At 71.7% G+C, this 56,589-nt stretch carries 55 protein-coding genes (1 of these 55 running past the window's edge); 22 read left to right on the top strand and 33 right to left on the bottom strand.

The window, feature by feature from the left end:
- On the top strand, positions 1 to 523 hold the 3' portion of the coding sequence (locus AB0B58_RS04460; protein WP_360217278.1) for a TrkA family potassium uptake protein. 152 nt of this gene lie to the left of the window's left edge; the window shows 523 of its 675 coding nt (coding positions 153-675); the start codon falls outside the window, past its left edge; the stop codon is at positions 521 to 523.
- Between the two features lies 1 nt (position 524).
- On the top strand, positions 525 to 1,211 hold the full coding sequence (locus tag AB0B58_RS04455; protein ID WP_360217275.1) for a TrkA family potassium uptake protein: 687 nt from the start codon (positions 525 to 527) through the stop codon (positions 1,209 to 1,211).
- Here AB0B58_RS04455 and AB0B58_RS04450 read toward each other — a convergent pair.
- The 4 genes from AB0B58_RS04450 to dut all read right to left on the bottom strand — a co-directional run bounded on the left by AB0B58_RS04450 (position 1,208) and on the right by dut (position 3,729).
- Entirely contained in the window at positions 1,208 to 2,005 is a 798-nt protein-coding gene (locus AB0B58_RS04450; RefSeq protein WP_360217272.1) for a DUF3159 domain-containing protein, read from the bottom strand. The genes AB0B58_RS04455 and AB0B58_RS04450 overlap by 4 nt on opposite strands.
- Positions 2,002 to 2,382: an OB-fold nucleic acid binding domain-containing protein gene (locus AB0B58_RS04445; protein ID WP_354722231.1), complete on the bottom strand. Its 381-nt coding sequence runs from the start codon at positions 2,380 to 2,382 to the stop codon at positions 2,002 to 2,004. The genes AB0B58_RS04450 and AB0B58_RS04445 overlap by 4 nt, the downstream gene beginning before the upstream one ends.
- A 143-nt stretch (positions 2,383 to 2,525) precedes the next feature.
- Positions 2,526 to 3,230, bottom strand: coding sequence for a DUF3710 domain-containing protein (locus AB0B58_RS04440; protein ID WP_360217526.1), 705 nt, complete (start codon positions 3,228 to 3,230; stop codon positions 2,526 to 2,528).
- A 22-nt stretch (positions 3,231 to 3,252) separates the two neighbouring features.
- A complete protein-coding gene (gene dut, locus AB0B58_RS04435) occupies positions 3,253 to 3,729 on the bottom strand; it encodes a dUTP diphosphatase (RefSeq protein WP_360217267.1) in 477 nt (158 codons plus the stop codon).
- 92 nt (positions 3,730 to 3,821) lie between these two features.
- On the opposite strand from dut, the gene AB0B58_RS04430 reads away from it, so the two are divergent.
- Complete coding sequence (locus AB0B58_RS04430; protein WP_360217264.1) at positions 3,822 to 4,307, top strand: DUF3093 domain-containing protein; 486 nt, start codon at positions 3,822 to 3,824, stop codon at positions 4,305 to 4,307.
- Here AB0B58_RS04430 and AB0B58_RS04425 read toward each other — a convergent pair.
- Positions 4,297 to 5,145, bottom strand: coding sequence for a hypothetical protein (locus AB0B58_RS04425; RefSeq protein ID WP_360217261.1), 849 nt, complete (start codon positions 5,143 to 5,145; stop codon positions 4,297 to 4,299). The genes AB0B58_RS04430 and AB0B58_RS04425 overlap by 11 nt on opposite strands.
- Before the next feature lie 155 nt (positions 5,146 to 5,300).
- Complete coding sequence (locus AB0B58_RS04420; protein ID WP_023561654.1) at positions 5,301 to 5,597, bottom strand: DUF4193 domain-containing protein; 297 nt, start codon at positions 5,595 to 5,597, stop codon at positions 5,301 to 5,303.
- Positions 5,598 to 5,984: 387 nt separating this feature from the next.
- Between AB0B58_RS04420 and AB0B58_RS04415 the strand changes: the two genes are divergently transcribed.
- On the top strand, positions 5,985 to 6,521 hold the full coding sequence (locus AB0B58_RS04415; protein ID WP_360217258.1) for a LytR C-terminal domain-containing protein: 537 nt from the start codon (positions 5,985 to 5,987) through the stop codon (positions 6,519 to 6,521).
- A 4-nt stretch (positions 6,522 to 6,525) separates the two neighbouring features.
- Here the strand turns inward: AB0B58_RS04415 and AB0B58_RS04410 are convergent, their stop codons facing one another.
- A complete protein-coding gene (locus tag AB0B58_RS04410) occupies positions 6,526 to 7,335 on the bottom strand; it encodes an inositol monophosphatase family protein (protein WP_360217523.1) in 810 nt (269 codons plus the stop codon).
- A 281-nt stretch (positions 7,336 to 7,616) separates the two neighbouring features.
- Here AB0B58_RS04410 and AB0B58_RS04405 point away from each other — a divergent pair, with 281 nt between their 5' ends.
- Positions 7,617 to 9,191 (top strand): RNA polymerase sigma factor, encoded by a 1,575-nt coding sequence (locus tag AB0B58_RS04405; protein WP_360217255.1) that lies wholly within the window; start codon positions 7,617 to 7,619, stop codon positions 9,189 to 9,191.
- Between the two features lie 290 nt (positions 9,192 to 9,481).
- Positions 9,482 to 9,721, top strand: a complete 240-nt coding sequence (locus AB0B58_RS04400) for a hypothetical protein (protein WP_360217520.1) — start codon at positions 9,482 to 9,484, stop codon at positions 9,719 to 9,721.
- 75 nt (positions 9,722 to 9,796) lie between these two features.
- Here AB0B58_RS04400 and AB0B58_RS04395 read toward each other — a convergent pair whose 3' ends face one another.
- From AB0B58_RS04395 to AB0B58_RS04385, 3 genes are all read right to left on the bottom strand, one after another.
- A complete protein-coding gene (locus AB0B58_RS04395; protein ID WP_360217251.1) occupies positions 9,797 to 11,518 on the bottom strand; it encodes a DEAD/DEAH box helicase in 1,722 nt (573 codons plus the stop codon).
- A 92-nt stretch (positions 11,519 to 11,610) separates the two neighbouring features.
- Positions 11,611 to 12,225: a TRIC cation channel family protein gene (locus AB0B58_RS04390; protein ID WP_360217248.1), complete on the bottom strand. Its 615-nt coding sequence runs from the start codon at positions 12,223 to 12,225 to the stop codon at positions 11,611 to 11,613.
- A gap of 16 nt (positions 12,226 to 12,241) precedes the next feature.
- Positions 12,242 to 12,460 (bottom strand): DUF3039 domain-containing protein, encoded by a 219-nt coding sequence (locus AB0B58_RS04385; RefSeq protein ID WP_203765641.1) that lies wholly within the window; start codon positions 12,458 to 12,460, stop codon positions 12,242 to 12,244.
- A gap of 183 nt (positions 12,461 to 12,643) precedes the next feature.
- On the opposite strand from AB0B58_RS04385, the gene AB0B58_RS04380 reads away from it, so the two are divergent.
- Together AB0B58_RS04380 and AB0B58_RS04375 are read left to right on the top strand one after the other, a co-directional pair.
- On the top strand, positions 12,644 to 13,591 hold the full coding sequence (locus AB0B58_RS04380) for a pseudouridine-5'-phosphate glycosidase (RefSeq protein WP_360217517.1): 948 nt from the start codon (positions 12,644 to 12,646) through the stop codon (positions 13,589 to 13,591).
- Positions 13,588 to 14,475: a PfkB family carbohydrate kinase gene (locus tag AB0B58_RS04375; RefSeq protein ID WP_360217243.1), complete on the top strand. Its 888-nt coding sequence runs from the start codon at positions 13,588 to 13,590 to the stop codon at positions 14,473 to 14,475. Before AB0B58_RS04380 ends, AB0B58_RS04375 begins: the two co-directional genes overlap by 4 nt.
- A gap of 5 nt (positions 14,476 to 14,480) precedes the next feature.
- On the opposite strand, the gene AB0B58_RS04370 is transcribed toward AB0B58_RS04375, so the two are convergent.
- Positions 14,481 to 14,831, bottom strand: a complete 351-nt coding sequence (locus AB0B58_RS04370) for a DUF3099 domain-containing protein (RefSeq protein ID WP_360217240.1) — start codon at positions 14,829 to 14,831, stop codon at positions 14,481 to 14,483.
- 131 nt (positions 14,832 to 14,962) lie between these two features.
- Here AB0B58_RS04370 and AB0B58_RS04365 point away from each other — a divergent pair, with 131 nt between their 5' ends.
- A complete protein-coding gene (locus tag AB0B58_RS04365) occupies positions 14,963 to 17,353 on the top strand; it encodes a bifunctional diguanylate cyclase/phosphodiesterase (RefSeq protein WP_360217237.1) in 2,391 nt (796 codons plus the stop codon).
- Between the two features lie 22 nt (positions 17,354 to 17,375).
- Here the strand turns inward: AB0B58_RS04365 and AB0B58_RS04360 are convergent, their stop codons facing one another.
- Positions 17,376 to 17,951 (bottom strand): HhH-GPD-type base excision DNA repair protein, encoded by a 576-nt coding sequence (locus AB0B58_RS04360; protein ID WP_360217234.1) that lies wholly within the window; start codon positions 17,949 to 17,951, stop codon positions 17,376 to 17,378.
- A 76-nt stretch (positions 17,952 to 18,027) separates the two neighbouring features.
- Between AB0B58_RS04360 and dtd the strand changes: the two genes are divergently transcribed.
- On the top strand, positions 18,028 to 18,450 hold the full coding sequence (gene dtd / locus AB0B58_RS04355; RefSeq protein WP_360217231.1) for a D-aminoacyl-tRNA deacylase: 423 nt from the start codon (positions 18,028 to 18,030) through the stop codon (positions 18,448 to 18,450).
- Here dtd and AB0B58_RS04350 read toward each other — a convergent pair.
- A complete protein-coding gene (locus AB0B58_RS04350) occupies positions 18,447 to 19,232 on the bottom strand; it encodes a sporulation protein (protein WP_360217228.1) in 786 nt (261 codons plus the stop codon). The genes dtd and AB0B58_RS04350 overlap by 4 nt on opposite strands.
- A 312-nt stretch (positions 19,233 to 19,544) precedes the next feature.
- Between AB0B58_RS04350 and sigB the strand changes: the two genes are divergently transcribed.
- A complete protein-coding gene (gene sigB, locus AB0B58_RS04345; protein ID WP_360217514.1) occupies positions 19,545 to 20,501 on the top strand; it encodes an RNA polymerase sigma factor SigB in 957 nt (318 codons plus the stop codon).
- Between the two features lie 203 nt (positions 20,502 to 20,704).
- Positions 20,705 to 21,058, top strand: coding sequence for a YrdB family protein (locus tag AB0B58_RS04340; RefSeq protein ID WP_360217225.1), 354 nt, complete (start codon positions 20,705 to 20,707; stop codon positions 21,056 to 21,058).
- Positions 21,059 to 21,776: 718 nt separating this feature from the next.
- On the opposite strand, the gene AB0B58_RS04335 is transcribed toward AB0B58_RS04340, so the two are convergent.
- Both AB0B58_RS04335 and AB0B58_RS04330 read right to left on the bottom strand, forming a co-directional pair.
- Entirely contained in the window at positions 21,777 to 24,323 is a 2,547-nt protein-coding gene (locus AB0B58_RS04335) for a GNAT family N-acetyltransferase (protein ID WP_360217222.1), read from the bottom strand.
- Between the two features lie 12 nt (positions 24,324 to 24,335).
- A complete protein-coding gene (locus tag AB0B58_RS04330) occupies positions 24,336 to 25,517 on the bottom strand; it encodes an acetoin utilization protein AcuC (protein WP_360217511.1) in 1,182 nt (393 codons plus the stop codon).
- A gap of 166 nt (positions 25,518 to 25,683) precedes the next feature.
- On the opposite strand from AB0B58_RS04330, the gene AB0B58_RS04325 reads away from it, so the two are divergent.
- A complete protein-coding gene (locus tag AB0B58_RS04325; RefSeq protein ID WP_360217509.1) occupies positions 25,684 to 26,385 on the top strand; it encodes a metal-dependent transcriptional regulator in 702 nt (233 codons plus the stop codon).
- A 54-nt stretch (positions 26,386 to 26,439) separates the two neighbouring features.
- On the opposite strand, the gene AB0B58_RS04320 is transcribed toward AB0B58_RS04325, so the two are convergent.
- Together AB0B58_RS04320 and AB0B58_RS04315 are read right to left on the bottom strand one after the other, a co-directional pair.
- Positions 26,440 to 26,994 carry a hypothetical protein gene (locus AB0B58_RS04320; RefSeq protein WP_360217219.1) on the bottom strand — a complete coding sequence of 185 codons (555 nt, stop codon included), beginning with the start codon at positions 26,992 to 26,994 and terminating at the stop codon, positions 26,440 to 26,442.
- 64 nt (positions 26,995 to 27,058) lie between these two features.
- Positions 27,059 to 27,295: a DUF5522 domain-containing protein gene (locus tag AB0B58_RS04315; protein WP_360217216.1), complete on the bottom strand. Its 237-nt coding sequence runs from the start codon at positions 27,293 to 27,295 to the stop codon at positions 27,059 to 27,061.
- 14 nt (positions 27,296 to 27,309) lie between these two features.
- Here AB0B58_RS04315 and AB0B58_RS04310 point away from each other — a divergent pair, with 14 nt between their 5' ends.
- Complete coding sequence (locus AB0B58_RS04310; protein ID WP_360217213.1) at positions 27,310 to 27,801, top strand: hypothetical protein; 492 nt, start codon at positions 27,310 to 27,312, stop codon at positions 27,799 to 27,801.
- Positions 27,802 to 28,231: 430 nt separating this feature from the next.
- Positions 28,232 to 29,146 carry an alpha/beta hydrolase gene (locus tag AB0B58_RS04305; RefSeq protein ID WP_360217210.1) on the top strand — a complete coding sequence of 305 codons (915 nt, stop codon included), beginning with the start codon at positions 28,232 to 28,234 and terminating at the stop codon, positions 29,144 to 29,146.
- Positions 29,147 to 29,158: 12 nt separating this feature from the next.
- Here the strand turns inward: AB0B58_RS04305 and AB0B58_RS04300 are convergent, their stop codons facing one another.
- The 5 genes from AB0B58_RS04300 to AB0B58_RS04280 all read right to left on the bottom strand — a co-directional run bounded on the left by AB0B58_RS04300 (position 29,159) and on the right by AB0B58_RS04280 (position 35,192).
- Complete coding sequence (locus AB0B58_RS04300) at positions 29,159 to 30,373, bottom strand: MFS transporter (protein ID WP_360217207.1); 1,215 nt, start codon at positions 30,371 to 30,373, stop codon at positions 29,159 to 29,161.
- Positions 30,374 to 30,613: 240 nt separating this feature from the next.
- A complete protein-coding gene (locus AB0B58_RS04295; protein WP_360217204.1) occupies positions 30,614 to 30,982 on the bottom strand; it encodes a hypothetical protein in 369 nt (122 codons plus the stop codon).
- 116 nt (positions 30,983 to 31,098) lie between these two features.
- Positions 31,099 to 33,987: a vitamin B12-dependent ribonucleotide reductase gene (locus AB0B58_RS04290; RefSeq protein ID WP_360217201.1), complete on the bottom strand. Its 2,889-nt coding sequence runs from the start codon at positions 33,985 to 33,987 to the stop codon at positions 31,099 to 31,101.
- 29 nt (positions 33,988 to 34,016) lie between these two features.
- Positions 34,017 to 34,547: a transcriptional regulator NrdR gene (gene nrdR, locus AB0B58_RS04285; protein WP_360217198.1), complete on the bottom strand. Its 531-nt coding sequence runs from the start codon at positions 34,545 to 34,547 to the stop codon at positions 34,017 to 34,019.
- A 321-nt stretch (positions 34,548 to 34,868) separates the two neighbouring features.
- Positions 34,869 to 35,192 (bottom strand): LysM peptidoglycan-binding domain-containing protein, encoded by a 324-nt coding sequence (locus AB0B58_RS04280; RefSeq protein ID WP_360217195.1) that lies wholly within the window; start codon positions 35,190 to 35,192, stop codon positions 34,869 to 34,871.
- Between the two features lie 311 nt (positions 35,193 to 35,503).
- Here AB0B58_RS04280 and lexA point away from each other — a divergent pair, with 311 nt between their 5' ends.
- Positions 35,504 to 36,259, top strand: coding sequence for a transcriptional repressor LexA (lexA, locus tag AB0B58_RS04275; RefSeq protein WP_360217506.1), 756 nt, complete (start codon positions 35,504 to 35,506; stop codon positions 36,257 to 36,259).
- Between the two features lie 68 nt (positions 36,260 to 36,327).
- On the opposite strand, the gene AB0B58_RS04270 is transcribed toward lexA, so the two are convergent.
- Positions 36,328 to 37,992 carry a hypothetical protein gene (locus AB0B58_RS04270; RefSeq protein WP_360217192.1) on the bottom strand — a complete coding sequence of 555 codons (1,665 nt, stop codon included), beginning with the start codon at positions 37,990 to 37,992 and terminating at the stop codon, positions 36,328 to 36,330.
- Positions 37,993 to 38,079: 87 nt separating this feature from the next.
- Positions 38,080 to 39,474, bottom strand: a complete 1,395-nt coding sequence (gene hflX, locus AB0B58_RS04265; RefSeq protein ID WP_360217189.1) for a GTPase HflX — start codon at positions 39,472 to 39,474, stop codon at positions 38,080 to 38,082.
- A 172-nt stretch (positions 39,475 to 39,646) separates the two neighbouring features.
- Between hflX and AB0B58_RS04260 the strand changes: the two genes are divergently transcribed.
- Positions 39,647 to 41,107 (top strand): NAD-dependent malic enzyme, encoded by a 1,461-nt coding sequence (locus AB0B58_RS04260; protein WP_360217185.1) that lies wholly within the window; start codon positions 39,647 to 39,649, stop codon positions 41,105 to 41,107.
- An 18-nt stretch (positions 41,108 to 41,125) separates the two neighbouring features.
- On the opposite strand, the gene AB0B58_RS04255 is transcribed toward AB0B58_RS04260, so the two are convergent.
- The 3 genes from AB0B58_RS04255 to miaA are packed head-to-tail and all read right to left on the bottom strand — an operon-like array spanning position 41,126 to position 43,634.
- The gene (locus AB0B58_RS04255) at positions 41,126 to 41,866 is read right to left on the bottom strand and encodes a glycerophosphodiester phosphodiesterase family protein (RefSeq protein WP_360217182.1); all 741 of its coding nucleotides are present in this window, start codon (positions 41,864 to 41,866) and stop codon (positions 41,126 to 41,128) included.
- Entirely contained in the window at positions 41,866 to 42,708 is an 843-nt protein-coding gene (gene dapF, locus AB0B58_RS04250; RefSeq protein ID WP_360217179.1) for a diaminopimelate epimerase, read from the bottom strand. Before dapF ends, AB0B58_RS04255 begins: the two co-directional genes overlap by 1 nt.
- 8 nt (positions 42,709 to 42,716) lie before the next feature.
- On the bottom strand, positions 42,717 to 43,634 hold the full coding sequence (gene miaA / locus AB0B58_RS04245; protein ID WP_360217176.1) for a tRNA (adenosine(37)-N6)-dimethylallyltransferase MiaA: 918 nt from the start codon (positions 43,632 to 43,634) through the stop codon (positions 42,717 to 42,719).
- 172 nt (positions 43,635 to 43,806) lie between these two features.
- Here miaA and AB0B58_RS04240 point away from each other — a divergent pair, with 172 nt between their 5' ends.
- A complete protein-coding gene (locus AB0B58_RS04240; protein ID WP_360217173.1) occupies positions 43,807 to 45,015 on the top strand; it encodes a DUF349 domain-containing protein in 1,209 nt (402 codons plus the stop codon).
- Between the two features lie 123 nt (positions 45,016 to 45,138).
- Here AB0B58_RS04240 and AB0B58_RS04235 read toward each other — a convergent pair whose 3' ends face one another.
- From AB0B58_RS04235 to AB0B58_RS04220, 4 genes are read right to left on the bottom strand one after another with little or no spacing between them, the layout of a single operon-like run.
- Positions 45,139 to 46,086, bottom strand: coding sequence for a pyridoxal-phosphate dependent enzyme (locus AB0B58_RS04235; RefSeq protein ID WP_360217170.1), 948 nt, complete (start codon positions 46,084 to 46,086; stop codon positions 45,139 to 45,141).
- A gap of 59 nt (positions 46,087 to 46,145) precedes the next feature.
- Complete coding sequence (locus tag AB0B58_RS04230) at positions 46,146 to 47,570, bottom strand: GGDEF domain-containing protein (RefSeq protein ID WP_360217167.1); 1,425 nt, start codon at positions 47,568 to 47,570, stop codon at positions 46,146 to 46,148.
- Positions 47,571 to 47,609: 39 nt separating this feature from the next.
- Positions 47,610 to 49,118, bottom strand: a complete 1,509-nt coding sequence (miaB, locus tag AB0B58_RS04225; RefSeq protein ID WP_360217164.1) for a tRNA (N6-isopentenyl adenosine(37)-C2)-methylthiotransferase MiaB — start codon at positions 49,116 to 49,118, stop codon at positions 47,610 to 47,612.
- 20 nt (positions 49,119 to 49,138) lie between these two features.
- Positions 49,139 to 49,555, bottom strand: a complete 417-nt coding sequence (locus AB0B58_RS04220; RefSeq protein WP_360217161.1) for a hypothetical protein — start codon at positions 49,553 to 49,555, stop codon at positions 49,139 to 49,141.
- Between the two features lie 208 nt (positions 49,556 to 49,763).
- On the opposite strand from AB0B58_RS04220, the gene AB0B58_RS04215 reads away from it, so the two are divergent.
- The 4 genes from AB0B58_RS04215 (at position 49,764) to AB0B58_RS04200 (ending at position 53,177) form a co-directional block, all read left to right on the top strand.
- On the top strand, positions 49,764 to 50,510 hold the full coding sequence (locus AB0B58_RS04215) for an amino acid ABC transporter ATP-binding protein (protein ID WP_360217158.1): 747 nt from the start codon (positions 49,764 to 49,766) through the stop codon (positions 50,508 to 50,510).
- A 108-nt stretch (positions 50,511 to 50,618) separates the two neighbouring features.
- Complete coding sequence (locus tag AB0B58_RS04210; RefSeq protein WP_360217155.1) at positions 50,619 to 51,473, top strand: glutamate ABC transporter substrate-binding protein; 855 nt, start codon at positions 50,619 to 50,621, stop codon at positions 51,471 to 51,473.
- A gap of 77 nt (positions 51,474 to 51,550) precedes the next feature.
- Positions 51,551 to 52,225 carry an amino acid ABC transporter permease gene (locus AB0B58_RS04205; protein WP_360217152.1) on the top strand — a complete coding sequence of 225 codons (675 nt, stop codon included), beginning with the start codon at positions 51,551 to 51,553 and terminating at the stop codon, positions 52,223 to 52,225.
- A gap of 73 nt (positions 52,226 to 52,298) precedes the next feature.
- On the top strand, positions 52,299 to 53,177 hold the full coding sequence (locus AB0B58_RS04200; protein WP_360217149.1) for an amino acid ABC transporter permease: 879 nt from the start codon (positions 52,299 to 52,301) through the stop codon (positions 53,175 to 53,177).
- 73 nt (positions 53,178 to 53,250) lie between these two features.
- Here AB0B58_RS04200 and rny read toward each other — a convergent pair whose 3' ends face one another.
- Together rny and AB0B58_RS04190 are read right to left on the bottom strand one after the other, a co-directional pair.
- Positions 53,251 to 54,972 (bottom strand): ribonuclease Y, encoded by a 1,722-nt coding sequence (rny, locus tag AB0B58_RS04195; protein WP_360217146.1) that lies wholly within the window; start codon positions 54,970 to 54,972, stop codon positions 53,251 to 53,253.
- A 374-nt stretch (positions 54,973 to 55,346) separates the two neighbouring features.
- On the bottom strand, positions 55,347 to 56,036 hold the full coding sequence (locus AB0B58_RS04190; RefSeq protein ID WP_360217143.1) for a hypothetical protein: 690 nt from the start codon (positions 56,034 to 56,036) through the stop codon (positions 55,347 to 55,349).
- Positions 56,037 to 56,589 lie beyond the last annotated feature (553 nt).

Genomic DNA, 56,589 nt, shown 5'->3' with positions numbered 1-56,589 from the left:
CGGCTTCGACCGCGACGTGCTGCGGTCGGCCGGCATCGAGCGGGCGGACGCCTTCGCGGCGGTGTCTAGCGGCGACAACTCGAACATCATCTCGGCCCGGCTGGCCCGGGAGACGTTCGGGGTGTCGCGCGTCGTCGCCCGCATCTACGACGCCAAGCGGGCCCAGGTCTACGAGCGGCTCGGCATCCCGACGGTCGCGACGATCCGCTGGGCCGCCGACCGGATGGTGCGCCACCTGGTGCCGGAGGGCACCGTCGAGGTCTTCCGGGACCCGACCAGCTCGGTGTCGATCGTCGAGGCGCCGCTGCACCGCGACTGGGTCGGGCAGACCCTCAGGTCGCTGGAGGACGCCACCGGCGCCCGGGTCGCGTACCTGATGCGCTTCGGCATCGGCTCGCTGGCCACGCCGTCCACCGTGCTGCAGGACGGTGACCAGGTCTTCATGCTGGTCACCGACGACATCGTCAACGACGTGCTGGGCGGCGCGGCGAGCGCCGCGAGCGCCGGGCTGGGAGGCCACTGACATGCGGATCGCCATCGCGGGCGCCGGCAACGTCGGTCGCTCGATCGCCCAGGAACTGATCGGCAACGGCCACCAGGTGATGCTGATCGAGCGCCAGCCGCGCCAGCTGCGCCCGGAGCGGGTGCCGGAGGCCGAGTGGGTGCTGGCCGACGCCTGCGAGCTGAGCAGCCTCGAGGAGGCCGACGTGGCCGGCTGCGACGTGGTCGTGGCCGCGACCGGCGACGACAAGGCCAACCTGGTCTGCTCGCTGCTGGCCAAGACGGAGTTCGCGGTCAACCGGGTGGTCGCCCGGGTGAACCGCGCCGAGAACGAGTGGCTCTTCACCGAGCAGTGGGGCGTCGACGTATCGGTCAGCAAGCCACGCCTGATGGCCGCGCTGGTCGAGGAGGCGGTCACCGTCGGCGACCTGGTCCGGATCATGACGTTCCGGCAGGGCGAGGCGAACCTGGTGGAGATCACCCTGCCGCCGACCGCGCCCTACGTCGGCAAGCCGATCCGTTCGGTGCCGATGCCGCGCGACTCCGCGCTGGTGGCCATCGTGCGCGGCAAGCGGGTGCTCGTGCCGACGCCCGACGACCCCCTGGAGGCCGGCGACGAGCTGATCTTCGTCTGCACCACCGAGGTCGAGGACGCGATCCGCACGGTGATGCTGGGCGCCGCCCGCGATAACGGCGAGGCCAGAACCTAGGCCTTGGCCTCTTCGAGCTCCTCGTCCTCGGCCCGGTCGGCCGAGGTCACCCGGTGCACGGCCCAGGCGGTGTACGCGAACGTCGCGGCGTAGATGGGCCAGCTGATCAGGATCCGCACGATGCCGATGGCGTTCGCCTCGTCCGCCAGCCAGAGCCAGCCCTGCACGCCCGCCCGGACGAACAGCGATGCCGCCCAGACCAGGGTCAGCCACTGGAACGTACGGAAGAGCCGGGCGTTGTCGAACCAGTCGTGCTTGCCGCCGTTGGCCAGCACGCCCCAGACGTACCCGATGATCGGCCGGCGTACCGCGACCGACGCGACCAGGACGACCACCTGGCCGAGGGTCAGCAGGATGCCCGGCAGGTAGAAGTTCTTCGCGTCGCCGGTGCGCCAGGCCAGGAACGCGCCGATCGCGACGCCGAGGACGCCGTTGACCGCGTGCCGGACCGACTGCTTGCGGGCCAACCGGTACACGCCGATGGCCACCGCCGAGCCGAGGCTGCCGCCGATCGCCCAGTACAGCGCCGTCTTCTTGCCCAGGTCCAGGAAGGTCTCCCCGAGCAGCACGTTGAGCAGCACGAAGGCGAGCACCGGGATGCTCGACTCGATGAGCCCGCGCACCCCGCCGAGCTGCTCGGAGATCTGCTCGCTCATCGAGGGGAACGGCTCTTCGTCGGGCTGCCCCTCCGGCTCCTTGACCGGGTGGAGCTCGAGCTCCTCGACGAACTCCTCGGCGACCCTCTCCTCGACGGTTTCGTGCGCGACGTGACGGGGCTCGCTGCCGGGTGTCACCGGGGCGCCTCCAGCTCGTAGTACGGGTTGTAGATGACCTTGCGGTCGTCGCGCAGGGCGATCCGGCCGCGGGCGGTGAGCTGACGACCCGGTTCGATGCCGACGATGGAGCGGCGGCCCAGGAAGACGAGCGTGACCACGTCACTGCCGTCGTAGAGGTCGGCTTCGAGCGTCGGCAGGTTGGTGCGGGGAGTGTACGCCACCGTGCGCAGCCGTCCGGACACGGAGACGACCTCGCCGCGGTGGCACTGACCGGCCGGAACGGCGCCGCACTTGGCGCTGTCGCGCTGCAGCTCCTGCGCGCTCAGCTCCTCCTCGGAGGCGGTCAGCCGTTCGAAGAACCGGCGCAGGCCGGTAGTGCGCTCATCGGTCGACATGGCCTCGGTGCCACCTTCCTCGGCAAGCCGTGGAATACGCCGGCGGGGGCTCCGGCGAACGACACACAGTGTGGGCCGGTGTCGTCCGTCCACGGTACGCCGGAACAGCCACCGGTGACGTACCTCACCGGCGGCCGCCGTGATCAGTGCGCGTGGCGCCCGTTGGCCCGCGGCGGCTGCGCGTCCGGCACCTCGTGCTCGTGGTCGTGCCCGGCGTGCTGCGCCTCCGCCTGCTCGGCCATCTCCCGGGGCAGCCGCAGCGGCAGCGCCTCGCGGACCGGCCGGGCCTCGTCGTCGCGGACCACCACGAGACCCCGCAGGCACTCGCCGAGCACGCCCTCCTGGCTCGGCTGGGCGGCCGCCTGGCCCTGGAAGAGCGCGCGGACCATCCAGCGGGGCCCGTCGATGCCGACGAACCGGACGTCCGCCGGCCCCTCGGGCGTGTCGACCCGCGCGGCCAGCTCGACGCCGTAAGGCCCGTCGAACTCCTGCGGCGCGGCGCCGTCGGACTTCATCGCCGTGGCGATCTCGGCCCGCACCTCGTCCCAGATGCCCTCGCTGCGGGGCGCGGCGAAGACGCCGAGCTGCAGCGCGCTGTTGCCGTGCACCAGCACGATCTGCTCGACGCCGCCGTCCGGGTTCGCCTGGACCCGGACCTCGACACCCTCGACCGCCGGGATCAGCAGGCTCCCGAGGTCGAGTCGCTGCACCCCGGCGGGCGCCTGCGAGCTGTCGTACGGGCCGAACTCGGGCGCCGGGCCGTCGCCCATGCTCTTGGCGAGCGCCGCCGACTGGGGTGCGTCGTCCGGGCGCACGTGCTTCGGACCGCCGCGCTTGCGGGAGAACATCTGCGTTGCCACCTTCTTCGATCTAGAGCTGCTTCTGCTGCGCCGGCAGGGCGACGTGTCCGCCGGTCGAGCCGTGCCCGCCAGCACCGCGCGCGGTGTCGGAGAGCTCGTCGACCACCTGGAAGGCGGCCCGCTCGACCCGCTGCACGACCAGCTGGGCGATGCGGTCACCCCGGCAGATCTTCGCGGTGCCGGCCGGGTCGTGATTGACCAGGTTCACCAGGATCTCGCCACGGTAACCGGCGTCGACCGTACCGGGCGCGTTGAGGACGGTCACGCCGAGGCGCACGGCCAGCCCGGACCGGGGGTGCACGAGGCCCACGTAGCCCTCCGGGAGGGCGATCGCGATGCCCGTGCGCACCAGCCGCCGCTCGCCCGGTGCCAGCTCGACGTCCTCGGCGGCGACCAGGTCGGCGCCCGCGTCGCCCGGGTGGGCGTAGGCCGGCAACGGCAGGTCGGGGTCGAGCCGGCGGAGCTGCACGGCCACGGTCTCGGTCACGATCGTCGTCCTCACGTTTCTCGTCGGCGGGCGGCACCCACCCTGCCATCCTGCCGTGGCCGCAAGTGGAGGCGCGCCGTACCGTAACCAGGGTGACAGCCGAGCCCTCCGCACGCACCACCGCGCCCCAACGCCCGGTGTACGCCGAGCGCCTGCGCATCCCGTGGTTCGCGTGGCCGGCCGGGCCCGCGGTGGCCGCCCTGCTCGCCGCCGAGATCTGGATGGGCGGCACCGGGCTGCGCGCGTGGGTGCCGTTCGCGGTCCTGCTGCCGGTGGCGCTGCTGTTGCTGTGGCGCACGGACCGGATCCGGGTCGCGGTGACGCAGACGGAGTTCCAGGTCGACGACGCCCGGCTGCCGCTGGACGTGATCGCCGACGTCGTGCCGCTCGACGCCGACGGCAAGCGCGAGGTGCTCGGCGTCGGCTCGCACCCGCTGGCGTTCGTGGTACAGCGCCCGTGGATCAAGGGCGCGGTGCAGGTGCTGCTCGACGACCCGGCCGACCCGACGCCGTTCTGGGTGGTCAGCACCCGGCACCCGGTCGAGCTGGCGACCGCCCTGCTGCGCGCTAGGAGCTGATCTCCCGGCGCTCGGCGTCGATGACCGCCGGGCCCTTGCGGCGCAGGTCCTTGATGATCTGCTCGCCCAGGCGCAGGGTCGCGCGCCGGTTCAGGTAGCTCGCCACGGCCGCGCCCGTGAGCAGCGGTCCCAGCGTGGTCAGATTGCGCCCGAAGCGGCGCAGCAGCGTGCCCTGCAGCTCCCGGCGGGCGGTGGTGCCGAGCACCGTGGCGACGCCGATGCCGGGCACGAACGGGTTGACGCCGCGCTGGCCGGCCCAGGACTGGATGAGCGCGGAGGCGCGCTGAACGGCGCTGCCGGCGACCGGCCGGCCGTAGACCTCGTGCAGCTCGCCGACGAGCTTGAGCTCGATGCTGACCACGGCCACAGTCTCGGCGGCCAGCAGGACCGGCACGGAGAGCAGGGTCGGTGTCGCGGCCCACTCGAGCGAGGCCACTCCGCCGCCGGCGGCGCCGACCCCGGCGGCCGCGAGGGCGGCGTTGCGGACGAGGCGCTCGGCGAGCGCGTCGCCGTCCAGGCCGTCGTGGTGGCGGCGCAGGGTGGCCAGATCGCGGACCGGGACGTGCGGCGCGATCTCCGCGACCGTCTCGGTCATCCAGCGCATGGCGGACCCGGGCCGGAACAGCCGGCCCAGCCCGCGCCGGCGTACGTCGCCGACGAGCCGGGCGAGCAGGTGCCGGCGCTTGGCGGGCTCGAGATCGTCGGCGGACAGGGCGGCCACGGTGGCGCCGATGCCGGAGCCGGCGGCGGCACCGTCGGCCGTCTCGGCGGGACCGACCTTGATGAGCTCACGCCCCGGGTCTGCGGACCGTGCCGAGTCGTCATCTGGGCGGCTCATCGTCGACCTCCCCGTATCCACTGTCGGATCTCTGCGATACCCGGTCGGGTTGGTACCCAGTTAAGACGACCCGTCAAACGGGCCACCGGGATCAGGGGTCGGTGCGTAACCCGACCGTCGGCGACGGCCGGGGGTCCTGCTCGCGAGCGCGCCGGTCAGGCGCACTCGCGGCAGATCAGTTCCCCGTTGCGCTCGACCGCGAGCTGGCTGCGGTGATGCACGAGGAAACAACGGGCGCAGCGGAACTCGTCGGTCTGCATCGGCAGCACCTTGACGGTCAGTTCCTCGTCGGCCAGGTCAGCACCGGGGAGCTCGAAGCTCTCCGCCACCTCGACCTCGTCGACGTCCACTGCGCCCGACTGCGAGTCGGCGCGGCGGGCCTTGAGCTCCTCGAGGCTGTCCTCGCCGAGGTCGACCTCGTCGCGACGCGGAGCGTCGTAGTCGGTGGCCATCGGTTTTCACTCTCCTGTATCGATGTGTCACTTGGCGTAAGTAACGCCCGCGACGACGTTTCGGTTCCCGGTTCCGGCGGACTTTTCTCCCGGGCCTGAACGGCTGGGATCACCTGTCCGCCGAGGTGCCCCATTCCCCTTGTGAAACTGCCCCGGCAAACGCGGCACCTTACCGCCCTCGCGCGTGGCTTGTACGCGCGCGGGCGGCCAATTGTTCCCGATGTGACTGAGGCGACATCAAAGTAGGGGTATGAGCGCGTGGATCATCGTCGGCGCGCCGGGAGCATTCCCTCTTTCCGCAGGCTTGGCGGGTAGACGCTAACCTCACCGCATACCCCGTCCGGTACTGGACGGTGGCCGATCGAGCTGACCCCGGGAGCCAGTTCCATGAGCTTTGCCCGCGTCCGAGCACTCGTTGTGGTCGGCGTGCTCGCCGTGGCCGCGGTGGTCTTCGTCGTCGTGGCCCTGGTCCGCGACACGCAGGGCGACGCCGTCACCGGTGGTGGCTGCCCCGACGGTTCGGTGATGGCCAACGTGACCCTCCCGGACGACCCCGAGCAGGTCACGGTCAAGGTCTTCAACGGCACCGACACCGCGGGCCTGGCCGACAGCGTCACCAACGAGTTCAAGAACCGGCGCTTCAAGGCGCAGAAGCCGGCCGAGAACAAAAAGAAGTTCGACGGCGTCGCGGTCATGCGGTACGGCCCCGAGGCGGTCGGCTCGGCGTGGCTGCTGCGGGCGTACTTCCTGAACCAGGCCGACGTGCAGTACGACGCCAAGCGCAAGGGCGCGATCGTCGACATCGTCGTCGGCAGCGACTTCCAGCAGCTCGCCACCACCACCGAGGTCAACCAGTCGCTGGTCGAGCTCGGCGAGCCCGAGCTGCCGGTCGGCGCGTGTGTCGCGCCCAAGAAAGACACCTGAGGGGCTACGGACCACCGGCGGCGTCCAGCTCCACCAGCGCGTCGTGCAGGGCCTTGAAGAGCGCCGGCGGGGCCGCCACCAGCATGTCCCCGCCCGCGGCGGCGCCGCCGAGCCCGGAGACCCGCAGGCCGGCCTCGGCGGCGATGAGGCCGCCCGCGGCGTGGTCCCACGGGTTCAGCCCCTTCTCGAAGTACGCGTCCACGCTGCCCTCCGCCGCCAGGCAGAGGTCGATCGCGGCCGCGCCGAGGCGCCGGATGTCACGCACCCGGGTGATCAGCCCGGCCAGCACCGCGCCCTGGTGGGCGCGCCGGGCCGGGTCGTACCCGAATCCGGTGGCGAGCAGCGTCTGGTCGAGGCCGGTACGCACCGAGCCGGTCAGCCGCCGGCCGTCGCGCCAGGCGCCCCCGCCGAGGGTGGCCGTCCACTCGTCGCCGGTGGCCGCATTGCGCACCACGCCGGCCACCACGACGCCGTCCACCTCGGCGGCGAGCGAGACCGCGTACTGGGGCAGGCCGTAGAGGTAGTTCACGGTGCCGTCGATGGGGTCCAGGATCCACCGGACGGCACCGGCGGAGGCGGAGGCGCCGTACTCCTCGCCCAGCACGCCGTCGCCCGGGCGCTCGGCGGCCAGCGCGTCGACCACCTGCCGCTCGACCGCGCGGTCGGCCGCCGTCACCACGTCGGTGTCGGTGCTCTTGGTCCGCACGTCGGTGATCGCCTCGGCGCGCATCCGCCGGGCGGTGCCGGCCGCCTCCCGCGCGATCCGCACGGCGATCCCGAGCAACACGTCCGGTGTCGATGCCCCGGATTCCACAGTCACGATGACCGTCCTCTCAGCCGTTATCATTCTCCCGGCATGCACCTTCATCGAGCCGGGCGACCCCCTCGGCAGCACCCGCGGCGTGCCGGTGGCGTGCTGCGGCGGGAGGATCTCGCCGGACGGCGCTACAATTCACCCCTGCCCACGCTTCACGGACAGCCGCCAGCGGGCCCGTCCGCGTCCCGAGGGCTCCCACACCACACCGGCCAGCCTCGTTCCGCCGCGCGCTGCGCTGGGCACACGGCCGTGTTTCATCGCCCTCCGGAAGGTCATTCGTGACAGAAGCCCACCAGACCGGTGCCGACGTTCGCTCTCTCACCGAGGCCCTGATCGCCCATGCTCAGGGTGCGGGCGGGCAGATCACGTCAGCCGAGGTCGTGCAGACGGTCGAGTCCGCCGAGGTGACGCCGGCCCAGGCCAAGAAGATCCTCCGTGCCCTCGTGGACGCGGGAGTCACGGTCGTCGTCGACGGATCGGCGAGCACCCGCCGCCGGGTCTCCGCCGCCCGCGCCGCGACGCCCGCCTCCAAGGCCACCACGGCCAAGGCGACCCGGCCTCCGGCGGCGAAGAAGGCCGCACCGGCACCCAAGCAGACCGGAGCGGACGACGACGCGCCTGCGGCGCCGCCCGCCGCCAAGAAGGCCGCTCCCGCCCGGAAGGCCGCCGCACCGCGCAAGGCGGCCGCCGGCACCGCGGCGAAGGCGGCTCCGGCGAAGGCCGCGAAGCCCGGCGAGGCGCCCGCCGAGGGCGAGGAGATCGATCCCGAGGAGCTCGCCGCCGCGATCGAGGACGTCGTCGTGGAGGAGCCGGCCGCCCTCGTGCAGGCCGCCGCCACCGACGCGGCCGCGACCGCGACCGATGGCGACTTCGAGTGGGACGACGAGGAGTCGGAGGCGCTCAAGCAGGCGCGCCGCGACGCCGAGCTGACCGCGTCCGCCGACTCGGTCCGCGCCTACCTGAAGCAGATCGGCAAGGTTCCGCTGCTGAACGCGGAGCAGGAGGTCGAGCTCGCCAAGCGGATCGAGGCGGGGCTCTACGCGGCCGAGCGGCTGCGCGCCTGCGACGACGGCGAGGAGAAGCTCGACCGCACGTTCGAGCGCGACCTGCGCTGGATCGGCCGGGACGGCGAGCGGGCCAAGAACCACCTGCTCGAGGCCAACCTGCGGCTGGTCGTCTCGCTGGCCAAGCGCTACACGGGCCGCGGCATGGCCTTCCTGGACCTGATCCAGGAGGGCAACCTGGGCCTGATCCGCGCCGTCGAGAAGTTCGACTACACCAAGGGCTACAAGTTCTCCACGTACGCCACCTGGTGGATCCGCCAGGCCATCACCCGCGCCATGGCCGACCAGGCCCGCACCATCCGCATCCCGGTGCACATGGTGGAGGTCATCAACAAGCTCGGCCGCATACAGCGTGAGCTGCTCCAGGACCTGGGCCGCGAGCCCACCCCGGAAGAGCTGGCCAAAGAGATGGACATCACCCCGGAGAAGGTCCTCGAGATCCAGCAGTACGCCCGGGAGCCCATCTCGCTGGACCAGACCATCGGCGACGAGGGCGACAGCCAGCTCGGCGACTTCATCGAGGACTCCGAGGCGGTCGTCGCGGTCGACGCGGTCTCGTTCTCGCTGCTGCAGGACCAGCTCCAGCAGGTGTTGCAGACGCTCTCCGAGCGCGAGGCCGGCGTGGTCCGGCTGCGCTTCGGTCTGACCGACGGCCAGCCGCGCACGCTGGACGAGATCGGCCAGGTCTACGGCGTCACCCGTGAGCGCATCCGGCAGATCGAGTCGAAGACGATGTCGAAGTTGCGACACCCGTCCCGCTCGCAGGTTCTCCGCGATTACCTGGACTGAGGGGTTCGTTGCAGGCACGGACAGCTTGATCAATACTGGATGACGACCCATTCAGTCAACAGTCCGTGCCTGTTTGGTCACCAGCCGTACATCGTTCGGTGGTGAACAGACCGTAGTGCAGAAGTGATCGTTGACGTGGCACCCTTGGAGCACGGCACACTAGCCCGACCACGTGTGACTTGGGTCCCCCCGGGGCACAGTGGGAAGGCTGCAACGGCCAAAGGTGTTGCACGATGGGTGAGCAGTAGCCGAGGAACATGTTCATCGGTGACGACCAGAGGAGGAAGGCGATGACCCCGACTCTCACGCCGCCGGCGGGAACGGTGGCCGGAACAGCAGCCGATGAACGGTGCGACCGCTGCAATGCAGCCGGAAAGCTCCGTTTGACCCTGGCTGGTGGCAGCGAGCTGGTGTTCTGCGGACACCACGCCAACAGGTACGCCGAGGACCTGGTGAAGATCACGGTTCAGTACGTGGCGGACCCTGAGTTCGTTTGGCGCGGCGCGGACATGATGTCTAACTCCAACTAATCCCCTCAGCAACCAAAAGGGGCGTTCCGCGCGGGACGCCCCTTTTTTGTGTGCCTGGACGCCCCGGCCGGTAGGTCAGAGCGTCTGGATGGTGGCGATGCGCTCCTCGAGCTGCTCGATCGTCGCCTGTGCGCTGGGCGGGCCGCCGCAGAGGCGGCGGAGCTCCGCGTGAATCTTTCCGTGCGGCAGGTCGGTCCGGTGGTGGTGCGCCGCCACGAGCGTGTTCAGCCGGCGGCGGAGGCTGTTGCGGCGCTCCCCCGCGCTCAGCACGACCGCCGGCTCGGGCTCGGCCGAAACCGGCTCAGCGGCCTTCTGCCGCTTCTGGGCGGCCATCTGCTCACTCTGCCGCCGGTTCAGCAGAACGACGACCTGGTCGGGCGTCAGGAGGCCCGGAAGGCCCAGGTATTCCTCCTCCTCGGGCGTGCCCGTGCGGGCACCCGTGCCGAACGAGGTGCCGTCGAAGATCACCTGGTCCAGTTCGGCGGTGGCCGAGAGCGCCTCGAAGCGCTTGTCCAGCTCGCCCTCGGCGTCCTCCGCGCGCTGCGCCCGCTCGAGCAGGTCGTCGTCGAGACCGTCCGGATCCTTCGGGGCGCCGAGGATGTGGTCGCGCTCGGCCTCCATCTCGCTGGCGAGGCCCAGCAGGTGCGGCACGCTCGGCACGAACACCGTCGCCGTCTCGCCGGTGCGCCGGGCGCGGACGAAGCGGCCGATCGCCTGCGCGAAGTAGAGCGGGGTCGAGGCGCTGGTCGCGTAGACGCCGACGGCAAGGCGGGGGATGTCGACGCCCTCCGAGACCATCCGGACCGCGACCATCCAGCGCTGCTCCGAGAGCGCGAACGAGGCGATCCGGGCCGACGCGCCCTGGTCGTCGGAGAGGACCACCACGGCCGGCTCGCCGCTGATCTCGCCGATCAGCTTCGCGTACGCCCGGGCGGTCTGCTGGTCGCTCGCGATGACCAGGCCGCCCGCGTCGGTCATGCCGTGCTCGCGCAGCCGGGAGAGCCGCGCGTCGGCCGCCCTGAGCACCTGCGGCATCCAGTCGCCGCGGTGGTCCAGGGCCGTGCGCCAGGCCTGCGCGACCAGGTCCTTGGTCATCGGCTCGCCGAGGCGGGCGGCGAGCTCGTCGCCCGCGCTGGTGCGCCACCGGGTCTCGCCGGAGTAGGCCAGGAAGATGACCGGGCGCACGACGCCGTCGCGCAGCGCGTCCGAGTAGCCGTAGACCGAGTCGGAGCGGGAGCGCTGCAGGCCGTCCTGGCCGCGCTCGTAGGCGACGAACGGGATCGGGTTGTCGTCGGACCGGAACGGGGTGCCGGTGAGCATCAGCCGGCGCTCGGCCTCCTCGAACGCCGACTTCACGCCGTCGCCCCAGGTGCGGGAGTCGCCGGCATGGTGGATCTCGTCGAGGACGACCATCGTCGGGCGGGTCATCGTGCGCCGCCGGTGCACCGCCGGCGCCATGCCCACCTGCGCGTACGTCAGCACGGCGCCGTGGAAGTCGCTGGACGAGTGCACGTCCGAGTTGCGGAACGACGGGTCGAGCTGGATGCCGACCCGGGCCGCCGCCTGCGCCCACTGGGTCTTCAGGTGCTCGGTCGGGCAGACCACGGTGATCGCCTCGACCGTGCCGTCGGCGAGCAGCTCCGCCGCGATGCGCAGCGCGAAGGTGGTCTTGCCGGCGCCGGGGGTCGCCACCGCCATGAAGTCGGTGCTGCGCCGGCGCAGATACTCGACGAGCGCCTTGCGCTGCCAGGCGCGCAGCGCGGGGAAGGTCTCCAGGTTCGGCAGAGGCGGACTCAAGCTGCGACGATCCTCTCGACTCACACAAATGCCCCCGCGCAACAGCCGCAGAGGCGGGACCCAGCATAGCGGCGGGCTACGACATCCGTCGGCTATGGCGCCGCGACCGGGGCCGACCACCGCCGGTACAGCGCGAGCAGGCGCACGCCCGTCATCGCGGCCGCCGCGGCCGCCATCGGGACCCGTCCGGCCATGTCGAGCCAGGTCAGCGCGGTGACGACGGCCGCACCACCGAGGGCGACCACCGCGTAGATGTCGCGCTGCAGCACGACCGGAATGTCACCGGTGAGCAGATCGCGGGCGAGACCGCCGCCGATGGCTGTGAGCATTCCCACCAGGCAGGAACCGACCGGCGGCACCCCGGCGTCCAGCGCCTTCAGGGTGCCGGTGACGGTGAACAGGCCCAGCCCGGCCGCGTCGAGCAGCAGGACGGCGCGCCGCAGCCGGTTGAACTGCGGGTGGAGGTAGAAGACCGCCACCGACACGCACACCGCCGTCACGGGGTAACGCCAGTCGGAGAAGGCGAGCGGCGGCACCGAGCCGATCACGAGATCGCGCAGGATCCCGCCGCCGAGCGCCGCCACGAAGCCGACGAAGCCCACGCCGAACAGGTCGAGGCGCTTCGCGACGGCGGCGCTGGCGCCGGAGGCCGCGAAGGCGGCCACACCGATCAGGTCCGCGGCCAGCAGGCTGTAGCTGCCGGTCACGAGGAGTACCCGGGGATCAGTGCTTCATCGACTCGTAGATCTCCTTGCACTGCGGGCACACGGGAGAGCCCGGCTTCGGCGACTTGGTCACGGGGAACTTCTCCCCGCACAGAGCGATCACGAAGGTGCCCATTACGGCACTCTCGGCGATCTTCTCCTTGCGCACGTAGTGGAACATCTCGGGACCGGTGTCTGCGTCCTTGGTCTCCGGACGCTCCAGAATCTGCGTGCTCACGGCATCTGCCCTTCATGAGTCTCAAGACTGTGCCCAACAAAGCTGGGGTCGACCCGCGTGCCCCCCGGTCAGCGCGGAAGAAGCTCCAACCCACAAGTCTGACACCTCCCGCCTGGTCGGTCCAACGACAACGGATCAGCACGGCACCGTACCGTTGCCATCGTGACCGATTCCACGCGGCAGATGGGCCGCTTCGCCATCCGTTACGGCGACCACGTGACACGGGCGCGCCGCGACGGCCGTCCGGTGGTGGCGCTGGAGAGCACGATCGTCTCGCACGGCCTGCCCCGGCCCGACAACCTGCGGGTCGCCCGCGAGATCGAGCAGACCGTACGCGACAACGGCGCGGTTCCCGCCACCATCGGGATGATCGGCGGCGAGCTGATCGTCGGCCTCGAGGACCCGCAGATCGAGCAGCTGGCCGGCGCCGACGGTGTGGCCAAACTCTCCGTCCGCGATCTCGCCGTCGCGGCGGCAACCGGCGTGGACGGGGCCACCACCGTCGCCGCCACCAGCGCGATCGCGGCGGCGGCCGGCATCGGCGTCTTCGCCACCGGCGGCCTCGGCGGCGTGCACCGCGACGCCAACGCGACCTTCGACGAGTCGAACGACCTGACCACGCTGGCCCGTACCCCGATCGTCGTGGTCTGCGCCGGCGTCAAGTCGATCCTCGACGTCGGCGCGACGCTGGAGCGGCTGGAGACCCTCGGCGTCTCCGTCGCCGGCTACGGCACCTACCGCTTCCCGGGCTTCTTCGTCACCGACGGCGGCTTCGACGTCGACTGGAAGCTCGACTCGCCGGACCAGGTCGCCGACGTGATCGCCGCCCGCGAGGAGCAGAACGTCGGCGCCGGCGCGCTGGTGCTCGGCAACCCGCTGCCCACCGACGAGCAGCTCGACCCGGAGGTGCACGACCGCACGCTCGCCGAGGGCCTGGAGCTGCTGGCCCGCGACGGCATCACCGGCAAGGCCGTCACGCCGTTCCTGCTGGCGCACTTCCACGGCAGCACGCACGGCCGCAGCCTGGAGGTCAACGTCCGGATCATCCTGCGCAACGCGGCCCTGGCCGCCCGGATCGCGGCGGCCGCGACCCCGGCGCCCGCCGCCCTCGGCTTCGCCCTGCCCGGATGACCGTCCTGGTCGTCGGCGACCTGGTGACCGACGTGCTCGTCACGCACGCCGGCACCCTCGCCGTGGGCTCGGACACCCCCGCCCGGATCACCGTCGGCGGAGGCGGGCAGGCGGCGAACACGGCCGCCTGGCTCGCCCGGGCCGGTGCCGGCGTGACGCTTGTCGCCGCCGTCGGCGGCGACCACGCCGGCCGGGAGCGGATCGCCGAGCTGGTCGCGCTCGGCGTCCGCTGCACGGTGCGCGCGCACGCCGGGGCGGTGACCGGCAGCGTCGTCGTGCTGAGCTCGGCACACGAGCGCACGATGATCACCGACCGGGGCGCGGCGCTGCTGCTGGACCCGGCGGACGTCACGGCCGCGGTCAAGGCCGCGCCGGGCGCGACCCACCTGCACCTGTCCGGCTATCCCCTGCTGCACGCCGGCTCGCGGGCGGCGGGCCGGGCCGCGCTGGCCGCGGCCGCCGAGCGCGGCCTGACTACCAGCGTCGACGTGGCCTCCGCCGAGCCGCTGCGGCGGCTGGGCGCCGAGGCCTTCCTCGACCTGGTACGCGGTACGGACCTGCTGCTGTGCAACTCCGACGAGGCGGAGGTGCTCGCGGGCCCCGGAACCGCGCGGGAGCAGGCGGCGCACCTGACCGCGTACGCCCGCAACGTGGTCGTCAAGCTCGGGTCGGACGGTGCCGTCTGGGGCGGCCGGGACGGGGTGATGCGGTCGATCGCCGCTGCCCACGTACCGGCGCTGGATCCGACCGGGGCCGGCGACGCCTTCGCGGCCGGCCTGCTCACCTCGTGGTGTTCCGGCGCGGAGCCGGACGCCGCGCTCGCCGCCGGCGCCGCACTCGGCGCGGCCGCCGTGCAGATACTCGGCGCCCGCCCGGCCCTCTGAGGCGGCTAGGGCTCGACGTCGATCGTGCGGTGCTCCGTCTGTTCGGCGGACTCGGACCCGAGGACCCGCTGCGGGTTGACCGCGGGGGCCGCCGCCGGGTTCGCCCTGCTCTTGGGCGGGCGGTCGTTGGCGATCAACACCGCCGCCCAGGGCAGGAAGACCATGGCCGCGGCGCAGAGGATCAGCCAGAGCGGCAGCAGGGGCGGTTTCACGCTGATCAGGACCGCGCCCAGGATCAGGCAGCCGGCGCGCACGCTCATCATGGTCACGTAGCGGATCTGGCGGCTGCGGAGCTGGTCGCTCTGGCTGCGGGCGGCGTCGGTGATCAACACCGGCCGCTCCGGCTGCTTCTTCACCCTGGCTCTCCGATCGACCTGCCCATCCTCGCACTGCGGTCGCGCCGCTACCACCGGCGACCCGCACCGGCGACCGCCTGGATCTCCGCCACGCGCCGGAACACCTTCAGAAACGGGCCACGCTACCGATCATGCAAGCCGTGCGGGCGACGTTTCTCCAGTCGAACCGGCGGCGCTGGTCCGGCGTCGCCCTTGTCGTCGTGGTCGCGATCCTCGGCTGCGCCGGCTCGTGGATCGCGGCGGGCAACGCCCGCAGCGCAGAGCAGCGCTACGCGGCCCAGCTCATGGACCGCTACACCAGCGACGTCGACCGGGCGATCCAGACCGAGATCCAGCGGTACGACGACACGCTCACCGACCTGTCCATCGCGCTTGGCGCGCAGACCGACCTGACCTCCGAAGACTTCACCTGGATCACCAACAAGGTGAGCAAACGGGGCCTGCCCGGCGCCACCTCGCTCGGGTTCATCGTCGGCACGCACGACAGCGGGGTCGACGCCCTCGAGTCGTTCTGGCGGTGGCGCGGCGAGAAGGGCCTGACGCTGCGGCCCGCACCGACCGGCGGCCAGCACGCCTTCGCGATCATCACCCGTTCCTTCGGCGGCGTGCCGGTCGCGGCCGGCACGGACCTCTCCACGACTCCGGAGGTCGCCGACACCCTGCGCGACTCCAAGCTCTACGGCTTCGCGGTCAGCCGGCCGCACGTACTGCTCGAGGACCGCGCGCTGCCCGCGGCCCAGCAGCAGCCCTCCTTCCTGTTCGCCGTGCCGATCCACCAGATCGGCAGCGGCATCCGCGGCTGGCTCACGATGGGTGTGCACGCCCGCGACCTGCTCACCACGGCGCTGCGCACCCACGTGCACGGCGCCGTGACCGCCGACCTGGACGACCCCGCCGACGGCGTCGAGCAGGCCATCGCCAGCGCCTCCGACGCCGCGGCCCGGGACTACCCCGCGTCGCTCGACCGGGTCGTCCGCGTCACCGCCGGGCTGCGCACCTGGGAGCTCGAGGTGCGGCCGACGGATCGGCTGCTGAAGGAGACCGACCGCGGGATCGTCAGGAACACGTTCGTGGTGGCGATGACGATCACCCTGCTGCTGACCCTGCTGATCGGCCTGCTCGCCGGCGCCCGCAACCGGGCCATGAGCAGGGTCGACGCCGCGACCGCCGCGCTGCGCGGCGACATCGCTCGCCGCCAGGAGATCGAGACGCGGCTGCGCGAGCGGGAGCTCGAACTCGAACAGCTGGCCCTGCACGACTCGCTGACCGGCCTGGCCAACCGGGCCGGGCTGGACGCCGTGCTGGCCGAGGTGGTGGGCGACCGCACGGACATCGCGCTGCTGCTCATCGACCTGGACGACTTCAAGCTGGTCAACGACGCGTACGGGCACGCGGCCGGCGACACGATGCTGGCCGCGTTCGCGCAGCTCCTGCTCGCCGGCGTGCGTACCGACGACGTGGCCGCCCGGATCGGCGGCGACGAGTTCGTCGTCCTGGTCACCGACGTGCCCGACGAGGCGGGCGCGGTGGCGGCCGCGCAGCGCATCCTCGCCACGGCCGCCGCCGCGCCGGTCCGGCTCGGCGACGACACCGTGGCCGTACGGGCCAGCATCGGCGTGGCCACCGGCCGGGACGGCGACACCCCGAAGGAGCTGCTGCGCCGCGCCGACGTCGCGATGTACCAGGCCAAGCACCTGGGCACGCACGGCGTACAGCTGCACGACCCCTCGATGATCGACCGGCGCGCCGCGGACGCCCAGCTCGCCGACGACCTGGCCGGCGCGCTCGACCGCGGCGAGTTGCACGTGCTCTACCAGCCGCTGGTCGACCTCGCGGGCAGCCGCCCGGTCGGCGTCGAGGCGCTGGTCCGCTGGCAGCACCCCCGGCTGGGGATGGTGTCACCGGCGCAGTTCATCCCGATCGCCGAGCGCAGCGGCACGATCACGGGGATCGGCCTGTTCGTGCTCGAGACGGCGTGCCGCCAGGTCGCGAACTGGGACGGCCTCTACGTCAGCGTCAACCTGTCGCCGCGCCAACTACAGGAGCCGACACTGGTCCGCGACGTGCTCGACGTCCTCGCCCGCACCGGCCTGGCGCCGCAACGGCTGGTCCTGGAGATCACCGAGTCCGCGCTGGTCGACGAGAGCGCGGGCATCGCGATGCTGAGCGAGTTCCGCAGCCACGGCATCCGGGTGGCGATCGACGACTTCGGCACCGGCTACTCCTCGCTGCACTACCTGACCCGCCTGCCGGTCGACATCCTCAAGATCGACCGCAGCTTCGTCGCGGAGCTGAACGGCACCCCCGAGGGCTCCGGCATCACCGAGGCGGTGCTGCGGCTCAGCCAGGTCCTGCACCTGACCACGGTCGCCGAGGGCATCGAGACCACCGAGCAGGCGGCGGAGCTGCAGACGCTGGGCTGCGGCATCGGCCAGGGCTACCTGTTCGCCCGGCCGCTGCCGCCGGCGGAACTGCTCGAGATGCTGGTCAGCACCGCGCGGCCGGCCTCGACCGCCAACTGACCCCGCCCGCCACGGCCCGCGGTCAGGACTTCGCCGCCCTCGCCTCGGCCTTCATCTGCTTCTTGTTCGCGCGGACCCGGGCCAGGGACTCGTCATCGACGATGTCCGCCACCGACCGGTACGAGTCCGCCTCGCCGTAGCCGCCGGCCGCCTCGCGCCATCCGGGTGGCTGCACGCCGTACTGCTTGCCGAGCAGCGCGACGAAGATCTGCGCCTTCTGCTTGCCGAAGCCGGGCAGCGCGAAGATCCGCTTGTACAGCTCCGCACCCGTCGGCACGTCCCTCCAGAGGGCGGCCGCTTCCCCGTCGTACCTGTCGACCAGCACCCGGCAGACCTCCTGGACGCGCGCGGCCATGGCCTTCGGGAAGCGATGCAGCGCCGGCGGCTTCGCGAAGATCGCGATCAGCTCGTCGGGGTCGTAGTCGGCGAGCTCCGCCGCCGTCGGCTCGTGCCCGAGACGCTGCGCGAGCACGTACGGCGAGGTGAACGCCTTCTCCATGGTGATCTGCTGATCCAGCGTCAGGCCGACCAGCACCGCCAGCGGGTCGCGGTCGAGCAGAGCGTTGGCCTCAGCGTCGATGGGCAGCGAGAACGTCATGACGCCATCTTGGCAGGTTCCGATATCGTCGGCGGGTGACCGGCACACCGCTCGAGGCCGCGGAGAGAGAGCTCGCGTGCGCGCGCTGATACAGACCGTCAGCCGGGCGAGCGTCACCGTCGACGACGAGGTCGTCGGCAAGATCGAGGACGGGCTGCTGGTGCTGCTCGGCGTCACCCACGACGACACCGTCGCGATCGCCGCGAACCTGGCCCGCAAGGTCCACGAGATGCGCATCCTCGACGGAGACGCCTCGGCCGCCGAAACGGGCGCGCCGCTGCTCGTGGTCAGCCAGTTCACCCTCTACGGAGACGCCCGCAAGGGCCGCCGGCCCACCTGGTCCGCGGCCGCGCCGGCCGAGGGCGCCGAGCCTCTGGTCACGGCCTTCTGCGAGGCGCTGCGCTCACGCGGCGCGACGGTGGAGACCGGGCGGTTCCGGGCCCACATGCTCGTGGAGAGCGTGAACGTGGGCCCGCGAACCGTCTGGCTGGAGACCTAGAAGAAGCCGCGGCGCTGCGCGGACTGCTGCAGCCAGCCGTTGAGCTGCGCGGTCCAGTCGACCTGGTCGACGGTGTGGTAGTCCACGTCGAAGCGGCCGAACGCGTCGTGACCCTCGGTGAACAGGCCGCCGCGCTTGTCGATCTCCAGCACCACCTGCAGGTTGTGCGGGGTCGGGATGAACGTGACCTCGAGCTGGTTGATGCCGCTCGCGTACTGCGCCGGCGGGTAGAACTCGATCTCCTGGTAGAACGGCAGCGTCTGCTGCACGCCGTATACCCGGCCCCGCTCCACATCGGCGCGGCTGAAGCGGAAGCCGAGGCGCAGGAACGCGTCCAGGATCCGCTCCTGGGCCGGCAGGGGGTGCACGGCCACCGCGTCCAGGTCGCTCTTGTCGACCGCCCGGGCCACCTCGAGCTCGGTACGCAGGCCCATCGTCATGCCGTGCAGGTGCTGGCCGTACACCTCGGTGATCGGGGTCTCCCACGGCACGTCGAAGCGGAACGGCACGTCGTGACGGGCGCCGGCGTCCAGCTTGAAGGAGCCGGTCAGCCGCTGCCGGTGGAACTCCTGATCGGTGTTGTACTCGCTGTCGCCGCTCTCGACCTCGACCCGGGTCATCAGCCCGAGCGCGACGTACTCGATGTCGACGGAGTGGTCGCCGCCCATGACGTGCACCTGGCCCTCGAGGTATCCCCCGGGGCGGCAGTTGGGGTTGGCAAGCACTGTTTCCACGGACGGGCCCCCGACGCCCATCGCCTGCATCATGCGCTTGAAGACCACGAAGCTTCCTCCTAGATATGTACCTGCCGCAGATTATCGGCCATCGACAACGCATTCGGAATTACGTCTGCTTCGGTAAATGTCCCACCAATCCGGGCGCCCTGTCGGGTTCACGACCTCAGGGTTCTCCCCGATTCATGCCACCTGGACGCTTGCCTCACCTCCGCTTAACGCGCCTGCCGCCAAGCTAGTGATCACCGGCACGAATGCGGCTGGGAATGCACGACTCGGTGAACGCGGGGAGGGGACTGAAAGGTGGTCCTGCAGATGAAGGCGACGGAGTCCACGGCGGCGGTTGCTGCCGAGAACATCATGACTGACGGTGTCGAGCCCTTGGCGGACTTGGACGCAACCGACGAGCGCGGTGTATCCGCGGACCTCGTACGGGCGTACTTGAACGGCATCGGCCGTACGCGTCTCCTCACCGCAGTCGAGGAGGTGACTCTCTCCAAGCGGATCGAGGCCGGCCTGTACGCGCAGGAGAAGCTCGCCGAGGCGGGCGACGACCTGGCGCCGCTGCTGCAGATCCTCATCACCGAGGGCCGGGCCGCGAAGAACCACCTGCTCGAGGCCAACCTGCGGCTCGTGGTCAGCATCGCGAAGCGCTACACGGGCCGCGGCATGGCCTTCCTGGACCTGATCCAGGAGGGCAACCTGGGCCTGATCCGCGCCGTCGAGAAGTTCGACTACACCAAGGGCTACAAGTTCTCCACGTACGCCACCTGGTGGATCCGCCAGGCCATCACCCGCGCCATGGCCGACCAGGCCCGCACCATCCGCATCCCGGTGCACATGGTCGAGCAGGTCAACCGCATGGTCCGGGCCCGCCGGGACCTCGCCACCACGCTGGGGCGCGAGCCGAGCGTCGCCGAGATCGCCAAGGCCATGGACGTGCCGGAGTTCCAGGTCATCGAGCTCATCTCCTACGACCGCGAGCCGGTCAGCCTGGACCAGGCGGTCGGCGAGGACGGCGAGAGCGCCCTCGGCGACTTCGTCGCGGCGGTCGACCCGCGCGGCGAGCCGGGCGACAGCGTCGGCCGCGGCGAACTGCGCAGCGAGGTCGAGATCGTGCTCGCCACGCTCTCCGAGCGCGAGTCCGCGGTGATCCGGCTCCGCTTCGGCCTGGACGACGGCCGCCAGCGCACCCTCGACGAGGTCGGCCGCGAGTTCGGCCTGAGCCGCGAGCGGATCCGCCAGATCGAGAAGGTGACGATGTCCAAGCTGCGCGACCCGCAGCGGGCGTCCCGCCTGGAGGCATACGCCAGCTGACAATCACCCGTACGCAGAGGCCGGTCGCGACGCGACCGGCCTTCGCCGTGTCACGGCCGGCATCGCTTGCCGACCCGGTGCGGGCTGCGCCAGGATTCGGGTGACGCCGGGCTGCCGCCCGGAGAGACCAGCGGCGCGCGCCACCGGCCGGCCTTCGGCCGGGTCCGGCGCGGCCGCCAACGCGTTCGGCGCCGGGAGGCGAGATGAGAGCCGCCAACCTGCTGCTGCGGTTCGTGCTCGAGTGCTGCGCCCTCGCCGGCCTGGCCTACGCCGGCTGGCAGGCGCCGGGCCCGGTCTGGGTGCGGCTGCTGCTGGCGATCGCGCTGCCGCTGGCGGCCGCCGTCATCTGGGGACAGTGGGTGGCACCGAAGGCCCGCAAACCGGTACCGGACCCGCTGCGGCTCGTGCCCGAGTGGGTGGTCTTCGGCGGTGCGGCGGTCGCGCTCGCGGTGACCGGCCATCCTGTCCTCGCGGCGCTGCTTGCGGTACTCGCCGCGGCGAACCGCCTCGTGCTGCATCTGCTGGGCACCGACACGGGCGGCCAGGCCGCGGTCTGACCAGCCCTGGGTGCGCGCGGCGACCCACCGATCGCCGGCCCTTCCCCACTACGGTCGCCTGACGCTCGAACCCCGGACGTTGCATAAAACGGTGCGCTCCGCACCGAAGCCCTGCAAGGTCCGTCGCGGGGCTTGCGCTGAGTGGTGACCTTTGCCGCTGCTGGCGCTTGCGGCCGCCGAGGCTTGCGCCCGCCGACACTTGCGGCCGCCGACACTTGCGGCCGCCGACACTTGCGCCCGCCGACACTTGCGCCCGCCACCGCCATCGCAGCGAGGCTGGGCGCGCCTAGCCACGGCGGGCCTGGCCCTCGGCGCGCTCACGGCGGCGGTACTCGACGCCAACAGGGATGTGGCGCGACACGAAGGTGAGTTCCGCACCCCGCACCAACGAGGATGCGACGCAACACGAGACCAGTCCCGCACTCAGCACGGGGATGCGCTCGACACGGGGATGCGCTCGACACGGAGGTGAGTTCCGCCGTCAGCCGCCTCGGTGGCGGGGGTCAGCGCATCGAAGCCGCTGGTGGGCTCCGCCTTCGGCGGCCTGGCGCGGCGCGCTGTCCACCTTCAACCCTGCCGGGACTTCGATCCGCGCCAACACGGGTCGACCGGCGACGGACCGGGGCGGGGCCGGTGACGAGGTCAGGCTCGGGCTCAGGCGCTTTGGAGGCGGCGGGGGCCGGTGTCCGGGCGGGTGCCGGCCTCGCCCGGCTCGGGCTCAGGCGCTTTGGAGGCGGCGGGGGCCCGTGTCCGGGCGGGTGCCGGCCTCGCCCATTTCGACCGAGGCGTGCAGGACCGTGATGCCGTCGGGGCGGGCCAGGACCGGTTTCAGGGACAGGGCGCGGACGCGGGGGTGTTCGTCCGCGAGGCGGCCCACGCGGAGCAGGAGGTCGATCAGGGCCTCGCGGTCGACCGGCTTCGAGCCGCGGTAGCCGTGCAGCAGCGGCGCCGCCCGGGGCTCGTCGACCAGGGCCGCGGCGGCACGGTCGGTGAGGGGGGCCGCACGCCAGGCGAGGTCGCCCAGCAGCTCGCTGGCGACGCCGCTCAGGCCGAAGCCGATCACCGGGCCGAACGCCGGGTCCTCGACGACCTCGATCGTGCAGGCGACGCCCGCCGGGACCATCGACTGGACCAGCAGGTGCGGGCCGAAGGCCGCCTCGAGCTCCCGGTGGGCCGCCCGGACGTCGTCCTCGTCGGCGAGGGCCAGGCGGACCGCGCCGAGGTCGAGGCGGTGCCGCAGCGTCCCGCCGGCCGCCTTGAGGGCCACGGGATAGCCGAGCTCGGCGGCGGCGGCCAGCGCCTCCTCGAGGGACGTGGCGGAGCTCGACGGCTCGACCCTGATGCCGTACGCCGCGAGCAGCTCGGACGGCGGGCCCTGTAGCTCGTGCGCCGACGGGTCCACTCCGGACAGCGGCGGGAGCACGCCCGGGGGGTGGCGTAGCCAGTCCGCGTAGCCGACGACGCGACCGAGGGCCCGGACCGCCTCCTCCACCGACGGGTACGCCGGGACCCGGGGCGGCAGCCGGCCAAGCAGGAAGGTCGCCACGGTCGGCTTCTCCCCCGCCAGCGCCACGCTGCCTAGCGCCGCGGCGAAGTCGGCGTCCTCGTCCGGGAGCTGGCCGGGCAGCGGCGGCGCGAAGACCACGACCAGCGCGTCGACCCGGTCGTCGACGGCGGCGTCGGCCAGGGCGTCGGCGAACTCGTGCGCACCCGCCTGGGGGCTGATGTCACACGGGTAGCCCTCGGCGATGGTCAGGCCGGTGGCGTGGCAGGCGGCAACGGCCAGGCCGGACAGCGCCGACGAGTTGCCGACGATCGCCACCCGCCGGCCGGTCGGCAGCGGCTGGTGTGCCAGGAGGATCCCCACGTCGAAGAGCTCGGCCACGGTGTCGACGCGGATGACGCCGGAGCGCGCGAACAGGGCCGTCACCGCATGCGTGTCCGGGCCGGGCAGGTCGCCGGCGAGCCCCGCCGGGCGGCTCGCCGAGGCGACCGCGACGACGGGCTTGACCCGGCTCATCCGGCGGGCGAGCCGGGCGAACTTGCGCGGGTTGCCGAACGTCTCCAGGTAGAGCAGGACCGCGTCGGTGCCGGGGTCGTCCTGCCAGTACTGCAGGAGGTCGTTGCCCGAGACGTCCGCGCGGTTGCCGGCCGACACGAAGCTGGACAGCCCGAGGCCGCGCCGGTCCGCCTCGGTCAGCAGGGCGACGCCGAGCGCGCCGGACTGGCTGAAGAAGCCCACCCGGCCCCCCGCCGGCAGGGTCGGCGCGAGCGTGGCGTTCAGCCGCACGGCGGGGTCGGTGTTGGCGATTCCCAGACAGTTCGGGCCGACCACGCGCAGGCCCGCCGCGTGGGCCGCGTCGATGAGCGCGCGCTGCGCGAGCATGCCCTCCGCGCCGGCCTCGGCGAAGCCGGCGGAGACGACGACGAGACCACCCGCGCCCGCCGCGCCCGCATCGGCCACCGCGTCGGCGACGCCCTCCGGCGGCACGGCGATGATTGCCAGATCGACCGGGGCGCCGGCCGCGGCCGCGGAGCGGTGTGCCGGCAGCCCCGCCACCCGGTCCGCGCTGCGGTGCACCGGGACGATGTCGCCGGTGTAGCCGCCGTCGCGCAGGTGGCCCAGCATCGCCGCGCCGATGCCCTGGCCGCTGGCGCTCGCGCCGTAGACGGCGACGGCGCGCGGGTGCAGCAGGCGTGCGATGGATTTCGCCTCGGTGCGCTGCTCGCGGCCCTCCTGCACCTCGCGGGACTTCTCCGTCGGGGCGATCGGGAACTCGAGGTGCACGACGCCGTCCGCGTACTTGCGCTGGACCTGGTAACCGAAGTCGCTGAAGACGCGGAGCATCCCGCTGTTCTGCGGCAGGACCTCGGCGACGAAGCGGGAGATGCCGCACTCCTGCGCCGCGTCGGCGAGGTGCTCGAGCAGCACGGAACCGATGCCGCGCCCCTGGTGCGCGTCCTCGACGACGAAGGCGACCTCGGCCTCGGGCGAATCCGGGCCGAGGCGCTCGTAGCGGCCGACCCCCATGATGCGCTGGCCGCTGACGATGACGAACGCCTCGCGGTCGTGGTGGTCGACGTTGACGAAGCGGGCGAGGTCGCGCTCCGGAATGCGTGGATACGGCGAGAAGTAGCGCAGGTAGCGGGTCCGGTCGCTCATCCGGGAGTGGAACTCCACGATGGCCGGTGCGTCGTCGGGGTGTATCGGACGCAGGTGCACGGCGCTGCCGTCGGAGAGCAGCACGTCGGCCTCTCTGGTCACCGCTGTCCCCTCTCAGTCCCTGGCATCGTGCGGGTCCAGCCCGTGCAGCGGGAAGACCGCCATCCGGGTCGCCAGGATGGCCTTGTCGACCGGGTCCGGCGCGGTGCCCGGCTCCCAGCGCTCCACCGGCGGCTCGATGCCGTCGGTCAGGGTCGTCGGGATCTCGGTGCCGGGACGGCGTTCGGCGGCGAGCCTGCGCCAGGCCGGCGGTGTCTGTGTGCCGGGATCGAGCGGCGCGCCGGTGGCCACCGCCAGCAGGTGGGTCCAGGCCCGGGGCACGACCTCGACCAGCGCGTATCCGCCGCCGCCGGTCGCCACCCAGCGGCCGCCGCAGAGCTCGTCGGCGAGCCCGCGCAGCGCGATGTAGGCGGCGCGCTGCCCGTCGACGGAGAGCCGCAGGTCGGCGAGGGGGTCGAGGCGATGGGCGTCGGCGCCGCACTGGGTGACGAGAATCTGCGGCGAGAAGGCCCGAAGCACCGACGGCACGATCGCGTGGAACGCGCGCAACCAGCCCCCGTCGCCGGTGCCGGGCGGAAGCGCGACGTTGACCGAGGAGCCCTCGGCGCCGGCGCCGCCGCACTCCTCCGGAAAGCCCGTGCCGGGGAACAGCGTGAGCGGCGACTCGTGCAGGCTGACGGTCAGCACCCGGGGGTCGTCGTAGAAGGCGGCCTGCACGCCGTCGCCGTGATGTACGTCGATATCGACATAGGCCACCCGCTCGGCGCCCAGGTCGAGCAGGCGCGCGATCGCGACCGCCGGGTCGTTGTAGACGCAGAAGCCGGAGGCGCGGGCCGCCATCGCGTGATGCAGCCCACCCGACACGTTGACGGCGCGGACGGCGGCGCCGCTCCACACCGCCTCGGCCGCGGCCAGCGTGGCGCCGCAGATCCGGGCGCTGGCCTCGTGCATCCCGTCGAAGACGGGGTTGTCCTCGGTGTTGAGGCCCCAGCCGCGGAAGAAGGGGTCCTGCGGCGCCAGCCGGACCGCCTGCAGGTAGTCGGCCCGGTGCACGCGGGTCAGCGCCGCGTCGTCGGCCGGCTCCGGCACCACCAGGCGCACCCCGGGCCGGTCGAGAACGCCGAGCTCGCGGGCCAACGCCATGGTCAGCTCGACGCGCACGGGGTTCATCGGGTGATCGCCCATGTCGTAAGAGAGCAGGGCCTTGTCCCACACCACCGCCGTCGACTCAGCCATGACGGTCATGCTGCCATGGTGGGCCGACATTTTCGGCCGGGTGCCGTTCCCGCCCCTTGCACCTACCGGGCGCCGGTCCCCCGGGTCCGGTAGGGTCACCTGACCCACCTCGTCGGCACGAAGTCAACCCCCGGCTGCGAGGTAATATCGCTGCTGGGAGGGCCGCATTGTGAATGATCTCGTCGACACCACCGAGATGTACCTGCGCACGATCCTTGAGCTCGAGGAAGAGGGCGTTCCGCCCCTGCGCGCGCGCATCGCCGAACGACTGCACCAGAGCGGCCCCACCGTCAGCCAGACCGTCGCCCGGATGGAACGTGACGGGCTTCTCACGGTCGAGAACGACCGGCACCTGCTGCTCACCGAGGAGGGGCGGGTGGCCGCCGTCGCGGTCATGCGCAAGCACCGGCTCGCCGAGCTGCTGCTGGTCAACGTCATCGGCATGCCCTACGAGGAGGCGCACGAGGAGGCCTGCCGGTGGGAGCACGTGATGAGCGACTCGGTCGAGCGCAAGGTCTACGAGCTACTCAACAGGCCGACCCGATCGCCCTACGGCAACCCGATTCCCGGCCTCGAGGTGCTCGGCCTGCCCACGGAGGAGCCGGTCAACACCAGCTCCACTGTGATCAATTCGGGTGAGCGCAACCTCGCGTTCCCCGGCCTGAGCGGCAGTGTGGTCGTCCGGCGGATCTGCGAGAGCGTGCAGACCAACTCGGGCGTGCTGCGGCAGCTGCATGCGGCGGGCATCGACCCGGGCGCGACCGTCACCGTGGCGCAGGAGCGCGACGGCGTGACGATCGACCGCTCCGGCGACAAGATCCGGCTGCCGCGCGAGGTCGCGTCGCGGGTGTTCGTCGACGCCCGCTGAGCCAACCCGCGGCGGAAACCCTCGCGGGTTCGCCACCTGACCCCCCGGCGCGGGTCAGCCCTTGGTGGTGTCCATGGCCTTGGCGAGGGCGAGCAGCTTCGGCGACAGCCGGCTGACCTCGTCGCCGCCGGCGCCCTTGGCGAAGGTGAAGCGCAGCGTCTGAAGCTGGGCGGCCTCGCTGAGCCAGCCGATCTCCACCGTCGGGCCGTGGCCGCCGGACGCCTTGGAGACGAGCCGGTAGCCGACCTTGCCGAGGCCCTTGAGCTTCGTGGCCTTCGCCGGGGTCAGCTCCTCGGAGAACAGTTCCGCGTCGGCCTTGGTGCTCTCCACGACGGAGAGTGCGAGATAGGGCCACTCCTCGCGCTCCGTCTGCACCACGCAGGTGGAGGTGTCGTCGACCTGGTCGGCGGCGGCGACGCTGAACCGCACGCCGATCTTCTCCTCGATGAACGCGTAGTCCCAGAGGATGCAGGCTCCGCCGGCCGAGGCCGCGGGCTGCTGCACGATCTGCACCGGAGGCAGGCCGGCCGCTTCGCCCCGGTTGTCGGAGCAGCCCGCAACGGCGAGCAGCGCCACGGCGGCGCCGAGGGCGAAGAGACGCGAACCCACGAGTTTCCTCCAGATAATTCGGGGCACACCGTACTTCGCGCGGGGGCGACGGCGAAAGTCCGACTCAGACACCATCGACGTACGGACAGTGACGACAACCACGACCGCAGCAGGTGCCGCGCCGGGCCAGGAATCCGGCGGTGAGCACGAACAGCCCGCTGTCCGGATCGAGGTAGCCGGCCTGGCCCGCGGCGAGCGCGGCGGCATGGGCGGCGAGGATCTCGGCACGACGTGGGTGGTCGAGGGAGAGACGACTCGGATGCGGCTCGGTGAGGGCGCGCGGCGCCGGCTGATCCACCACCGGAGCGTAGCGACTTGACAGTCAGCGTCAAGCAGCGCGACGATGATCTGGTGCCGTCGAAGAACGCCCTGGTCGAGCAGATCGTCCAGCTTCTCGACATCCGCCTGCTGGACCCGCTCGAGGTCCTGCTGGAGGGCGACGACGCGGTCGAGGCGCTGCGCCGGCTGGTCCGGATCCGCGCCGGCGGGTGGGCCGGGCAGATGCTCGACGGCGACGACGCCACCGCGGCCGGCGCGGCGATCCGGCTGATCGCCACGCTCTACCCGGAGGACCGGGCCTTCGACCCGCCGGTGCAGTGGTGGCGCACGCCGCTCGGCGCGGTGGTCGCCCGCCGGGTCGGCCACCCGGCCGCCGAGTCGGTCTCGTACGCGACCGCGGGCGCGATGCTCGGCATCACCCGCCAGGGGGTGCACGACCTGGTCCGGCGCGGGCGGCTGCCCCGTCACCCGGACGGGGGCGTGCCATCGTCGGCGATCCGCGACCGCCTCCGAGGACGGCCCGAATGATCCGCACCGCCCCGCACCACCCGGGCCGACCGGCCACCACCGCCGGCCGGCACACCAGCACAGGCCGACCTGCCACCACCGCCAGCAGGCACACCAGCACAGGCCGACCTACCACGACCCGCCCGCCCGCCGGCACAGACCGACCCACCACGACCCGCCCGCCCGCCGGCACAGACCGACCCACCACGACCCGCCCGCCCGCCGGCACAGACCGACCCACCACGACCCGCCCGCCCGCTGGCACAGACCGACCTGCCACGACCCGTCCGCCCACCACGACCCGCCGGCCCGCCGACACCCGCCGGCCCGCGCGGCCGGACGGGGCGGGCCGCCCGATCCCCGCCGACCGATCCGTCGGGCCGCGACCCGCTCCGGCGCGGCCCGGGCTCATCGGAACGATCCGGTCGGCGCTACCGCTTGGAGAGATGCTGTGATCAACGATCGACTGGTCGATGCCGGAGAGCTGCCCATCGCCGTCCGGGACTTCGGGGGCGAGCAGCCTCCGCTGCTGCTCCTGCACGGCGCCGGTGGGAACCTCTCCATGATGACCACGCTGGCCCGGGCGCTGCGGCCGCGGCACCGGGTCATCACCATGGATCTGCGCGGGCACGGCCGCTCCGGCGACGGCGCCTGGTCCTGGGATGCCGCGCTCGGCGACATCGCCGCGGTGACCGTACAGCTGGAGTTGAGCCGGCCCTCGGTGGTCGGGCACTCCCTCGGCGGGATGCTCGCCACGCTCTGGGGTCAGCGGCACCCCGAGTCGCCGGGCGTGGTCAGCCTCGACGGCAATCCGCCGCCCAGCCGGCCCGGCCAGCTGCCCGGCCTCGAACCGGGGGTGGCGGCGGCCGAGCTGGCCCGGCTGACGACGGTGCTCGACACGCTGCACGCCGGGATGGGGCGCACGATCCCGGCCGAGGAACTGCCCGACCTGGTCGAGCGGCAGCAGATGGCGGCCCGGGACATGGGCGCCAACGAGAAGGTGTGGATCGAGGGCTTCCGGCGCAACCTGGCGCACAAGGACGGCGAGACGACCATGCGGCCGTCCGCCGAGACCGCGGGCGAGCTGCGTACGCTGATTACGGGTCTTGATCTTGAGCCCGTCTACGCCGCGACGCCGACGCCGACGCTCGCCGTGCTCGCGACCCGTGACCTGCCGGAGCAGGAGCCGTTCGCGGACCTGTACGCGGCGCACCGCCGCTTCCTGCTCGAGCAGGCGGCGGCCGGCGCGAAGGCGAATCCGCGGATGCGCTACCTGCAACTCGAGGACGCCTCGCACGCCATGGTGATCGAGCAGCCCGAGCTCCTGGCGTCGCTGATCGGTGACTTCCTCACCGGCGGCCACTGACCGGCGCGTGGATCAGGGCGTGGCGACCGGCTCGTCCTCGACGGCCCTGCCGAGCGGGAGCGGCCGGGCCGCGCCCGAGGCCGCCAGTCCGAGTCCGATCGCCACCAGCACGACCAGCAGCGCCCGCAGCACCCCGAAGTGCTCTGCCAGGAGGCCAATCAGCGGCGGGCCGGCGAGGAAGGCGCCGTAGCCGATCGAGCCCGCCACCGACACCCGGATCGCCGCGCGGAGCGGGTCGTCCGCCGCCGCGCTCATGCCGATCGGGAAGCCCAGCGAGGCGCCCGCGCCCCACAGCAGCGCCCCGACCAGGACCGCCGGGACGCCGATGCCGGAGACCGCCAGCAGCAGGCCGAGCAGCGCCGACACCGCCGTGGCGCGCAGCACCGCCACGCGGCCCCAGCGCTCGATCGCGGGGCCGCCGAAGAAGCGGCCCAGGGTCATCGCCGACACGAAGAAGCCGAAGCCGATGGCGCCGACCGTCTCGGTCGCCTGGTAGCCGTCGACCAGGCCGATCGCCAGCCAGTCGTTCGCCGCGCCCTCCGTGAAGCCGAAGCCCAGCATGATCACGCCGATCAGCAGGGTCCGTGGCTCGCGCCAGGCGTCGCGGACCCGGCCGGCCGAGCGCTGTTCCGCCGTCACCGGGGTGTGCGGCAGGAAGCGGCGGACCGTCAGGGTCATCACGATCGCGGACAGGACCGCCATGAGGAAGAGCTGCGTCGACAGCTCGACGCCGGTCGCCGCGGCGGCCGCGCTGACGGCCGCGCCGCCCACGGTGCCGATGCTGAAGCCGGCATGGAAGCGGGGCATGAGGGTACGGCCGAGGCGACGCTCGACGTCCGCGCCCTCGACGTTCATCGCCACGTCCCACGTGCTGTTGCCCACGCCGAGCAGCACCAGGCCGAGGCCCGCGAGCGGCACCGAGCCGAGCAGGGTGCCACTGGCCAGGCCGAGCAGGCCCAGAACCACGGACATGCTGCCGAGCAGGACCGCGCGGGCCGGGCCGAAGCGTTGCACCAGCGGGCCGGCCAGCGGGATCGCCGCGATGGCCGCGCCGGAGAGGAAGAGCAGCAGCAGACCGAGCCCGGCCGAGCTCAGTCCCAGGTCGTCGCGGACGGCTGGGACCCTCGCGAACCAGCCCGCGAACGCGAGGCCGTTGGTGGCGAACGTGATGCCGACGGCGACCTTGGCGGCCTCGAGGCGGGGTCGGTCCAGGTCAGCGTCGGTCACGCCCCCGAACTTAACCGTTAAAGTGCCGAACCGTAAGGCTGTCGATCAGTGACGAGGCTCCCCCTTCGGGGGCGCTCGCGGGCTGTTCGACGACCGCACCGGATCGCGGAGGGCGAGATCCGGCGACGGTTCGGCAGATCGGCGCACCGACGCCCTGCACCGAACTCGACGTTCGCGTCCTGATCGGGCACGTGCCGCAGCGGGGACCGGCCCGGGCGCAAGCCGCCGCAGCTCGGACGGTCAGGCGCCGCCGGGCAGCGACATACCGGAGCGGCTGGAACGCCAGATCGACCAGCTCGTCGCGGCGCCGCCGCCTGGGAGGGCACGACCGAGATGGGCGGCCCGCAGGAGCTGCCCGACCAGCGCGTCGCGACGCCAGCCGCCTGAGAGGGCATGACCGCGATGGGCGGCCCGCAGGAGCTGCCCGACCAGCGCGTCGCGACGCCAGCCGCCTGAGAGGGCATGACCGCGATGGGCGGGCCGCAGGAGCTGCCCGACCAGCGCGTCGCGACGCCAGCCGCCTGAGAGGGCATGACCGCGATGGGCGGGCCGCAGGAGCTGCCCGCGCGGATGTTCGGGACGATGGCGGTCGGCGAGATCGTGGTGCACGGGTGGGACCTGGTGGGACGCGGCCGGTGCTACCGGACCCGGCCCGGGAACGGGCCGGGGTGGCCGGCGCGAACGCCGACCACCCCGGCCCGGAGAAACCTCAGGTCACGCCGAGGTCAGCTGCAGCCCGAGGTGGAGCCGCAGCCCTCGCAGACGTAGCAGCTTCCGGCCGGGCGCATCTTCGTGCCGCAGGTGAAGCAGAGCGGCGCGTCGGCCGAGGTGCCCAGGACGACTTCCAGCAGCTCCGTCGACGAGCCGACCGCCGCCGGGGCCTCCTTCTCGGCCTCGGCCGCGGGGACCGATGCCGTCGGGGCGGACACCGCGCCGACCGGGGCGGACACCGGGGCGGACGCGGCCATGCCGGCCAGGTCCACGCCGGCGGCCTCGGCCGCGGCCTCCGCCTGGATCTGCGCCGCGCGCTCCTTGGCGGTGAAGATGCCGAGCTCGGCACGGGTGTCGTACGGCAGGAAGTCCAGCGCCAGGCGACGGAAGATGTAGTCCATCACCGACGCCGCCATGCGGATGTCCGGGTCGTCGGTCATGCCGGCGGGCTCGAAGCGCATGTTGGTGAACTTGCTGACGTAGGTCTCCAGCGGCACGCCGTACTGCAGGCCGATCGAGATCGCCACCGAGAAGGCGTCCATGACGCCCGCCAGGGTCGAGCCCTGCTTCGACATCTTCAGGAAGACCTCGCCGAGGCCGTCGTCCGGGTAGGACGACGCGGTGAGGTAGCCCTCGGCGCCGCCGACCGAGAAGGAGACCGTCTCCGACGGGCGCTTCTTCGGCAGGCGCTTGCGGACCGGGCGGTACTCGACGACCCGCTCCACGACCGGCTCGACCGCGGCAGCCTGACCCTGTTCGCTAGGTGCAGCAGACCTCTTCGATGCAGACAATGGCTGCCCGACCTTGCAGTTGTCGCGGTAGATCGCGAGCGCCTTGAGGCCCAGCTTCCAGCCCTGGTAGTGCACGTTCTCGATGTCCTCGACGGTCGCCGACTCGGGCATGTTGATCGTCTTGGAGATCGCGCCCGAGATGAACGGCTGCACGGCCGCCATCATGCGCACGTGGCCCATCGGGGCGATGGAACGCTCGCCCATGGCGCAGTCGAAGACCGGGTAGTGCTCCGGCTTGAGGCCGGGCGCGTCGACGACGATGCCGTGGTCGGCGATGTGCTCGACGATCGCCTCGACCTGCTCCTCGGGGTAGCCGAGGCTGCGCAGGGCGCGCGGCACCGTCTGGTTGACGATCTGCATCGAGCCGCCGCCGACGAGCTTCTTGAACTTGACCAGGGCGAGGTCGGGCTCAACGCCGGTGGTGTCGCAGTCCATCATCAGGCCGATGGTGCCGGTCGGCGCGAGCACGGAGGCCTGCGCGTTGCGCCAGCCGTTCTTCTCGCCGGTCTTGTTGCCCTGCTGCCACTGCCGGGTCGCCTCGCGGACCAGCGCGGTGGCGACGGTGCCCGACGGGCGGATCTCGTCGTTCGCCGCGGCGTGCTTGCGCATGACCCGCTTGTGGGCGTCCGCGTTGCGGGCGTAGCCGTCGTAAGCGCCGACGACTCCGGCCACCTCGGCGGAGCGGCGGTACGCCACGCCGGTCATCAGCGAGGTGATGGCGGCGGCCAGGCTGCGGCCGCCCTCCGAGTCGTACGGCAGGCCGGACGCCATCAGCAGCGCGCCGAGGTTCGCGTATCCGATGCCGAGCTGGCGGTAGGCGCGCGTGGTCTCGCCGATCCGCTTGGTCGGGAAGTCGGCGAAGCAGATCGAGATGTCCATCGCGGTGATGACGAACTCGACGCTCTTGACGAACTTCTCGACCTCGAAGCCGCCGTCGGCCTTGAGGAAGCGCATCAGGTTGAGCGAGGCGAGGTTGCAGGACGAGTCGTCCAGCGACATGTACTCCGAACACGGGTTGGACGCGGTGATGCGCCCGGTCTCCGGGTTGGTGTGCCAGTCGTTGATGGTGTCGTCGTACTGCAGGCCGGGGTCGGCGCACTCCCACGCGGCCTTGGCGATCTCGGTGAACAGCCGCTTGGCGTCGATGGTCTCGATCGTCTCGCCGTTCATCCGCCCGCGGAGGTCGAACGTGCCGCCCTCCTCGACCGCCCGCATGAACTCGTCGCTGACGCGCACCGAGTTGTTGGCGTTCTGGTACTGCACCGAGACGATGTCGCTGCCGCCGAGGTCCATGTCGAACCCGGCGTCGCGCAGGGCCCGGATCTTGTCCTCCTCGCGGGCCTTGGTGGTGACGAACTCCTCGATGTCGGGGTGGTCGACGTCGAGGATCACCATCTTGGCCGCGCGGCGGGTCGCGCCGCCGGACTTGATCGTGCCGGCGCTGGCGTCCGCGCCGCGCATGAAGCTGACCGGGCCGCTGGCCGTGCCACCGGAGGAGAGCAACTCCTTGGAGGAGCGGATCCGGGAGAGGTTGACGCCGGAGCCGGAGCCGCCCTTGAAGATCAGCCCCTCCTCCTTGTACCAGTCCAGGATGGAGTCCATCGAGTCGTCGACGGACAGGATGAAGCAGGCGCTGACCTGCTGCGGGGAGGCCGTGCCGACGTTGAACCAGACCGGCGAGTTGAAGCTGAACACCTGGTGCAGCAGCATCCAGGTCAGCTCGTGGTCGAAGAGCTCGGCGTCGCCCGGGTTGGCGAAGTAGCCGTGGTCCTCGCCCGCCTTGCGGTAGGTCTTCACGACCCGGTCGATGAGCTGCTTGAGCGACCACTCGCGCTCCGGCGTGCCGACCGCACCCCGGAAGTACTTCGTGGTGACGATGTTGGCGGCGTTGACGCTCCACGATGCGGGGTACTCGACACCGCGCTGCTCGAAGTTGACCGAGCCGTCCCGCCAGTTCGTCATGACGACGTCGCGGCGCTCCCACTCGACCTCGTCGTACGGGTGGACGCCCTCGGTCGTCCAGACCCGCTCGATCCGCAGCCCCCCGGCCGTGGCGCCCCCGTTGCCCGCGCGATTGCGCTGCCTGCCTGCTGTCATGCCGTCACCGGCCATTTGGTGCTCCCCCTCGATTGCTTCCTGCATCAAGCTTTTTCCTGAGCGCTGATCTTGGGCGGCCGGTTGCCGGGCCGCGCGGCTACCACGTGCCGCTCAGCCGCCTCGCCGGCGGTGGCCGCCTCTCGCAGCTCGGTGATCTCACGTTCGAACTCGTCCAGCGAGTCGAAGGACTTGTAGACGCTCGCGAAGCGGAGGTAGGCCACCTGATCCAGTTCGCGCAGCGGCGTGAGGATCGCGAGGCCCACGTCGTGGCTCGGCACCTCCGCCGCGCCCTTGGCCCGGATGGTCTCCTCGACCTTCTGCGCGAGCAGCGCGATCGAGTCCTCGTCGACCGGCCGGCCCTGACAGGCCTTGCGGACGCCACTCATGATCTTGGTCCGGCTGAAGGGCTCGGTGACGCCGTTGCGCTTCACGATCGCCAGCACGGCCTCCTCGACCGTGGTGAACCGCTTACCGCACTCGGGACACGACCGCCGACGACGGATCAACTGGCCGTCGTCGGCCTCTCGCGAATCGACCACCCGCGAGTCGGCGTGCCGGCAGTACGGACACCGCACCGAAATCCCCCTGTCGCCGGGTCCGGCCACCCGGCAGGAAGCCGTCGGCAGACCGCCTCACGGGCACACCGAACGACAGCCCCGCGGCGGTGGATCCCGCCTCGTGGCTGTTGGACGAACCCGTGGTTTGCGGGGTTGCCTGACCCCAACCTGTGGATGACTTACACCCTTGTAACTACTAGATGTTGGGGTTGACGTTAGGCCGCCGCAGACGTCGATGCAAGTTCACCGGCGCGTCGGCGCGCCGCATTTTCTACCTCAACACGACCGGTACCGCGCCGGTCACGGGCAGCACCGAAACGTCTTGATCAACAAGGGCGATCAGCGCTCCCGCGGGAGGATCAGAGTCTCACCGGCGTGGATGTAATAGCCGTCGAGACCGTTGAGCCTGCGGATCTCCGCGACGACCTCCCACGGGCTGCGGCCGGGAGCCGCCCGGCCCGCGATCGACCAGAGAGTGTCATGCGGCTGGACGACGACGGTAGGCGCCGGGCCGGCCGCGGGGTCACCGGCCCGGGAGGCAGTGGTCCACAACACGGCACTCGCGAGAGACGCGAGCAGGATGAAGAAGGTCAGCACTACGACGCGCCCCCGCCGGGTCAGCCGCAAGGGTGCCGGCTGCCGGCGCGCACCAGTGGTCACCACGGCATATTCCTTTCCTCGCATACGTCTCTCGGACATGCGTTCTATCGAACGCCCGTACGACGGTGTATCAGAACAGGCGTACGGAAGTCGAGCACTAACGGGCGACACGCCGCGAGAAAGTCGTACAGATGTTTGAATATGTCGCACGGCGCCGTTACGGTTCTCGGTCAAGAGGGGTCAGCCGGGCACAAGTCCATCCCCACGGCGACTGCCCGGCTCCGCGAGCGCACCACGTGCCGACGAGGCACTGGCCGACAGGGAGGGCGGACGTGTCGACCGACGACCGGACGAGCCGGCAACACCAGAAGGATCTGCAGCCCGAGCCCGCCAACACGAAGGCGGCCATCCGCCGCCGCACGCCGTCCCGGGCCCGTGGCGGCGACGCGCCCCAGCTGCGCGCCGTCACACCGGTGGTCAGCCAGTTCCCCGACCTGGTCACCGCCGACCTGACCGCCCGGCAGCGCCGGATCCTCGAGTTCATCCGGGACTGGGTGGAGCGCTACGGCTACCCGCCGAGCGTGCGCGAGATCGGCGAGGCGGTCGGCCTGGTTTCGCCGTCGAGCGTGGCCTACCAGCTCAAGGAACTGGAGAAGAAGGGCTTCCTGCGGCGCGACCCCAACCGCCCCCGCGCGGTCGACGTGCGGGCGCCCAGCGAGATGGTCGACGACGAGACGCTGCGCTCGGCCCGCCCGACCCCGGCGTACGTGCCGCTGCTGGGCCGGATCGCCGCCGGCGGGCCGATCCTCGCCGAGCAGGCGGTGGAGGAGTTCTTCCCGCTGCCGCGCGAGCTGGTCGGCGAGGGCGACGTCTTCATGCTCGAGGTCAAGGGCGACTCGATGATCGACGCGGCGATCTGCAACGGCGACTGGGTCGTGGTCCGCCAGCAGCCGACGGCGAACGTCGGCGAGATAGTGGCGGCGATGATCGACGGCGAGGCGACCGTCAAGAGCTACCGGCAGCGTGACGGGCACGTGTGGCTGATGCCGGCCAACCCGGCCTTCGACCCGATCCCGGGCGACGACGCCACGATCATGGGCCGCGTGGTCGCCGTCCTGCGCCGGGTCTGACGGCCCGGCACGCACACGCCATGGCGACCACGCGCGTCAGCAGGCCGCGGGCCCGAAGGCCGCGTGGATCAGAGGCCGTACGGTGTGCGGCCGTCTGGACGGTTGTCCGGGCGGCCGGGCGGACGGCCGCCACCCTGCGGGCCCGCGAAGCCCGACGGGCGCTGCGATCCGCCACCGGGCGGGCGGCCCGTGGCGGGCGGAGGTGCCGGCGGTGCGCCGTAGACGCCACCACCGGGACGGCCACCGCCCTGACCGGGGCGAGCCGGCTGGCCACCACGACCGGGCTGGGCACCGCCGGGACGGCCGGGCTGCGCCGGCGGCACACCGGCGGGACGGCCGCCACCCGGGCGACCGGCCGGCGGCTGAGCGGGCCGGGCCGCGGGCTGGCCCTGCGGCGGACGGCCACCGCTCCCGCCGTAGACGCCGCCGCCCTTCTGCGGCGCCGGCGGCTTGGCTCCGTAGACGCCCGGGCCGGACGGTGCTCCGGCCGGAGGGCGGTTGCCGCCGTAGACACCGGGGCGCTGGGCCGGGCCGCCGACCGACAGCAGCTCCGTCCGGGCGTCGATCGGCTTCGGGCCGGTCGGGTCGACGCTCTTGGCGACCGGCTCCGGCGGGGCCTTCTTGCGGGACCGCATGATGCCGAAGACGCCCGCGCCGACCAGGATCGCGCCGAGCACTCCGACGCCGCCCACGAGGTAGGTGATGTCGGTGAGGCTCAGGCTCGAATACCAGGGGCTGCCGCTCGCCGCGCCGCCCTTGTCGGCGGCCGCCTTCGCCTCGACGACCTTCGTCGCCGGGGTGTAGCTCAGGATGTAGTTGGCGGCCTCCGGGTCCGGCGAAGAGGCGATGTCGGAGACCGTGTAGAACTGCTTGCCGTCCGGGCTGTAGGTGATCGCCTCGCCGAACGGCTCGTTGGGCAGGCCGGTCTGGCGGGGCTTGTTCTTCAGGGCCGCCAGCACGTCGCCGTTCTGCACGTCCCACTCGAAGGCGTCGAGGTAGGTGCGGAGCACGACCTTCGACCCGCCCGGCGCTACGGCGCCGCCGGTGACGATGCCCTGCGCGAGGCGGGCGAGCGGGCTGCCCGGGGTGTCCGTGCGCGGCAGCTCGACCTGGCCGGCCTTCTTGAGCGGCACGCCCTCGTCGTTGTTCGTCTTCAGGGGCGCGGCCGGGACATAGATGCCGGCCGGCTTGCCGACCGTCTCCTTGGTCACGATGATCGGCGTGCCGTCGCCGTTGATGAGCAGCGCCTCGGCGTCGTGCTTGTCGCCGTCCGGGTACGCCAGCCGGTGGATCTTCGGCTTCTTGGAGCCGTTGACCGGCATGGTCCAGAGGCCGATGGTCGAGCGCGGATCGTCGGGGTTGTCCCGGACGTTGTTGTCGCCGATGTCGGCGATCCAGAGCGTCTTGCCGTCCGGCGACAGCACCATGTCCTCGGTGTCGCGGGGCCCGTTGCCGGTGTAATCGACGCGCTTGGTGATCTCGCACTCGTCGTCGAGGAGGAAGACCTTCTTCTGGCTCGGCACGTCGGCGCCGTCGTTGACGACCGCGTAGCCGTCCTTGGTGGCCACGATCCCCGACAGCTCGGGCAGTGACGAGTCGGTGATCTTACAAAGCTTCTTGCCGGCCGCTGCCTTCGCCGAGGGCCCCGCGGGAGCGGGCTCGGCAGAGGCGGGCACGGCCCCCAACATCACCAGCCCGGAGGCAAGGATGACCGGGAACACGAGACGCCGCATCCGATCAGTGTCGCATGCGGCGTCTCGAACTGGTGTTACGCGTGGATCAACCCTGGTTCCACAGTCCAGAATCCGACAATCGGCGCTTTACAGCCGAAATGCGGCGAGGTCCGCGGCCAACTGCTCGCCCACCCTGACACGCAGCTCGGTGCCCTCCTCGGTGTGGCGGGTGTCCAGCACCTGCCCGCCGCGGTGGATCCGGGCCACCAGGTCGCCACGGTCGTAGGGCAGCAGCACCCGCAGGTCGACCGCCGGACGGGGCAACCGCTGGGCGATGGCCGCGTGCAGCTCGGCGATGCCGAGGCCCGAGCGCGCCGACACGAACACCGCGTCCGGCCAGGCCCGCTTGAGCCGCAGGATGGTCTCCTCGTCGGCCGCGTCCATCTTGTTGACGACCAGCAGCTCGGGGATCCGGTCCGCGCCGACCTCACCGAGCACCTCCCGGACCGCCGTCACCTGACCCTCGGGGTCCGGATGCGCGCCGTCCACGACGTGCACGACCAGGTCGGAGTAGGCCACCTCCTCCAGCGTCGAGCGGAACGCCTCGACGATGTGGTGCGGCAGGTGCCGGACGAAGCCGACCGTGTCGGAGAGCGTGAAGACGCGCCCGTCCTCGGCCGCTGTCCGGCGGGTCGTCGGATCCAGCGTCGCGAACAGCGCGTCCTCGACCAGCACGCCCGCCGAGGTGAGGCTGTTCAGCAGGCTGGACTTGCCGGCGTTCGTGTAGCCGGCGATGGCGACCGCCGGCACGCCGCTGTTGGTGCGCTTGGAACGCTTCGTCTGGCGTACCGTCCGCAGGGCCTTGATCTCGCGCTTGAGGCGGGAGATGCGGGTGTTGATCCGCCGACGATCGGTCTCGATCTTGGTTTCACCGGGACCACGCGTGCCGACGCCGCCGCCCGAACCGCCACCCGCGCCACCGCCCTGACGCGACAGCGACTCACCCCAGCCGCGCAGGCGGGGCAGCAGGTACTGCAGCTGTGCCAGCTCGACCTGCGCCTTACCTTCCTTGCTCTTCGCGTGCTGGGCGAAGATGTCCAGGATCAGCGCGGTGCGGTCGACGACCTTGACCTTGATCTGCTGCTCGAGCTTGCGCAGCTGCGAGGGCGAGAGCTCGCCGTCGCAGATGACCGTGTCGGCGCCGGTGGCGACGACCACGTCGCGCAGCTCGTCGACCTTGCCCCGACCGATGAAGGTGGCCGCGTCGGGACGCCCGCGGCGCTGGATGAGGCCCTCGAGGACCTCGGAACCGGCCGTTTCGGCGAGCGCGGCCAGCTCCGTGAGGGAGTTTTCCGCGTCGGAGATGCTGCCCTCGGTCCAGACACCGACCAGTACGACACGTTCGAGTCGCAGCTGCCTGTACTCGACCTCGGTGACGTCCGTTAGCTCGGTGGACAGACCGGCGACCCGACGCAGGGAGTGGCGCTCCTCGAGCTCCAGCTCACCGGTGGTGACGTCCGGTTCGAATACCTCAGTACGCAAAAGTGACCTCCTCCGCCCGATCGTGGCACGCCCGGGGTGCCGAGCGCATCCACATAACGGTGCGGGGCGTTGTCGCAGAGTGTCTGACGTATCAGCAACCACCGGATTGGTGTCCGCTATTCCCGAAGAGCAAGATTACGGGTACGCACCCGCCAACGACGGAGGGAACACCGTGGTGACCACCCGCCTGCCCAGTGCAGGATTCTCGATCACGATCCGCATCGCCGTGACCGCCGACGCCTCCTCCATCGGCCGGCTCACCACCTGTGTAGGCGAGGCTGGTGCGATCGTGACGGCGCTCGACGTGGTGGACTCCGACCCCACCCACGTGCTCGTCGACCTCACCTGCGACACCGCCGACTCAAGCCACGCCGACCAGGTCGTCAAGCAGCTGGAGGAGCAGGACGGAGTCGACGTCCGCAAGGTCTCCGACCGCACGTTCCTCCTGCACCTCGGCGGCAAGATCGAGGTCAGCTCCAAGGTCGCCCTGCGCAACCGCGACGAGCTGTCCCGGGCGTACACGCCGGGGGTGGCGCGGGTCTGCATGGCCATCGCGGAGAACCCCGCCGACGCGCGCCGGCTCACCATCAAGCGCAACACGGTCGCCGTGGTCAGCGACGGCTCGGCCGTGCTGGGCCTCGGCAACATCGGCCCGGCCGCGGCGATGCCGGTGATGGAGGGCAAGGCCGCCCTCTTCAAGCGCTTCGGCGGGGTGGACGCCTGGCCGGTCGTGCTGGACACACAGGACACCGACGAGATCGTGGCGATCGTGAAGGCGATCGCGCCGGCGTACGGCGGCATCAACCTGGAGGACATCGCCGCGCCGCGGTGCTTCGAGATCGAGATGCGGCTGCGCGAACTGCTCGACATCCCGGTCTTCCACGACGATCAGCACGGCACCGCGATCTGCGTGCTGGCCGCGCTGACCAACGCGCTGCGGGTGGTGGGCAAGGACCTGGCGAACGTCCGGGTCGTGGTCTCCGGCGCGGGCGCGGCGGGCACCGCGATCATGAAGCTGCTGTTGCGCCAGGGCGTCGGCGACATCATCGCGTACGACCGCAGGGGCGCCCTGCACCGCGGCATGGACGACCTCAGCCCGACCTGGCAGTGGCTGGCGGAGCACACCAACCGCGACGGCTACTCCGGCGACCTCGCCGGCGCGATCGTCGGCGCGGACGTGTTCATCGGCGTGAGCGCGCCGAACCTGCTGACCGGCGACGACATCGCCAAGATGGCGGACAGGTCGATCGTGTTCGCGCTGGCCAACCCGGACCCCGAGGTGGACCCGCGTGCGGCGCGGCAGCACGCGGCCGTGGTCGCGACGGGCCGCTCGGACCAGCCCAACCAGATCAACAACGTGCTGGCCTTCCCGGGTGTCTTCCGCGGCATGCTCGATGTCAGCGCCGAGGAGTTCACCGAGGAGATGGCGCTCGCCGCGGCGATGGCGATCGCGAGCGTCGTGGGAGAGGACAAGCTCAACCCGACGGTGATCGTCCCCAGCGTCTTCGACCCGCGGGTGACCCCGGCGGTGGCCGCCGCGATCCGCCAGGTGGTCAAGGGCGCGCCGGCACACCAGAACTCGGCGGCCATGCCCGAGGCGGAGCTGGACGGGGCACCCGGCGGAACGTTCTGACGGACGGTCCGGGCCGGCTCAGCCGGCACCGAGCGCGGTCGCCCAGCCGGTCAGCTCGCCGGTCCGGTCCGAGATGAGGCCGGCGACGCCGGCCTCGACCAGGGCGGGCCAGAGCGTGATGTCGTTGGCCGTCCACGGCATCACCGCCACCCCGGCGCCGACCAGGGCGGCGACCGTCGCGGGCGCGCCCAGCACCGCGGTCGTCGACGGGTTGCAGTAGCTGACGCCAAGCTCGCGGGCGACCGCGACCTGCTCGGCGTCGAAGCCGTCCCGCAGCAGGCCGCGCCGCAGCTCCGGGGCGGCCTCGGCCACCAGAGCGACGATGGCCGGGTCGAAGCTCTGCACGACCGTGCGGCCCCGCAGGCCCGCGTCCGCCACCTGGCCGATGATGTTCTTGACCTGCTCCAGCGTGGCCGGCGGCTTGATCTCGAGCAGCAGCTCGGCCCGGCCCCCTCGCAACAGGTCCAGCACCTGGGTGAGGCGGGGGATCCGCACCCCCGCGTACGCCGGGGAGAACCAGGAGCCCGCGTCCAGCGCGGAGACCTCGTCGAGGGTCAGCTCCCAGACCTTGCCGGACCCGTCGGTGGTGCGGTCGACCGTGCGGTCGTGGATCACCACCGGTACGCCGTCGGCGGTGGTCCGGACGTCGAACTCGATGAACGTGGCCCCGGCCTGGACCCCGGCGGCGAGCGCGGGCAACGTGTTCTCGGGCGCGACGGCGGAGTACCCGCGGTGCGCCACGCGGTGCAGGGCAGCCATCAGGCGAGCGCCGCCGGGTCGACCTCACCGGTCGCCACCAGCACCGCCGGCCCCGCCAGCCACCAGGACGAGCCGTCGAAGGTGACCGTCAGCCGGCCGCCGGGCAGGTCGACGGCGACCACTCCGGATTTCAGCCCGGCGTCGCGCAGCGCGACCGCACCGACCGCGAGCGCCCCCGAGCCGCAGGACAGCGTCTCGGCCGAGCCACGCTCGTAGACCCGCATGTGCATGTGCATGTCGGCGCCCTCGACCGCCTCACCCACGGTGGTGAACTCGACGTTCACTCCCCCGGGGAACAGCGCCGGGTCGTAGCCGGGCGCCGCGTGCAGGTCGAGGGAGCTCAGCGGGAGGCCGTCGTGCACGCCGCAGACCAGGTGCGGGTTGCCGCAGTCCACGGCGACGCCCGGGAAGGTGAGCTGGCCGACGGTGGCCGTGCTCGCGCCGTACACCTCGGGGGCGCGCATCCGGACGGAGATGATCGGGTCGCCCACCCGCGCGCGCACGACGCCGGCCCGGGTCGCGACCGGCAGGTCGTCGAGGCCGGGGTCGGCCAGGCCGTTGGCGACCAGGTAGCGCGCGAAGACCCGGACGCCGTTGCCGCACATCTCGGCGAACGAGCCGTCGGCGTTCCAGTAGTCCATGAACCACTCGGCATCGCCCGCGTGGCCGGCGCCGTCCGGATGCTTGGCGCTGCGCACGACCCGCAGCACGCCGTCCGCGCCGATGCCGCGGCGCCGGTCGCAGAGCGCCGCGACCAGCGCGGGGGTCAGCTCCAGCGCCCCGTCGGGGTCGCCGAGGATGACGAAGTCGTTTCCGGTGCCGTGGCCCTTGGTGAACAACACGCGGTCCATCATCGCGCAGCCGCCGCGCAGGCCGCCAATGCGTCCTCCGTGAGTGCGGCCGACGCGCCGTCGAGCCAGGTGATCCGCGGGTCGCGGCGGAACCAGGAGCGCTGCCTGCGCACGAAGCGGCGGGTCGCCCGCACGGTCTCGTCCTTGGCCTGCTCCTCGGTCAGCTCGCCGTCGAGCTGGGCCAGCGCCTGCTGATAGCCCAGCGCCCGGCTCGCCGTCCGGCCCTCCCGCAGGCCGTCCAGCCCGCGCACCTCGTCGAGCAGGCCCGCGGCCCACATCAGGTCCACCCGGTCGGCGATCCGCTGGTCCAGCCCGGCGGTGTCGCGGTCGACGCCGATCTGCACCGACTCGTAGTACGGGGCCGGTGCCGGCAGGGCGGCGGTGAAGGGCTCGCCGGTGAGCTCGATCACCTCCAGCGCCCGGACGATCCGCCGCCCGTTCGACGGCAGGATCTTCGCGGCGGCGCTCGCGTCGAGCGTTTTCAGGCGGGCGTGGAGCGCCGCCGGGCCCTCCGCGGCCAGTTCCAGCTCCAGCCGCTCCCGAATGGCGGGATCCGTGCCGGGAAATTCGAACTCCTCCAGGACCGCCCGGACGTAGAGCCCGGAGCCGCCGACGAGCAGCGGCACCCGGCCCCGGGCGGCGATGTCCTCGACCGCGGCCCGGGCCAGTTCCTGGTACTCCTTGGCGCTGGCCGGTTGCGTCACGTCCCAGACGTCCAGGACGTGGTGCGGCACGCCTTCCCGCTCGTCAGCGGTGAGTTTGGCCGTGCCGATGTCCATACCCCGGTAGAGCTGCATGGAGTCGGCGTTGACGACCTCGCCCCCGAGGGCATGCGCGAGGGCGATGCTGAGGGCGGATTTCCCGGCGGCGGTGGGCCCGACGACCGCGATGACTCCGGGAGATGGGAGCAAAGGCACGGAGCCACCGTAACGGGCTGGTCACGGTCATCCGCGGGCGCTTCCCCGGAACCGGGTTGGACCTGTGACAATGCGCGAGAAAGAATGCCGATGGAATGATGGCATTCGACTGCGCTATGGCGGTGGTCGCGGGCAGCGAGGCCCGCACCGCCGGGAGAACGAGGGTGGGCTCATGAACGACTGGACGGCCTTCGGGCGCGTGGATGCCGACGGCACCGTGTATGTGAAGACGGCCGAGGGCGACCGCGTGGTCGGCTCATGGCAGGCGGGCACGCCCGAGGAGGGCCTGGCCCACTTCGCCCGGCGCTTCGCGGACCTGGTGACCGAGGTCGACCTCATCGAGGCCCGCCTCAAGTCCGGCGCGGCCGATGCCGCGCACTCGCTGACCAGCGTGAAGCGGATCCGCGCGAGCCTCGACGAGGCACACGTGGTCGGCGACATCGACGGGCTCGCCGCCCGCCTCGACCGGCTGACCGCCGTCGCCGACGAGAAGGCCGGCGAGGCCAAGGCCGCCCGCGAGGCGGCCCGCGGTGAGGCGCTGGCGCGCAAGACGGCGCTGGTCGAGGAGGCGGAGACGATCGCCGCCGAGTCGACGGGCTGGAAGAGCGCCGGCGACCGGCTCAAGGAGATCCTCGACGAGTGGAAGACCATCCGCGGCGTCGACAAGAAGACCGACGGCGAGCTGTGGAAGCGGTTCGCGGCGGCCCGCGACGGCTTCACCCGCCGCCGCGGCGCGCACTTCGCCACCCTGGACGGGCAGCGCAAGCAGGCGCAGTCCGCCAAGGAAGAGCTGGTCAAGGAGGCCGAGAGCCTGGCCGACTCGACGGAGTGGTCGTCGACGGCCAACCGGCTCAAGGACCTGATGAACGAGTGGAAGGCCGCGCCGCGGGCGGCCAAGGAGGCCGAGCAGCGCCTCTGGGAACGCTTCCGGGCTGCTCAGGACGCCTTCTTCACCCGCCGCAGCGAGGTCTTCTCGGCCCGCGACGCGGAGTACAAGGGCAACCTCGACCGCAAGCAGGCGATCCTGACCGAGATCGAGGGGCTCGACGTCGACGCCGATCCCCGCGGCGCGCAGAACAAGCTCCGCGATGCGCAGGCCGCCTGGCACGACGCGGGCCGGGTGCCGCGCGAGGCGGCGGCGAGCCTGGACCGCCGCTGGCGTGCCGCCGAGGAGCGCATCCGGGTGGCGATGGACTCGGCGTGGCGCAAGACCGCGCCGCAGGACAACCCGCTGCTGCAGCAGATGCGTGAGCAGGTCGCCGAGGCCGAGCAGCGGCTGGCCCGGGCTCAGGCGGCGGGCGACGCCCGCCGCATCAAGGAGGCCGAGCAGGCGCTCTCCTCCAAGCGCCAGTTCCTCTCCCTGGCAGAACAGGCGAATTGATCAGTCTTCCCAGCCGGCAGCGGCGGCGGGTTCCGGCCCGCCGCCGCTCCGGCTTCTAAATCAAAATCCCTTTTCTGTACGAGCACCGGGGCACCGCCCCAGCCAGGGGCCGTGGCGGCGGGGTCACCCCAGCGCGGCCAGCTCCGCTGCGTTCGCGTTGCCGCCCGTGCAGACCACCGCGACCCGCTTGCCGGCGAATTCGTCCGGCCGGCTCAACACGCCCGCCAGGGCGGCCGCGCCGGCGCCCTCGGCGAGGGTGTGCGCCCGGGTCGCCATCAGTCGCTGCGCCTTGATGATCTCGTCGTCGGTCACCAGCAGGAAGTCGCTGAGGCCCTCGCGCAACAGGCGCTGCGGCAGGTCGAAACCGCGCCCGGTCGCCAGGCCGTCGACGCGGGTGCGGTTCGGGCGCTTGACCAGCTCGCCGGACTTCCAGGAATCGTAAGCGGCCCGCGACGCATCAGACTGGACGCCGATGACCCGGCACCTCGGGGCGAGCTTGCGGGCCACGACGGCCGCCGCGCCCGCGCCCGTACCGCTGCCGATCGGGACCAGGACGGCGTCCAGATCCGGCTCCGCCTCGAGGATCTCCTGGTAGAGCGTGCCGACCCCGGCCAGCAGCTCGCGGGTGTCGCCCGGGCTGATCAGCCGCGCGCCGGTGGACTCCGCCAGGTGCTCGGCGTGCCGCTGCGCCGTCTCCAGATCCGGGCCGTGCAGGATCACCTCGGCGCCGAGCGCCGCGGTCGCCTCGGCCTTCGCCGGGCTGGCCGACTCCGGCATCACCACCCGGCACGGCGCGCCGTAGGCCGCGCTGGCGTAGGCCATCGACTGTGCATGGTTGCCGGTCGAGTAGCTGACCGTGCCCCGGGCCCGTTCCGCCGGCGACATCGCCTCCAGCAGGGTGAACCCGCCGCGCACCTTGAACGCACCGACCGGCTGTACGTTCTCGTGCTTGACGAACACGGTCGCGCCGACGGCCGCGTCCAGCAACGGGTACGACCACATCGGGGTAGGCGGCAGGTGCCGGTAGACGACGTCCCGGGCGGCGGCCACGTCGGCGAAGCTGAGATCCATCCCGCCATCATCCCCGGCGCCGCGCCGGACGTCCGATGCCAATCGCGAGGCGCTGGACCTCAGGCCAGCGCCAGGCTGAGGGCGCCGACGTTCTTGGACTGCTTGGCCTCGTACATGGCCAGGTCGGCGCGGTTCATCAGGCCGTCGATACAGGCTCCCTGTTCCGCGAAGGCCACACCGACGCTCATGCCGATGCGGACGCTCTCCCCGCCGGCGGCGAACGGCTGCGCGACCATCTCGCGGATCCGGGCACACACCGCGTCGACCGCCGTGCGGGGGTCGTCGTCGCGCAACACCACGACGAACTCGTCGCCGCCGAAGCGGCTCACCAGATCCTCGTCGCGAATGCAGCCGCGCAGCCGCGCGGCGACCGTGATCAGCAACTCGTCGCCGGCCGCGTGGCCGAGCCGGTCGTTGACCGGCTTGAAGCCGTCGAGGTCGCAGAAGAGGACGGCGACGCCCGGCCGTTCCAGCTCGGTCGCGAGCCGTTCGAGACACCCGGCCCGGTTCGGCAGCCCGGTGAGAGCGTCGCGGTTGACCATCTGCAGCAGCGCCCGCTCCGCCCGGCGGCGCTGGTTGGCGAGCCGGGCCACCCGGAGCATGACCAGCGGGACCACCACGGCCGAGCCGAGCGCGACGAGCAGCCCGTCGGTCGGCAGATTGAAGATCGCCCGGCCGCCGCCGACCAGCGGGATCAGAGCGGTCATGATGCCGAGGAACATCAGCCGGCCCGCCGTCAGGTCGTCACTGGGCTCCGGGCCGGGGCGGGTGACGACCGCCGACGATGGGTGCAGCGCCGCGCAGCCGAGGAACGTGTACCCGGCCATGAACACCACGGTGGTCCAGTCGGGGCGGGTACCCGTCGCCGGGTCGACGGCGAAGGCCGCCGCGAGGTTGCCGGCGAGCCCCGTTCCCATGCTGAGCGTCATCAGCCACAGTGCGGGCACCTGCCGGCCGGACACCATCGACACCCGCAGCAGGGCACCCAGCCCGCCCGCCATGACCAGGACGTTGACGAAGAGGGCGGCCTGGCGCGGCATCGGCGTGTCGGCGGCGGTGAGCTGAGGAAGCACGAAGGCGTCCCACAGCAGCCCGCCGAGGGCGAACGCGGTGATCCCGGAGTCGATGAGGCCGCCGATGTCGCGCCGGCCCCGGCGCAGCACCACCGTCATCGCCCCGGCGAGCATGAGCAGGTTGGCCAGGTTGTACAGCAGGTCCGCGAGCGTGCCGTCGCCGGTCGCCCGCCCCTGCACGTAGAAGTACCAGAGCCAGGCGAGGTTGCCGATGTTGAAGACCACCAGCCCGGCCAGCACCGGCCACCACGGGGCGCGCGCGGCGGGGGCGCTGCGCCGCATCCCGACGATCACGGCGGGAACGGCGGCGAACGTGACGATCAGGAACGGGATCGTCCGCTGGTCAGCGGGGAACGCCAGGTACCCCGCCACCAGGGCGAAGGAGACCGCGGCATACCAACGCAGAGCCATATCCCCCGGATCGGCAGGGCTCGCCGATACGTGAGACCTTTACAGGGCGCAGCCGCCGGTGGTGGCCGGCAGCGGCGCCGGCACGCCCACGGTCGGCAGGCCCAGCGACACCCCGGCCGTGCGCGGTGCCCGGCCCGCCTCGTGCGCGTCGCCGGCCCGGGTGCGGCGGTGACCCAGCGGCGCGCCGTCGGCGTTCAGGTGGTGCGGTGCCGCGTACGTGATCTCGGTGTGCACGATGTCACCCGGCCGGATGCCGGTCAGGTCGCCGGTGGCGAAGTGCACCAGCCGGCCGTCGCGGGCCCGGCCGCTCATCCGGCCCGTCCGCTCGTCCTTGCGGCCCTCGCCCGTCGCGACCAGGACCTCGACCGCGCGGCCGACCTGCTTCTTGTTCTCCGCCCAGGTGATGTCCTCGAGCGTGGTGATCAGGCGCTCGTAGCGTTCCTGTACGACCTGCTTGGGCAGTTGATCCTCCATCGTCGCGGCCGGGGTGCCCGGGCGCTTCGAGTACTGGAAGGTGAACGCGCTGGAGAAGCGGGCCTGCCGGACCACGTCGAGGGTGCGCTCGAAGTCGTCCTCGGTCTCGCCCGGGAAGCCGACGATGATGTCCGTGGTGATTGCCGCGTCCGGCATGGCGGCGCGGACCTTGTCGATGATGCCGAGGTACTTCTCCGAGCGGTAGCTGCGGCGCATCGCCCGCAACACCTGGTCGGAGCCGGACTGCAGCGGCATGTGCAGCGAGTGGCACACGTTCGGCGTCTCGGCCATCGCGGCGATCACGTCGTCGGTGAAGTCCTTCGGGTGCGGGCTGGTGAAGCGGACCCGCTCCAGGCCGTCGACGTCGCCGCAGGCGCGCAGCAGCTTGCCGAACGCGAGCCGGTCGCCGAACTCGGCGCCGTAGGAGTTGACGTTCTGACCCAGCAGGGTGACCTCGAGGACACCCTCCGCGACCAGCGCCTCGACCTCGGCCAGCACGTCGCCCGGGCGGCGGTCCTTCTCCTTGCCGCGCAGCGACGGCACGATGCAGAACGTGCACGTGTTGTTGCAGCCCACCGAGATCGACACCCAGCCGGCGTAGGTCGACTCGCGGCGGGTCGGCAGGGTCGACGGGAAGACCTCGAGCGACTCGAGGATCTCGACCTCGGCCTCCTGGTTGTGCCGGGCGCGCTCGAGCAGCGCCGGCAGCGAGCCGATGTTGTGGGTGCCGAAGACCACGTCGACCCAGGGCGCCCGCTTGACGATGTCGCCGCGGTCCTTCTGCGCCAGGCAGCCGCCGACCGCGATCTGCATGCCGGGGTTCCTGAGCTTCGTGGGGCGCAGGTGACCGAGGTTGCCGTACAGGCGGTTGTCGGCGTTCTCCCGGACCGCGCAGGTGTTGAACACGACCACGTCCGCCGCGTCCGCGTCGACCGCACGGACATATCCGGCGCCCTCCATCAGGCCGGAGATGCGCTCACTGTCGTGCACGTTCATCTGGCAGCCGTAGGTGCGCACGTCGTACGTGCGGGCGGCGCCTGCATCAGGGGCTGAGCCCCGGGTCTCGGTAGTCATGGCAGTTGACCAGGATAGTCCTATGCCGCCGCGGGTCGTTCCGGCGTGGGTGCCGGCTTCCACCGCGAACGCCCGCAGCCTGGCCCCCGGGCACAGGCCGGGTCGTCGCCGGTGCAGGGGCGCAGGTGGCTGCGCTCCGTACCGTCGTCGGTCTCGACCTCCTCGACGTGCACGGCCCGCAGCGTCCCGTCCGGCTCCGCGAGCACGTACCGGGTCGGGTTGAGGGTGTCGTCCGGCAGCAGCAGGTCGGCGCCGAGCCGGACCGAGACGGCGCTGGCGATCGTCGACTCGGCGAGGTCGCCCGGCGCGAGGAAGCATTCGATCAAGGTCGGGAAGTCGCCGCCGACGTGCCATACGTCACAGAGCACCGCGCCGTCGGCGGGAGCGTCCAGTGTCGCCACCGGGCGCCGCAGGGCGCCCGACACGGCGGCTCGCACAAGTGCCGCATCCAGGCGTCCGGACGCGCACCAACTCCAGAGTCCGTCTGTCGGATCGGCGTCAGCCATACCGCTCATCGTGGACATCCCTTCGGCCTCGCACCTGCACAGTTACCGCTCCGTGACCAATCTCGGTGTGAACCGATATGACCACGCCCATAGAGTGGCCCCATCCGAGTGAACCCAACGACGGGACGGTGGTCCGACGGTGCCGACAAGCGAGCCTCTCATCGTTCTCGAGGGCGTCAACAAACACTTCGGCCCACTCCACGTCCTGCAGGATGTCAGCCTGTCGGTCGACCGCGGCGAGGTGGTCGTCGTGATCGGACCGTCGGGGTCGGGCAAGTCGACGCTGTGCCGGGCGATCAACCGGCTCGAGCCGATCGACTCGGGCACGATCACGTTCGACGGCCAGGCGCTGCCCGCCGAGGGCAAGGCCCTGGCGCGGCTGCGCAGCGAGGTCGGCATGGTCTTCCAGTCGTTCAACCTCTTCGCGCACAAGACGATTCTGCAGAACGTGATGCTGGGTCCGGTCAAGGTTCGCGGCGAGAAGGCCGCCGTCGCCCGCGAGCGCGCGATGGGGCTGCTCGACCGGGTCGGCATCGCCAGCCAGGCGGAGAAGTACCCCGCCCAGCTCTCCGGCGGCCAGCAGCAGCGCGTCGCCATCGCCCGCGCCCTGGCCATGCAGCCCAAGGCGATGCTCTTCGACGAGCCGACCAGCGCGCTCGACCCCGAGATGGTCGGCGAGGTCCTCGACGTCATGACCTCCCTCGCCCGCGAGGGCATGACGATGGTCGTCGTCACCCACGAGATGGGCTTCGCGCGGCACGCCGCCAACCGGGTGGTCTTCATGGCCGACGGCCAACTGGTCGAGTCGGCCCCGCCCGCCGAGTTCTTCGAGAACCCCAAGAGCGACCGCGCCAAGGACTTCCTCTCCAAGATCCTTACCCATTGAGCGTCCACACCGGATACTTCGTTTCCGGTTTCCGACAGGTCACTTGAAGCATTTGCACGATACGAGCACGTTCACGTTGTTGCAGTTTCCAGCAGGAGGAGCAGGACGATGCGTATCACCCGTATGACGGCAGTGGCCGGGGCGTTCGCCCTGGTAATGGCCGCGGCAGCATGTGGCGGAGACGACAGCGGGTCGGACACGGCGGCCAGCGGCATCGTCGGCAAGGCCGGCAGCGACAAGAAGCTGGTCTTCGGCGTCAAGGCCGACCAGCCCGGCCTCGGCCTGCAGACCGGCAGCACCTACACCGGCTTCGACATCGAGATCGCGAAGATCATCGCGAAGGGTCTCGGCGTCCCCGAGTCCGGCATCGAGTACAAGACGACCGTGTCGTCCAACCGTGAGCCCTTCATCCAGCAGGGTCAGGTCGACGTGGTCGTGGCGACCTACACGATCAACGACGAGCGCAAGAAGGTCGTCAACTTCGGTGGGCCGTACTACATCGCCGGCCAGGACCTGCTCGTCCCGGTCAACTCGACGATCACCGGCCCCGAGTCGCTGGCCGGCAAGAAGGTCTGCTCCGTCTCCGGCTCCACGCCGGCCAAGCGGATCCAGACCGAGTACAAGGACGCCAAGCTCCAGCAGTTCGACTCGTACTCCAAGTGCGTGACGGCGCTGGCCGGCGGCCAGGTGGACGCGGTCACCACCGACGACATCATCCTCGCCGGCTACGCCGCGCAGGACCAGTACGCGGGCAAGTTCAAGGTCGTCGGCAAGCCCTTCAGCGAGGAGCCGTACGGCATCGGCCTCAAGAAGGACGACACCGAGGGCTGCAACAAGATCAACGAGATCCTGAAGGCGGCCGCCGCCGACGGGTCGTACAAGGCCGCGTGGGACAACTCGCTCGGCAAGAGCGGCAAGCCGGCGCCGGAACTCGACGTCACCAAGCTCACCAACTGCAGCTGATCTTCAAGTGAGCGGGCGGGGCCGGCGCTGCCGGCCCCGCCCGCCGTTCCCTGCCGCGGCGCGAGGAAGCGAGGACGATGGACGTCTTCTCCGATCCCACAAACATCGACGTGTACGTGACGGGATTCCTCTGGATCCTGAAACTGACCGCGGCCGGCACCGTGGGCGCCCTCATTCTCGGCGTCCTGCTCGCCGCGATGCGGGTGTCGCCGGTGCCCGTGCTGCGCGGCTTCGGCACCACCTGGGTCAACACGTTCCGGAACACGCCGCTCACGCTGATCATTTTCTTCTGCTACTTCGGCCTGTTCTCGACGCTCGGCGTCAAGCTGTCGGACGACATCGACCGCAACAACTACTGGCTCGGCGTGATCGGCCTGTCGGTGTACACCGCCGCGTTCGTCTGTGAGGCGATCCGCTCGGGCATCAACACCGTCCCGGCCGGGCAGGCCGAGGCGGCCCGCGCGATCGGGATGTCCTTCTTCCAGACCCTGACGATCATCGTCCTCCCCCAGGCGGCCCGGGCCGTGATCGCGCCGCTGGGCAGCATCTTCATCGCCCTGGCGAAGAACTCGACGATCGTCGGCACGATCGGCCTGGCGGAGTCCTCCAACGCGATGAAGGAGCTCATCAACGCCAACGGCGACGCGGTCATCGCGATCTTCCTCGTCTTCGCGGGAACGTTCGCGGCCGTCCTGATCCCCACCGGCTACGCCTTCGGCTGGCTGGCCAACCGGATGGCGGTCAAGCGATGAGCGAGCTTGCGAGCGAATCATCGACTCAGTGTCTGACTCATGTCAGCGCCGGAGCGCCAGCGGAGGGGATGGCATGAGCACGGATGCCGTTCTTTATGACCACCCCGGTCCCCGGGCGAAGATTCGCAACGCGGCCCTGACCGTGGTCTTCGGCATCGGCCTGCTGGCGCTGCTGTACTGGGTCTACCTCAAGTTCGACGAGAAGGGCCAGTGGGCGGCAGCGCTGTGGAAGCCGTTCACCGAGGCGTCGACCTGGACGGACTACCTGCTGCCGGGCCTGTCGGCGACGTTGCGCGCCGCGGCCGTCGCAATGGTGCTCTCACTGATCTTCGGCCTCGTCTTCTCGGTCGGGCGGCTCTCCGACCACCGGTGGCTCAGCGTGCCGGCCGGCATGGTCGTGGAGTTCTTCCGCGCCGTACCGCTGCTGCTGCTGATGTTCTTCATCTTCTACGGCGTCCCGTTCATCACCGAGTCACCGATGCCGCCGTTCTGGGCCGTCGTCGCCGGCCTCACGCTCTACAACGGCTCGGTGCTGGCGGAGGCCTTCCGCGCCGGCATCAAGTCGGTGCCGCGCGGGCAGAGCGAGGCCGCCTACGCCATCGGCATGCGCAAGGGCCAGGTGATGAGCGAGATCCTGATGCCGCAGGCGGCCCGGGCCATGCTCCCGGTGATCGTCAGCCAGCTGGTCGTCCTGGTGAAGGACACCGCCCTGGGCTACATCATCGGCTACCCGGAGCTGCTGCAGAGCGTCAACAACCTGGCGGCGAACTTCGGCAACATCGTCGCGGCGGCGATCGTGGCCGCGATCATCTACATCGCGGTGAACGCGACGCTGACCGCCTTCGCCGGCTGGCTCGAGCGCCGGACCCGGCGCCAGGGCAAGGCCCCGAAGGCCACCGGCGGCTCGGTCCTGGCCGCTGCCGCCGAGACCGGCGGGGCCGCCGGAGCCTAGTTGGTCGCCGACGCGCCCGGCGCCTGCCCTTCGTGGTGGCGGCCGGGCGCGTTCGCGTTCTCCGGTCGGCGCGTCAGCGCGCCAGCTCCGTCACCCGCGACTCCCGGACGACCGTCACCCGGATCTGCCCCGGGTACGTCAGCTCCTCCTCGATCTGCTTCGCGACGTCGCGGGCCAGGACCGCCGCGCCGATGTCGTCCACGTCCTCCGGCCGGACCATCACCCGGATCTCGCGGCCCGCCTGCATCGCGAAGACCTTGTCCACCCCCACCTTGCCGGCGGCGATCTCCTCGATGCGCTCGAGACGCTTGACGTACGCCTCCAGGCTCTCGCGGCGCGCGCCCGGCCGGCCGCCGGAACACGCGTCCGCGGCCTGGGTCAGCACCGCCTCGACCGTCTGCGGCGGCACCTCGTTGTGGTGCGCCTCGATCGCGTGGACGACGTCCTCGGACTCGCCGTACTTGCGGGCCAGGTCCGCGCCGATCAGGGCGTGGCTGCCCTCGACCTCGTGGGTCAGCGCCTTGCCGATGTCGTGCAGGAACGCCGAGCGCTTGATCGTCGGAACGTCCAGGCGCAGCTCGGCGGCCATGATGCCGGCGATGTGCGCCGTCTCGACCAGGTGCTTGAGCACGTTCTGGCCGTAGCTGGTGCGGTAGCGCAGCCGGCCGAGCAGCGTCGCCAGCTCGGGGTGGATGTCGGTGATGCCGACGTCGACCAGCGCCTCCTCGGCCGCGCGCTCGCAGAGGCGCTCGACCTCGTTCTTGGCGCTGTCGAAGACCTCCTCGATGCGGTGCGGATGGATCCGGCCGTCCAGGACCAGCTTCTCCAGCGTCAGCCTGCCGACCTCGCGGCGCACCGGGTCGAAGCAGGAGAGCAGGACCGCCTCCGGGGTGTCGTCGATGATCAGATTGACCCCGGTCGTCGACTCGAACGCGCGGATGTTGCGGCCCTCGCGGCCGATGATCCGGCCCTTCATCTCGTCGCTCGGCAGGTGCAGCACGCTGACCACGCTCTCCGCGGTCTGCTCGCTGGCGATGCGCTGGATCGCGTCGACGACGATGTGCCGGGCCCGGGTGTCGGCGGTGTGCTTCGCCTCGCTCTCGATGTCGCGCACCAGGATCGCCGCCTCGCGCTTCGCCTGGCTCTCGATGTTCTCGATCAGTTCGGCGCGGGCGGCGTCCGCGGTCAGCCCGGCGATCCGCTCGAGCTCGCGGCGGCGGCCGTCCTCCGCGCCCGCGAGTTCGGCCTCCCGGACGGTCAGCGCGGCCTCGCGGGCGGACAGGTCGGTGTCCATCGCGACGAGCCGGCGCTCGCGCTCGACGAGCCGCTCGACCTCGTCGGCGTGCAGCCGCTCCCGCTCGTCGATCCGGGCGGCGCGGCGCTCGACCTCCGCGGCCTGCTCCTTGGCCGTCGCGTTCAGCAGCGCGACCTCGCGCTCGCCGCTGCGCCGGGCGGCGGCGCGCACCTGCTCCGCGTCCGACTCGGCCTGGCGGTGGGCGTGTTCGAGGATCGTGTCGGCCTCACCGTGCGCGTCCTCGAGGACCCGGCGGGCCTCGGCCCGCGCCGCGGTCGCCTCGGCCTTGGCGGCGGCGGCCTCCGCGCGTACGGAAGCGGCCTTGGCGTTCGCGTCGTCGACCTTGGCCATGGCGTCATCGACGGTCTGTTCACGACGGTCCCGGTCGGCGGTCTTGCTCTCCTGCAGTTGGCGCAGCGCGCGAGCGCCGAGGACCAGGCCGACCACCACGAAGGCTGCGAGAACGACGATCGCCATCACGAGCACCCAAAGGGCGGTCATCTCGCCGCGTCTCCCCTCGCCGCGGCGCATGGCTGCGCCGACTGTGTAGGGATGCCCGACCAAAGGCGGCTGACCGCGGGCGCGTTCGGCCGACGGCGCCTGATGCGGCGTCGATGGCCGACCGCCGGGCATGTCTGGCCCCCGCCCGCGCGGTCTGCGGGCGGCGGAGGCATCGATGGCGCCCTGCGCCGTAAGTGATGCCGTAATGTGATGCGATCTATATTGTGCGCTTAGCCTGCGATGGTCGAACAAACCTTGTGTAACGCGAGGCTAGGTCGCAAGTGCCGGTTCGGTCAAGGACTCATGATTCGGCAGAGGACGGGACGCTTGGCACAGACCCACTCACGCCCTGCTCAGGTACGTTGGGGGGCAATTCAGGCGTAGCGGGCCCAGATGTCACGCATCGGCTCCCACTTCGACCCACTGCCTTCCTTCCAGTACGCAAGCAGGTAGGCGGCCACCGGAGTAGAACTGTCATCCCACCAGATACCACTGACAGTCTTGCCCGAGGCCTGGTACGCGAACTCCACGTAATTGCCGTTGGTCCGGCCCGAAGGAGTGGCCCGCTCGACGGCGGGCCCGACCCCCGGGGTGAGCTCACGGGCATCGACGTTCTGACCGAGCGTCTTGACCCGCGCCTTGTCCCGATCGGCAGCGGTCGCATACTCCACGAAAATGACGCTCATGGCGTCCATCTCGCAGCGGACCCGGGCCTTCTCCGCCCTGTTGGCCGTCGGGCCGTCCTTCTCTCCGCTGCGGACGCAGCCGGAGAGGTGAGGAAGCCAGCCCTGAGAGACCGGGGCCAGGGCGCCGGACAGCCTCGGCTGGTTGAGCGCGATCTGATTCTGCTCGTACGCACCCAGGACCGGGGCGGCGCTGACCGTCGGCGTCCCGCCCTTCACCGGGGCGGGGTCGGCGGCGGTCGAACGCCCGAGGAACCAGCCGCCGGTGCCGAAGACGAGCAGGCCGACCACCAGGCCGGCGAGCGCGGGGACGACGAAGCGACCCCGGGGCTGCTTCGGGGTGGGCTCGATGCGCGGCCCGCCGCCGAACGACGGGGCCACCGAGAAGCCGTAGGGATCAGCGGCGCCGCCGCTCCCGGAGACGGAATCGGTGGCAGACCAGTTCGGCGGGCTCGAGGCGTTGTAGTCCTCCGCATAGGCCGAACCCCCACCCGAGGTCGGACCCGCTCCGTATGCCGGGCCCTCACCCGAGGTCGGAGTCGCACCATACGCCGGACCCCCACCCGAAGTCGGAGTCGCACCATACGCCGGACCCCCACCCGAAGTCGGAGTCGGAGCCGCGCCGTAAGCCGGAGTCTCACCCGAAGTCGGGTGGGGTTCGCTCGGCTGCTGCGTGCCTCCGTGGAACGGGCCGTAGCTGTATTGCTGATTGTTCCCGGCGTTGTTGCCGGCGGGGTCCGGTGGGGTTGAGTTCTCGGCGGTGGAGTATCGCGGGGCGTAGTGAGGGGCGGCGGTCGCGGGCTCAGGCATCGGCACGGCTTCGCCCGCCGGGCTGCCTGTCGGCGTGAATTCGCCTGCCGGACCGGCACCGGGAGCCGTTACGCCTGCCGGACCACCGGCCGGCGCAGGCCCGAACGCCGGCGCAGGCCCGGAG

The organism is Actinoplanes sp. NPDC049118, from assembly GCF_040648555.1.
Lineage (GTDB): Bacteria > Actinomycetota > Actinomycetes > Mycobacteriales > Micromonosporaceae > Actinoplanes.
Note: the sequence above shows the minus strand (reverse complement) of the source record. Positions and strands in the feature narration are given on the sequence as shown.

Coding starts and splice junctions, on each gene's coding strand:
- AB0B58_RS04270 (WP_360217192.1), bottom strand. CDS start 37,992: ATGCGGCGTCTCGTGTTCCCGGTCATCCTTGCCTCCGGGCTGGTGATG.
- AB0B58_RS04230 (WP_360217167.1), bottom strand. CDS start 47,570: ATGGCTCTGCGTTGGTATGCCGCGGTCTCCTTCGCCCTGGTGGCGGGG.
- AB0B58_RS04400 (WP_360217520.1), top strand. CDS start 9,482: ATGACCCCGACTCTCACGCCGCCGGCGGGAACGGTGGCCGGAACAGCA.
- AB0B58_RS04210 (WP_360217155.1), top strand. CDS start 50,619: ATGCGTATCACCCGTATGACGGCAGTGGCCGGGGCGTTCGCCCTGGTA.
- AB0B58_RS04445 (WP_354722231.1), bottom strand. CDS start 2,382: ATGTCGACCGATGAGCGCACTACCGGCCTGCGCCGGTTCTTCGAACGG.
- AB0B58_RS04380 (WP_360217517.1), top strand. CDS start 12,644: ATGGGCCGCTTCGCCATCCGTTACGGCGACCACGTGACACGGGCGCGC.
- AB0B58_RS04235 (WP_360217170.1), bottom strand. CDS start 46,086: ATGGATCTCAGCTTCGCCGACGTGGCCGCCGCCCGGGACGTCGTCTAC.
- AB0B58_RS04290 (WP_360217201.1), bottom strand. CDS start 33,987: ATGGCCGGTGACGGCATGACAGCAGGCAGGCAGCGCAATCGCGCGGGC.
- AB0B58_RS04255 (WP_360217182.1), bottom strand. CDS start 41,866: ATGGCTGCCCTGCACCGCGTGGCGCACCGCGGGTACTCCGCCGTCGCG.
- AB0B58_RS04375 (WP_360217243.1), top strand. CDS start 13,588: ATGACCGTCCTGGTCGTCGGCGACCTGGTGACCGACGTGCTCGTCACG.
- rny (WP_360217146.1), bottom strand. CDS start 54,972: ATGACCGCCCTTTGGGTGCTCGTGATGGCGATCGTCGTTCTCGCAGCC.
- AB0B58_RS04205 (WP_360217152.1), top strand. CDS start 51,551: ATGGACGTCTTCTCCGATCCCACAAACATCGACGTGTACGTGACGGGA.
- AB0B58_RS04240 (WP_360217173.1), top strand. CDS start 43,807: ATGAACGACTGGACGGCCTTCGGGCGCGTGGATGCCGACGGCACCGTG.
- sigB (WP_360217514.1), top strand. CDS start 19,545: ATGACTGACGGTGTCGAGCCCTTGGCGGACTTGGACGCAACCGACGAG.
- AB0B58_RS04330 (WP_360217511.1), bottom strand. CDS start 25,517: ATGGCTGAGTCGACGGCGGTGGTGTGGGACAAGGCCCTGCTCTCTTAC.
- AB0B58_RS04365 (WP_360217237.1), top strand. CDS start 14,963: ATGCAAGCCGTGCGGGCGACGTTTCTCCAGTCGAACCGGCGGCGCTGG.
- AB0B58_RS04340 (WP_360217225.1), top strand. CDS start 20,705: ATGAGAGCCGCCAACCTGCTGCTGCGGTTCGTGCTCGAGTGCTGCGCC.
- AB0B58_RS04200 (WP_360217149.1), top strand. CDS start 52,299: ATGAGCACGGATGCCGTTCTTTATGACCACCCCGGTCCCCGGGCGAAG.
- AB0B58_RS04420 (WP_023561654.1), bottom strand. CDS start 5,597: ATGGCCACCGACTACGACGCTCCGCGTCGCGACGAGGTCGACCTCGGC.
- miaB (WP_360217164.1), bottom strand. CDS start 49,118: ATGACTACCGAGACCCGGGGCTCAGCCCCTGATGCAGGCGCCGCCCGC.
- AB0B58_RS04455 (WP_360217275.1), top strand. CDS start 525: ATGCGGATCGCCATCGCGGGCGCCGGCAACGTCGGTCGCTCGATCGCC.
- AB0B58_RS04440 (WP_360217526.1), bottom strand. CDS start 3,230: ATGTTCTCCCGCAAGCGCGGCGGTCCGAAGCACGTGCGCCCGGACGAC.
- AB0B58_RS04415 (WP_360217258.1), top strand. CDS start 5,985: ATGAGCTTTGCCCGCGTCCGAGCACTCGTTGTGGTCGGCGTGCTCGCC.
- AB0B58_RS04425 (WP_360217261.1), bottom strand. CDS start 5,145: ATGAGCCGCCCAGATGACGACTCGGCACGGTCCGCAGACCCGGGGCGT.
- AB0B58_RS04360 (WP_360217234.1), bottom strand. CDS start 17,951: ATGACGTTCTCGCTGCCCATCGACGCTGAGGCCAACGCTCTGCTCGAC.